This window comes from Afipia sp. GW821-FHT14H12, from assembly GCF_058803465.1.
On the sequence record NZ_JBXAOZ010000001.1, the window covers coordinates 1505314 to 1562568 of the forward strand.

Sequence of the window (57255 nt, forward strand, 5' to 3'; positions counted from 1 at the left end):
GATGAGCGCATGAAGATGATGCAATGGTGGGCGGATTACTGCGACATTCTGCGTGATGGTGGGCGCGTGCTTCTGTTCAAGGGTGCGTCCGTATGAGCGAGTAGCTGGACCTGCGCATACGTAATTTTTCAGGTCAGAGGGAACGGCAAAAGCCAGCCAATGTTCGTTTAAAGAATATTGCCGATTCGAAGACCTGGCCCCCAATCGTTCAGCAAAATATATTTTCTTAAGGCTCTAGGGTGAGTGCGTGCTCGATTGCCTCGTGTATGCGTTCGCGTGAAGAAGCAGACAGCCGATCAATTTGTAACAAGCGAGCGTAAACGAGTGGTGGGTCCTCTTCATCTAGCGCCGCTCGATTCGCCAATACAAAGTCAGCAATTTCAGCGACGCAGATGTCGGAAATGGGGCGGCGGTTCTGCTGATCGCGTGGAGAGCGAAACGGTATGCGCGAAGCAACGCTGCCAATCTTCCAAAGGAAGGTGCCAGAACTCTCCTTCGTTCGATCGAGCTTTCGCAGGTGCAGTTCAATCTGCTCTCGAATACGCGCGCCGGTACGGAGCCATCCATGCGCACGGGCCACCCGCTGAGCCAAAATATCGTCTCTCACGGGCGCTTCCGTGTCCATGATTGCATCGACTATCGCCTGAATGGTCGGCCGGTAAGAAAATTCGAAGAATAAGTCCGGATCGGCTTTGAACATAGACAGGTCAGTAATCGCGAAAAATCCTTGGGCTGCCTCTGTAGGATGCTTTCCTGATGAGGCTATCTGTCGTTCGCGAACATCGTGCGACGCTCCTGTCGGCTCCTCATAATCTTGAGCCCGGACGCTATCAGGCTCAATCTGAATAATGTTTGGATTAGGGCGCGCGGTTTCTTCAAGTGCATCATCGACGGGCATGTCTGATGCTAGGGGTGAATCGGATTCGGCGGCGCGCACCGCTACAGCGCGACTATCGACCAATAATTCATCCAGCGCTTGATGCAATCGCTCAACAGCTTCTTCCGCATTGAACCACCAATCAGTGGACCAGACCCGCAGGATGGTCCAACCGAGACCACAAAGAACTTGCTCACGCACTTTGTCTCGGTCCCGCGCGGTTGCAGAGCTGTGATAGGTCGCACCATCACATTCGATACCGGCAAGATAAATCCCAGGATGATCGGGATGTCTGATGCCAAGGTCAATTCGGTAGCCAGAAATGCCGACCTGGGGAACAACCTGCCAGCCGCGCCGCTCGAGCCGCGCAGCTACAGCTTCCTCGAAAGGCGATTCCATCTCACCTTGGGAGCCTGCATCCTGCGCCGGCAGCGCAATTGCGCCGCGTACCGCATAGTCGAGGAACGCCTTCAGGTGCTCGACACCACGCGCTTTACTGCGCGACAGGTCGATATCGTCGGCGCGAATACCCGAGAACACTTTCAACTCGCGGCGTGCGCGCGTCACAGCGACATTGAGTCTGCGCTCGCCGCCATCCTTGTTGATTGCTCCGAAGGTCATGGGCAACTTGCCTGCCGCATCTCGGCTAAATGTAATCGAGAACAGGATGACATCGCGTTCGTCACCCTGGATGTTTTCCAGGTTCTTGACGATCACCGGTTCGATGCGGTCTTCCGAGAAAAACCATTCGAGCTCCGGGTTCTCGCGGCGCGCGTCATCAAGAAAATCTTCAATGAGCGCCATTTGCTGGGCATTGAACGTGATAACGCCAAGCGTCTGGCGTTGTGCCTCAGGCAGCAGAAGCCATGCTTCAAGCCGGGTGCGAATCTCCGCGGCAATGGCGCGAGCTTCTTCTCGGTTCGTCCGACTTTTGCCACGGTCATAAACACCCGTGGGAACGAAAGCAAGCGAGACTGCCTGATCCTGCGTGACGGGGCTCGGGAATGTGATCAGCTTGTTGTCGTAATAGTGCCAATTTGAGAACGCAATCAGTGATTCATGCCGACTGCGATAATGCCAGCGCAAATAGCGCTGTGGCAGTCCTGATGCCGTGGCTTCATCAAGAATGCTTTCGAGATCTTGCTCGTACTGTGGAATGCTGTCGTCGTCGCTGTCGTTTCGGCCAAAGAAATTGGTCGGCGGCAATTGTTTTGGATCGCCGACGATGATGGTCTGACGTCCGCGCGCAATGGCACCTACCGCATCCCAGGTTGCGATTTGTGACGCCTCGTCGAAAATCACCACGTCAAACAGTGCCTGGTGAGTCGGCAGATATTGCGCAATCGACAATGGCGACATCAGCACGCAAGGTGCGAGCTTTCCGAAGCTTTCCGGCATCGCGCTAATCATATCGCGGATTGAACTGCTGGGTCTTTGCAATCCGATTTGATGTCGCAAGCGACCGAGTTCGGAGTTTCTCGGCACCAATTCAGGCGAGGGCAAGTCATGGACTAGGGAACTGACCACTTTATCAGATGCATGTGCGCGCACGAGGTCGTCGATTTCTTTAAAATCAGCGATGGCATGTTCGTGCTCGAATCGCCGGAATTTCCGCAGCTCTTCGCTTCCATCGATTGCCAACGGCAGCCACCAGCGTGCATAGCTGAGCCGAAAAACCTGCAGTGCCCGGTCGGGCGTAACCGCACCATCTTCCAGATCAGTTACCAGCGGTGCGAGACCCTTGGCGATTGCGCGGGCGCGAATGGTGCACCACGACGACCAGTCGCGAAGCAGGCTTTGTGACTGCTCAAGATTGTCCATCTGCTGCGATAACTTACACAAGAAGTCGTCGGCATCGCGATCGGGAAGCGAATGTCCTGCTATGGTTTCAAATTCATTGATAGCATCGAGCAAGGCGCGATGCTTGGCCAGATAATCGGTTGCGGCTGCGATTTGAGGCTGATTGATCTGCCCTTTCAAGCCGGCGGCGATGCTAGTTGCTACTGTCTGAACGTCGCCTGCGAATTCGCCGAGTTGAATGAGCGACGTTCGCAATTGTTCTGCAGTCTGCAAATGCTGCTTCACCGCGCCGCAATGAGTGTCGAGTCCATCGAAGGCCAGTGGAGTGCTGGCGATCATGTTGCGCGCAATCGCGCTGTGATTGATTTGTAGTTTGCGAATGAGCGGCAGATCAATCGTAGGGTCGGCACTTTTGGCATTGGCGTATGAGCCGAGTAGCCGCCGAATTCGGCGCGAGGCAAACCATGATTTCGGCCATATTGCCGCATTGGCTTCACGCCAGTCGCGGTCGAGTTCGTCCACGGGGACACGTACAACATCAACTGGTGCGTAATACTGTGAAAGCTTTGGCTCGATATCGCGATAGGACGCTATGGTCCTTTCGAGATCGTCAATGGCCCGCGTCAGTGCCGCAAAGTCCTTGTGTAGGATGATGGTGTGATCCCGGCCCGAAGTCACGATTACGTCGCGCGCGAGATCGGCGAAATACCCAAGGCCTGCGGTCCCTACGTCATCCATGCCCGCGAGGCCGAATCGCGCGCTAAGGGTGGCCAGCACCGTTCTGGTATCTGTTGCGGCGCGCCCAAGCGTGCGTGCGGCGGCAATTAGTTTCTGCTGCCATGCGCCGGTCCATTCTTCGACATGCACCAACTGTAGCACCGGACGAACGGTCACGGCGGCAAATGTCAGACCCAATTGTCCAGCAATAGTCTCTAGGTCGGCGTAGCCATGCGCGTCATGGAAGTCCCGTTCTGCCCAGCAAAGAGCGGGTGCGTGGTCATGATGTCCCATCATCGCGATACCCATCGCGGTGTACGGGGTCAGTCCATTGGGCGCCTTGCGATGTAGCGCATCCACGTAAGCGTTTAACTCGTCGCGGCGGATTTGTAGACGATCATTATACTTGACCCATTGGGATGCAGCCGAGTTGCCGCGTTTCTCCCATGAGTTTTTCAACTGAGAAAAAAACTGCTTGCGGTCGGCTTTGCTCGAATGAAGTTCGAGGCAGTGATCGTCGAGGCCGTGTTCGCGCAACCGGCGATACACAACGTCAAGGGCCGCTGTTTTTTCTGCAACGAAGAGAACAGTTTTCCTTGCAGCCAGACATGTCGCGATCATGTTGGCGATCGTTTGGCTCTTACCAGTGCCGGGTGGCCCAACGATCACGAAGTCGCGCCCCTGGGCCGCTGCAATGCTCGCTGCGATCTGGGAAGAGTCTGCGGGCAGCGGCGTTACGATATCGGCTGATGCATAATTACGGTCGATTTCGTGCTCGTCCGGGAATGGCCGGTCCGCCCCCTCGAATGGACGCTCGGGGTTATCGATCAAGTGTTTGACGACGCGGTTCTGTCGTAAGTTGTCAGTGCGGTCAGTGAGATCCTTCCACATCAGATATTTGGCGAATGAGAAGGTCGATAGTGCTATGTCGTCGGCAACTTCGAAGCCTGGCGTGTCGCGCACAGCATGACGAAACTGTTCAAGCACCTGAAGTACGTCGATGCCGTGACCGTCCAGCGGCAGGCCGTCTCGAAAATCGGGCAAGGTTAGGTCGAAGTCGTGCTTAACGAATTGCAGCAGTGTTGCGTTTATTCGTGGCTCATCTTCATGAAACCTTAGACGGAATCGAGCCGCGGCACTGGAGCGCTCAAGCTTGACTGGTAAAAGCAGAATTGGCGCGCGACAGGTGCGTTCGTCAGTCGGTTTCTTTTTCCATTTCAATACACCCACAGCGAGATAGAGCGTATTGGTGCCGCCCTCGGTAATGTCGCTCTTGGCCTGTCGGTACAAGGCGATAAGACGCGATTCTAGTTCTTTCGCTTCCAGCATCGACGACAATTCGTCTCGCTGCAGTGCTTGGGCCGCAAATTCACGGTGTAGATCATGGCCACGCCTCTCGCGGTGCAACTCGGCATCGCGTTCGCCCAAAGGATTCTGCTCGGGTAGCGAGATGAGCTTAATCCCGACATTCTCGGTCAGCCTGTCCTCGAGATACGCAACATCGGGGCAGATGAATGACACGGCTTTCTTGCTGTCGGTAAAATTCAGCAATCGATTCCGCAGCGATAGATCAAGCAGCTTCGTTTGCCACCGTTCGATACGACCCGCAGCTGTCGTTGGCTTCTGCACGGCAATGTCGGCCGGCATCGGGAAGTCTGGCTCCGGCGGCAGCGGAATATCCGATGGCTCCTCGCTGTCTGACTTATCTATCGTCGGTGGTGCTTCATGCGAAGCTAGAGGCATGATGCCGGTGGAGCGTGATCGTGCGATATCAATGGCCGACACGAAACGTTGAGTGGCGCCCTCGCCCAGTTTGGCTTCGACGGTTTTTCTGGCCTGTTCGAAGATCATGGCCGGTCGGTGTGTCACGCCCGTGGTCTCAAAAACGATAAGCTCGTGCGCGGCGATCGCTTTGCGAATCTCTACGACGTCGTCTTCCACAGTTCGTGGCAGCGTGCGCTTGACCAGCCAGACGCCTGCGGCGGCGTGACCGTCAAACAGCAGAACTACGGCATTGAGCCCGGTGGCTTCCAGAGCCGCCGTGAACAGCAGTGTCGTATCGAGGCATGTGGCGAGTGCGTCCTGAGCAATCTTGCTTGGTCCGCGGATCTTCTGCCCTCTCGTTTCGAAGCTCGCCGGCGGTTGCGCATAATGTGGGCCAAGCCCGGCGATGGCCGAATAGACCGCTGCCGTGAGCATGTAGGCGCGTTTCGGATCGTTGGTCTGATAGCCATCGAGCGCCGAAGAATGGCCATGCGCGGCAAGTCGCTCGGCGGCCGACCGCAGCAGTTTGAAAACTGCTGGATCGTTTGGCATGACGAAGGCTGGAAGCAACTGGCCCATGTCGGCCACGCCGCCCCATTCGTCGCGAGCCAGCAATCTGACCGGGAGAATTGTTTCAGCGATGATGCAATCGTGTTGAAACAACCTTAGCCTGATATCGCCACGTTCGGCCTCATCCAATCCGGCAAGATAGGCCGCATCGAGTTCGATGCGGCGATCCGATAATGCGATGCCTTCGCCGGCAACAATGCGGTCAATGGTCCAGGTCTTGGGCCTGAGAAACGGTGGGCTGGACGTGAGCTCTAGTCGTGCGTTTTCAAGATTATCCGTAGTCAGATTATCCACGCGGATTGAGCGGATAACTGGAATTGAGTTTTGGTGCGATGCAAAAGTGAATGTCGCGGCGAGATCGGCAGTGATGGCGACCATACTTGAGGCATTTGGTTGAGGAATATCCTCAGTTAGGAGGTCAGTCGTCCCGATATCGTCCATCATCCTAACTCACAGAGAATTTCTCTGCAGTTGATACCGCCAACTGCTTGTAAGTAAAAATTCTACCTTAAGGGGATTGGTTGTTGAAATACAACCATATTAAAGTAGGAGCTCAACTGCGCAAACTCTCTACTTTTTGATATCCGATGGATTAGTCACAGACATGCGCTTCACCTTCATTCACGCGGCTGATCTCCACATCGACAGCCCGCTCGCAGGCCTTGGCCTAAAAGACAAAGCTGTTGCGGAAAGGTTTGCCAGTGCCGGCCGTCGTGCGGTAGAGGCGCTCATCGCTGAGACGATCGAGAGCAAAGCCGCGTTTCTCGTCATTTCGGGCGATGTTTTTGACGGAGATTGGAAGGACGTCACTACCGGATTATTTTTCGTTCGCGCCATTGGCGCGCTGCATCGCGCTGGGATCCCCGCCTTTATTGTGAAGGGCAATCACGACGCCGAAAGTGTGATGTCGCGTGATCTTCCTTATCCCAAAACGGTGCATGTATTTCCATCGGGTAAGGCTGCAACAATCACGCTTGATGAGTACCGGGTTGCGCTGCATGGGCGCAGCTTCCCCAATCGCCTTACCGGCGATTTCGTTACGACTTACCCGGCGCGCCGTGAGGGTTGGCTGAACATTGGCCTGCTGCATACATCCCTCGATGGAACACGCGGTCATGAAGGATACGCGGCATGTACGGTCGATGACCTAAAGCGCTTCGGTTACGATTACTGGGCGCTCGGGCATGTTCACACGGCAGAAATTGTCAGCGACGATCCATGGATCGTCTATCCCGGTAATTTGCAGGGGAGGAGCGTGCGAGAAACAGGGGCGAAAGGTGCTATGCGCGTAACTGTCGAGGATGGCCGTATCGTTGAGGTCGCTCCCTTGTTATTGGACAGCGCACGATGGGCGCATCTCACAGTTGATGTGGCGACGGCGGCAAGTGAAGCCGATGTGATCGAAAGAATTTCATCTGACTTGGTAGGCGTGCATGCTCAAAGCGAAGGGCGCCCGCTGGCTGTTCGTATCACGCTTATCGGTGCGACGGCGCTACACAACCAGCTCGTTGCCCGACGTGAGCTCTTGCAGGACGATATTCGCGCCAGTGGTTTTCGGATCGCCGATGACTGCTGGGTCGAGCAACTGAAAGTGAAAACCGCATCGCCACAGCGGTCGGCAGTTTCCCTGTCGGATGCCGAAAGTCTCGATGTCGATACGCTTCTCGAGGAAGCCTCCAATGATCGGGAGTTCAATGCGGATCTGGTTGAATTGGTTGAAGCGATGAAAGCCAGGTTGCCGAAAGATCTTCAGGAGATCATCTCCGAGGCTGATCTGCTGAAGACGCTGGCTAGCGATGCCCGCGCGTTGCTCGCTGGAGAATCGTCGTGAGAATCGAATGTCTGATTCTGGAACGCTACGGTATCTTCGTGGACCGCAGCCTGTCGTTTCATCCAGATGCGCCGTTGCATGTCGTATACGGCGCCAATGAAGCCGGGAAAACCTCAGCATTATCGGCCATTGGCGATCTTCTATTCGGGTTCAACCCGCGTACGCCCTATGATTTTCGGCATGACAGCAAGACCTTACGCATCGGCGGAACGTTTCGGCATTCGAATGGCGACGTGATCTCGGCGCGGCGGCGCAAAGGCACCAAGAATACGCTCATCGACGCCAGCGATCAGCCGCTTCCGGATGATCGGCTGGCGTCGCTTCTTGGCGGAGTATCTCGCGATGTCTTCAGCCGAGAATTCGGTCTGACTGCGCAGGCATTGCGTGACGGTGGTCACGAACTGCTCAATGCCGGCGGGCGGCTGGCGGATACGCTGGCCGCAAGCTCTGCCGGCATGACGATGTTGTCACGCAGCAGGGAAAAGCTGCAAGCCGAGGCCGACGATCTGTTCACGGCGCGCCGGTCGAGCGGCAAACCGTTCTATCTGGCAGTGGATCGTCGCGATAACGCCGACAAGCGATTGCGCGACGTCATCGTGACGCGAGAGGCTTTGCAGGAGTTGGAGAAAGCGGCGCGGGACGCGGGCAATCATTTGGATATGCTTACTGCCGAACATAAAGCGAGCGGTAGTACGCTGGCGCGTTGGCAGCGGACGCTGCGGGTGCATCCGAAGCTCATGCGCCTTAAAAACCTCGGCGAAGAACTGGCGACATTCGCCGATTTGCCCGCGGTGCCGCTGCAATCGCTCGTGGAGTGGCGCGCCGCGCTGGATGCGGTGGCTGTGCTTGATGGCAAGATATCCGCGTTGGACGCGGCCGATACTATAGATGCGGCGGAAATAGCCGCTATGGCTGTCAACGAAACGTTGCTGTCGGAGGGAGAAACAATCGATGTGCTTCGCGAACGGCTCGGCGCCATACGCAAAGCAATCGATGACCTGCCGCGCCGTCGGCAAGCGCGCGACACTGAGATGAAGACACTTGATGATGCGGCCCGGCGCCTCGGGCTGGCGTCGCATGCTGCGCTGCTGAAACGGTTGCCGACCGATCTCGCGTTGGCGCATGTACGTGACCTGCTCGACCGGGGTAGCCGTCTCGAACAGGCGATGATCGATGCTGATACGCGACGCGCTCGCGCGCAGGAGGAACTTCAAGTACTCGGGGCCGGTGAGGGCGAGGCTCGTAGCGCCATCGATACTGATCAATTGAGGCAGCGGCTCGACGTCTTGAGTGACCTTCCCACGCAGGTGGATCGGTTGCGTCGTGACATCGCAGCGCTGAACGTCGAGACCGAGGCGCTTACTGCGAAGGTGGATTCGCTGGATCCGTCACCGGGTACACTCGAAACACTGCGAGCGCTGCCATTTCCTGATAGCGCCATCATCGCAAGGTATGTACGTGCTGCAGAGCTGGACGAAAGCGAAGAGAAGCGGCTTCGTGAAGCGCTTAGTGCGGTTGACAATACGATTGCCGCGACCGAGGCTGAACTTGCGCGGCTGTCGAGCGCCGGCTCGGTACCAACCCGCATTGATCTCGCCGGCGCGCGGCGCGAGAGAGACACCCACCTTGACGGTTTACACACCGTGCTGGACGGGGATCTGGCAGCGCGCGTGGCGCACTTGTCTGAAGTCGTGCGATCGTCCCAGAGCATCGATGGAATCACCGATCTGCTACTGACCGACACTGGTCGCGCTGCCCGCCAAGAAGACGCACAACAGCGCATCGTTGCAGGCCGTACGGAGCGGGTGCGAATCGAGGGGATACTTGCCAATCGGCGGGTACAGATCGCTGCCGCTGTTACGGCGTGGACACAGCAGTGGGGGCCATCCGGCTTGATGCCTCGCAGTCCAGCCGAGATGCAACGTTGGCGCGAACGTTTGGACGACATCCTGAACCGTTTAGATAAACGCGATACACAAAAAGCCGGTATCGACGCATTAGCGGCAACGCTGGACGCCAGCAAAACCGCGGTCATTGCTTTTCTCGAAAGCACTGGCCGCATGCCTGATCGCACATTGTCGCCGGATATTCTTTTTCGTGAAGCAAAATCACGGTTTGAGGAACTTCAGACAGCATGGGTCGATACCAAGGCGCGTTCGGTTTCAAAGCTACGAATCGAGCGGGACCTGAACGAAGCCGGTGCGTTGCATGACGCGGCGCAATCCGGACTCGCGGACATTCGTGAGGTATGGTCGGCGGCGATGACGAGCATCGGTTTGACTAGCGAAGCCACATCGACACAGGCCAATGAGGCGTTGACGGTCTGGCGTTCAGTGGCGGTCCCTAAAGCGGCCTATGAGCGTGAGGGTCGGAGCGTTGAGACCATCGAGGCTGACCTTCAAGCCTTCGACCGCGACGTGTTTGACGTTGCGAACCGCATAGCGCCTCATTCCAAGAGCGAAAAAGCACAAGACACGCTGGCTCGCCTGTCGGCTGCCCTGGCAGAAATGCGGAGTGCCAACGAGGCGTGTCGGCACCTAAGAGAGGCAGGTGTGAAGCGGGTTGTTTCTCGCAAGGAGCTTGAAGCGCAGCGTACGGCTGCTGTGCTGCTACTCGACGAAGCTCAACGAATTTTGGGCGTCGTCAGCAGAAGCGCGTTGCCCGAGATAATTGCTCGCGTTTTAGAGAGGCGCCGACTGGAGGACGAACGCACACGGCTGCTGCGTGATCTTCATGAATCGAGCGACGGCCGCGATGAGGTGGTGCTGCTGCAGGAGCAGGACGGGCTCGATCTGGATCATTTGCCGGGAAACATTGCCCGTGAAACGGTCCGCCAGGATCAATTGCTCAAGGACATCACCGAGGCATCCGCTCTTAATCATCACAAGCAAACTGAGCTTAACGTCCTGCTAAAGGGTCGTGATGCCGGAGCTGTGGCCGCGGAACGAGCGGAAGCCAATGCCGAAATCCTGTCTATTGCCGAACGCTGGCTTCTGCGGTCCGCGGCGGCCAGGCTTGCTGCCCGCGCAATCGAGCGACACCGCGCAATGGTTCAGGATCCGCTGATTGCGCGAGCAAGTACACTATTTGCAATGGCGACGGGTGACGCGTTCACTGGTCTTGGCGTTGACTATGGAGGCGATGACCAGCCGCTCCTTGTGGCGCTGCGCACCGGCGGAGAGAAATTAGAAGTTGCGGGTCTTAGTGAGGGCACGCGCGATCAGTTGTTTTTGTCTTTACGTCTGGCGCTGCTCGAACGTCGAACTTCGGAACCGATGCCATTCATCGGAGATGACTTGCTGACAAGTTTCGATGACAAGCGAACACTTGCGGCACTTCGGCTACTGGCGGTCGCCGGAAAACAGCAACAGATCATACTATTCACGCATCACAAACATGTCGTAGACATTGCGATGTCTATGAAGGACCATGTAGTTGATTTTATAGATATTTCGTAAATCGTTGGTTGGCGACTGCGGGGCAGATGGCTAGGGCTGACGAGCGAGTGCCCAGCGGATCGTGCGGTGTTGAGTGCATGGTGACGTAATCGAGATGTCGTCCCCTTGATGCGAGCGCCGTAACCATTCAGTGCTTGTTCCATTTTATACTTATGCACAAGCGTTGTGTGCGAAGTGTGTAACTATTGCTTGTTTCGCACATGATCCTTCCTTGCCGAGGGCGTTGGCGATGCGGAGAACGGGTCCCGAAATTCTACACAGGGGATAAGTGGAGTTTCTGCCTGACAGCGGGCACGCTGTGCCTGCGAACAGGAGCGACAATGAGCAGAAGAACACGCCGGAACCACACCCCCGCCCTCAAGGCAAAGGTGGTCCTGGCCGCCGTGAGGGGCGATCAAACGCTGGGAACCGGGGCCAACTCTATGATCCGCGAGACAACATGAGCGAGGGCCGAGAATGGGTGTCGCTGGGAGAAGCGTTCGATCTCATCGCTGCAGCTCCAGCGATTAAGGCGCGGGCGGAGGAACGGCTGCTTTATCTTACCCGGGATTTTGATATTTCCGATGCGATCAATCTTGAAGCTGAAGATGCGATGAGCGAATCCGGTCTGGACGGCCGGATGCAGTTTCAAGGGATGAAAGCGAAGCACGCGAAAGCGCTCATATCAGTGCCAGCGGAATGGTTCAGGGCGCGAGTCCTCCGGTGGGTCAGGACACCGCGAGGAATCGACCCCGACAACAATGAGCTTTGGCTTGCACCATTGCATCAGGAACAGGACAAGAAGTTTGATTTAGTTGCGAATTTTGCAGCTCAGAAGCAGGTGAAACCGCAACGCTGGTTTAAGGTGCAGGTGCAGACGAAAACCTTGAGCCTGTTCCTACAGACGCTCGGTAGCGCCATGCCGGAAGCTGAGCCAAAAACGCGGCGTCCCAGCATTAAGGTCATCAAAGATACCGTCGCCGTGCTCAGCGCATCCGGCGCGCCTGTCACTGACGAAGGCGTCAAACAGGAACTGCAAAAGCAAGGTTACAAGCCGACGCGCCAGCCCATCCGTGCCGCCCTCAAGGAGGCTTGCCTTACCCGCAGGGTCGGAAGGCCATCAGCCGCTGATAATTCGCCGAAATCCTAAAAACGGCAATTTATTATCTTTTACGGCGAATTTTCTTGCCGCCATTGTTCGCAGCACGTCACGCGTAATCACTCGCACAGGAAAGGACGTGCTGAATGTCTCCCCATCTCGCCGCTGATCTCAGTCAGTCAACCATTCCCGGCGGGGCAATGACCATCGCTGAATTTTGCGCCTGGGCGCGTATCGGCAGGACTATGGTATATGCCGAGGTGAAGGCTGGTCGGCTGGTGCTGCGTAAGGCAGGTGCCAAGTCTCTGGTTACTAAGGACGCTGCCGAAGCTTGGCTCCGTTCGTTGCCCGTCGTCGGGACGGCAGCCTGACCTTTCCCCAACACCATCGCGTGTTGCGGGTCTCTCTCAAAGAGATGCCGAGCCAGACGCGATCTTTATACCAAACATGCATGCGTCAGCATGCGTCTTGGCGCGACGACTGCTAGATTTAACAATGGAACGTTTAGCAATGGCGGGACGCTGGTTTCGGGTCTACGACGACGTGATTAATGATCCAAAGGTCATGCGTCTCCCAATTGAGACGCGCTGGCGCTGGATCGAAATGCTGTGCTGCGCTTCGAAAAACGACGGCAAGATCCCTTCGCAGCAGGATCTGGCCTTCATGCTGCGTGTCAAGCCACAGCAGGCCTCCATCATCCTCACCGAGCTGATGCACGGCGGTCTCGTCGATCTGAAAGATGGTGGCTACGTGCCCCACAATTGGGACCGTCGGCAGTGGAAGTCGGACGTGAAGGACCCAACTGCCGCGGAACGGAAGCGCCGGCAGCGTAACCGAGAGCGTGACACGAGCGTGACGTCACGCCGTGACGACTGTGACGCAACCGTACCACCGTCACGACCAGATACAGAACAGAATCAGAAACAGAACAGACCAGACGACGGCGGCGGCGATGAAGCGCCCGTGCTGGCCAAGCGACCCTTGGTCAGCGACGAGGCGTACAAGCTCGCCGAGCGCTTGCTGGTCATCGCGGGGCACGACCCAGACTTTTGGCCTCCCGGCTGGTGCGGCGCGCCTCTGCGCGTGCAAGCCTGGCTCGATCGAGACTGGCAGTCCGAGATCATCGAGGTCGCCGTAAAGGCGGGCGTAGCGCGCAAGCCGGGACAGCTCGCCGGCAGCGTCCAATATTTTGAGAAATCAATCGCCGAAGAACATGCGCGGCAAACCGCGCCGCTTCCTAACATTAGGGTCAAGCCCCAGGAGACCATCCATGTTCAAGCAACTCACCGCGTCCGATCCGAAAGCCTTGGCGCCATCGCCAACCGGCTCGCAGACTCGCAAATTGGCTTCGGTCCACGCCCAACAGGATTACGCGACCCGGAAGGCGGGGCAGCTTCTGAGCCTTTACCGCAGGGCTGACACGCAGGACCCAGAAGCCTACGTCGCCGGACTCGCCGCCGTGCTCAGCGAATACCCGCGTGAGATCATCGATTACGTCTGCGATCCCCGCACCGGTCTAGCGCGCTCGCTGAAGTGGCTGCCGACAATCGCCGAGGTAGCCGAAGCCTGCGACAAGCAGGTCGAGTACGCGAACACCATCGCATGGCTCCGAGCGCACGCAGTCAAGCAGCGCGAGATCATCGCGAATCCGAAGGCAAGCGAGCGCGCCAAGCGGGATGCTCAGGAATGGCTCGACCGCAACACGGGGCGGGATTGGATGAAGGGCGTGTGAGGATCATCGATCAATATTGAATATCGTGAACATCCGCGCTGCGGCCATCATCGCCATGACGTAGAATAATCCGACATGCGCAGATGACAGGGCGCATCGTCGATCTGCCAATGAACATCCAAACTGACACGGAGGCCAAATGTGACCAACAGTAAACGATGCGGTCGCCCGAGTGGTTGCACACCGGAAGCACGTAACCAGGTGGTTACGCTCATGAGCACCGGGCTGTCGCTCACAGCGTCCGCTGCTGTAATGGGAATTGGCCGACGACCGCCCACCGCTGGATGGATGCGCATGAAGAATTACGGAACGCTGTCTTAAGAGGCGAAGCTGCACGGGCATTTCAACTCTGCGCCCGAGGAATGGTCTGCGAAAAGGTCATAGAGCACGACTTAATACTTGCGGCGGCTTATGTTTGATTTGATGCGGCACTGCCACCTCGTCTTGAGGTGCCAGTCCGAATATTCGATGCAACGGCGGTTGCTCGGGGGCGGGATGGCTGCAATTTGTCATCGGCGGCCAGGACTGAATTATTCGAATTTGCAATGAGATGTGGCCGAATGCGCGGGTAAGCGATGGACCCTATTCTCTGTAACGATCGGCCGCTCAGGTTGGCATTTATCGAGTCCTGATGTTGCGTAACGGTATGCTCAGGCCTATCCCTCGTCAGATCACCGCGCCAATGAATTGCCAATCTGGTTACACCGGTACAATTGGCGCCGACCTCATGGCGGTATAAAACATTAGCACCAATCAGCAGATTCGGTCTGTCCGAGAACAACCTGTTGAGGCTCCCACCGCGTTTCGTTTCAATATCCTGTCATCTCCAGATAGCCGACGCCCGCGTGGCTGCCGCTGTATGCAATTGGTCCCTCCCAATATGGAAAGCTGGTGCCCATCCAGCTTTGCGCGTTGAGCGGGACGCAGTCGATCCAGAGCCCACGTTCCTCAATGGCGATGTGCCACTGCGTTGGCAGCCTGCGATTGCCGATGTCGGTGGTCGCCGTCGGTCTCATGACAATCGCCGTAGGCGACAGTTGGGTCGAATGTCCGTCGCGGTCGATCCAGTTGCCTGCGAAATAGTTCAGGCCGTCGGTCTGACGCAACCGGAACAGCATGACTTTCTCGCCGGAGCGTAGGTGCAGCGAGAACCAGTCCCATCCGGTCTGGTTGGAAGCCAGCGGCTGGCTCGACCATTCGCGATCCATCCAGGCCTGTCCGCTGACCTGGATCGGCTTGTCCCCGAGCGTGATCTGGCCCCGGGCTTTGTAATACGGCTGGCTAAAATAATACGACGCCTGGCCACGCTCGGATTTCCGGCTGTAGCCGCCGTCGCCTTGCAGCACCAGCGGCTGCGCGGCATCGAGGCGCAGCGCGTAGCTGAAATCCTCGCCCTGCGCGGTCAATTGCAGCGCGGCGATGGTCGCATCGCTCATCCATGCGATCGCCGCCATGTCCCAGGTGTCGATCCACGCGTGGAACGGCGCGGCGGCGACGCCGGCCTGTCCAGTGCCGCCGCGCGCGAACGTCTCGGCGAAGCGATGCGTCGTCGCGCTGGTGACCGCGGCATGGCCCATCCAGATTTGCTGGTTGGCCCAGCCTTCCCGTTGCGGTGGCGGCGCCAAGGCCTGCCGGAACAGCGTCCACTGCGCGCCATAGGCCGCGCCGCCTGAATCGACGAGGTTGGCGGTGAGATACCACCATTCGATCCGGAATGCGGGATGCGCGCCGAAGTCAGCGGGAAAGACCAGTTGCCGGCCGGGGACGACAGGCGCGAAGCCCGTTGCATCGCTGCCGAGTCCGGCAAAGCCTTGCGCAAGTGCGGTTGTTCCGCCGAGTCCGAACAGCGCAAGACCGCTACCAAAAGCCCGTCGCGTGAGGTGACAATCAGCGCTCATCGGCGAAAATCCTGATAAGCTTCGCCGGCTGCATGCGTGCTAGCTTGAGCACCGGCAGCAGCGTCGCGCATAGCGCCGCCAGCATGGCGACGCCGAGCAGCGTCAGCAATTGCATCGGGAAGACATGAAACGGCAATCGCCACCCGAAGGCCTTGACGTTGACCACGGCGATCAAACACCACGCCACGGCGAGGCCGAGCGGCAATGCCAGCAACGCGGTCAGCAACGCCACCGCCATGGTCTTCATCAGTTCGAGGCCGGCGAGCTTGCGGCGCGTCAGTCCGATCGCCCACAGCGGCGCGAGTTGCGGCAAACGCGCGTTGCCCAATGTCAGTAGGCTGGTCAGCAGCGCGACGCCGGCAACGCCCAGCGTGAAGGCGTTTAGCGCCGTTGTGACGGCAAAAGTGCGTTTGAAAATGCGTCGGGACTCGGCCTTGACGGTCGCCTGGTCAGCAACCTGGCGGCTGTCGAGATCGAAGGTCGTTCGCAGCGCGCGAATGACTTCGGCGACATGCGCCGGCGCGACGCGCAGCCCGAAGCGGGTTTGCGATGTCGCAGGAAAGTGCCGGATCAGAGCGTTGACGTTGACCGCGAATTGTCCTTTCGGATTGCCATAGTCGGCGTAGATGCCGACCACGCCCAGCGACCATGGTCCTAGGGGTGTCGGCGCTTGCAGACGGCCGCCGATGTAAAGCTTGAGCCGACGCGCCAGCTGTTCGCTGACCAGCGCCGCATCGCCGGCGCGCAAGCGATCCCACACATCCGCGCTGGCGAGCAGCAGCGGCCAGCGTTCGCGATAGGTTGCGTGGTCGGCGAGGCCCATGATCTCGACCGGTGCGCCGTCGATCTGCACCTCGGCGCGTCCGCTCGGCAGCACCGCCTCGACGTCGGCGCGCCGGCCAAGCCATGCCTTGATATCGGCGGCCTGCGCATCGGTCGTCGCGTTGAGGTAGATATCGGCCGCGAGCCGGCCGTCGAGCCAGCGCAGGAAGGTGACGCTGAAACTTTCCACCATGGTGCCGACGCCGACATTGACCGCGAGCGCGAGCAGCAGCGCCATCAGCGCCAGTGACAGGCTGGGTAGCTGCTGTCGGCTGTCCGCCCATGACCAGTTGACGAGCGGTCCGCGCGTTCGGCGTGCGCCAAACGACAGAACGGCATCGAGCACCACCGGCAGAGCCAGCGCGGCGCCGAGCATCAGCGCGGCCAGCACCGCAAATCCCGATATCAGCGAATCGCCGAGCCAGAAGAATCCCGCGGACGCAGCGATCATCGTCAGCGCCAGCGCGCCTTGCAGCCGCAGCCAACGCCGCTGGGCTTCGCGCCACGCTGCGGGCTTCGCCGCGGCCAGAACGGGAAGGCGCGCCATCTTGAACAGGCTCGCTGCCGCTGCCGCGAGCGCGCCAATCACGCTCATGGCAAGGCCTGCGAGCCACCATTGCGGCGCGATCGTGAGCTGTCCCGGGACGTGCGCGCCATACAGCCCGCGCAGGCTAGCGACGACGTCGGGCAACAATGCCGCCGCGATCAGGTAGCCACCGACCAGCCCGATCAGTCCGGCGACGAGCGCGATCGCGACCAGCTCGGTCACCAGCACGGTGTTGAGCATGCGCGACGAGGCGCCGCAGGCGCGCAAGGTGCGCAATGTCGGCAGCCGCTGCTCGAAGGCGAGGCCGATCGCCGAATTGACGATGAAGAGGCCGACCAGAAACGACAGCAATCCGAAGGCGGTCAGGTTGAGATGGAAGCTGTCGGTCAGGCGGGCGAGGTCGCTCTCGGCGTCGGGAGAAATGAGCTGGAGCCGATCACCGACGATCGATGCCAGCGCTGTGCGCCGGCCCTGAGCTTGCCGCCCGACCAGCAGCTGCGAGATCTGATCCGGCTTGCCGAGCGCACGTTGCGCAGCGCCGATGTCCATCACCAGCACGCCGGGCGCGAGTCGCGGCTGCAGCTTGAGCGGCGGCAGGACGATGGCATCATTGAGCGTCGGCGACGCACCTTCGCGCAGGCCAAGCTCCATGAGCGTCTCGGGCGCTACCAGCGTCTGACCGGGCGGCGCGATGAAGGACGGCAGTTCGCCCTTGCCGATCGTCGAAATCGCGGCAGTCTCCGGTGGCAGCGTCACCGGATCGATGCCGAGCAGACGAAACGAACGGCCGCCGATCTCGACGCGCTCCTCAATCATCGGCGACACAGGCCATCCGGCGCGCCGAAGCGCGATGAATAGCTGCTGCTGGAATGTCGCGTGCGCCGGATCGATCAGCATAGCCGAGCGCGCACCGCCGAACATCGCCGCGGCGCGGTCATAACTGGCGCGTGCTTGCTGGTTGAGTGCTTGCACGCCGCTCCACAGCGCGGTCGCGGTCACAAGGCCGGTCATGAGCGCGATGAACTGCATCGGATGCCGTCGCCAATGGCTGAGCAGTACGGCGAGAATCCACAGCGCGCGGCTCATGCGATGCGTCCGGCGTGCAGATGCGCCTGGCGGTCCAGGGTCGCGGCGAGACGCAGCGAATGCGTCACCATCAGAAAGCTGCAGCCGCTCCGCGCAACCAGTTCGCGGGTCAGGCGCAGCACATCGTCGGCGGTGGCTTCATCAAGGTTGCCGGTCGGCTCGTCCGCCAGCAGCAGTGCCGGCTTCACCGCAAGCGCCCGCCCGATGGCGACGCGCTGTTGCTGGCCGCCGGAAAGCTGTTCAGGATAGCGAGCCAGCGTTGCGCCGAGCCCGAGCCGTTCGATTAGTTCAGCCAGCCAGACCGCGTCGTGACGGCCAGCGAGGCGCGCTTGCAAGGCGATGTTGTCGGCCACGTTCAGGCTGGGTACCAGATTGAACTGCTGGAAGATCAGGCCGAGCTGATGCCGACGCATCGCCGCCCGCGCGACGTCGGATAGCCTCGAAACCGGCGCGTCGCCAACCCAGACCTCGCCGCTGTCGGCATCGTCGAGCCCGGCGATCAGATGCAGCAGCGTGCTCTTACCGCTGCCGGATTCGCCGGTGAGCGCGACGCTTTCGCCGGCCGCGACGTGGAGGTTTACACCGTGCAGCACGGTAAGAACGTCCTGCGCCGAACGATAGCTCTTGGTAAGATTGACAACTTTCAGCATCGGATGACGCAGCGCATACCTCCGTTCTTCGGCGTGGAGCAAGCACAGAAATGCCAGTGTTCCGATTCTAATATTCGTATCACTTTGCGGCAGGCTCTTTGCGAATGTTAGAACCAAAAGAACACTGGAGAAGATAGAATTCTAGTCCCCTTGCTTCCGACGCTTGTAAAATCGAACTAAAGCCTATCGCCTGCGGCTCTTGTCACTTCACCCGGAAAAATAAACGTCCAAACAGCATCCACCTTCTCTTTCCAAACCGACTTCGGGTAGGGCTCCTCGGGCAGGCCATTCAGCGTAAAGTGGATCGTGCTCTCGGCGGAGGCTCGCACCTGTTGCTTCACCTGCCACTCCACAATGGCGAGTGTTGATCTTGCAGTTTCTCCAGCAGATCCCGCGCGACCTTCTTTACGGAAGTTTCCTGCGCCTTAGTCAGCTTTGGTTCCAGCTTGGTAAGCAGATCGAAGATCGCCAGCTCGTCTTCGGTCAGATTCTTTCGCGTCGCCCCACGCTGTTGGTAATCCATGGCGGCGACAAGCGCCTTCAAGACGACAAAGGACGCTTCCACATCCAGCTTGCTGAGATTGTATTGCTCAACGAGCTTCTCCAGCCTTTCGGCGAACTGGACACGGATGAGGTTCTGCGCCACTATCTTGCGCGCGCCGCACCTCGTGTTTGGCCGATTTGATCTGCGCGGGTTTGGCCGACGGTAACTGCTCCAAAGTTTGGATGATGTTGTTGATAGCTTTGTCGGCTTCTTCCAGCGTCATCTCGTAAAATTCAAGCTCGCCGGTTTCGGGATTTCCGCGGCAGCTCAACCTCAATACTGTGTCGCGTTTTGATTTTGCTGCCATTCTCGTAGCTCAATGAGGCGCACCTCGCCTGCGGGTGCAGGACGATCCTGAGTATGCGATCTATCGAGGACGGAGGTCAGGTCATGCTGTTACGTACCGCGACGTTCCGGTGACGGTCAATCGCATCAATGCCGACATTTATGATCAGCCGCGGTCAGGAGTGGATTTCACAACCGGAATGCTTAGCTTCTCTGCGTGCGCGCATGTGTACCAAGTACCGCCACCACCGGGAAAGGCGATGACCAGGTCAGGCTTGCCCTCGTTCAGCATCCGAAGGTTACGGCTGAGGGCGGCGTGGCGGCCTTCATTTTTCCAGTCCGCCGGAAACTCAATCAGTTCGAGTCCGCGTGCACGTGCCCATTCGCCGGCAATACGATCGACGCCACGGGCATCGCCCTCGATAATTGTACGAAAGCCATATTGGGCGTGAAGGCGATCCAATTCCGAGAAGATGAACGCGGTATCGTCGAACGATCTTCCGCCGCAAACCAGAACCTTCATTAAGGTCAGATCCTTCATTAAGCGAAACCTGAACCTTACACCGATCCGCGCAGGGGAGCTTGCCCAAGGGCCAGCGATCATCCGAACACTAGTTTAAGCACCATCAAGAGGGCGATGACGGCGACGATCTCCAAAACCATATCTTTTTGAATCCGACGTCGCACATCCGGCCGGACGGCGGCCACCGCCTCCAGCAACTCTAACTCTCTTTGAGTACGGCGATCTGTGGGTATTGGATTCTTGGCGGTAGCTTGCATTAATATTTTCTCATTATTGCATTGGGCTGAAGCTTCTAATACGTGTTTCGGTAGTGGCGGCGTCCACGAGTCCAGCCGATCCTCTGTCAGAACGTCCGCTTCCGGCTCCAGCATCAGAATTTCGCGCTCCGCTTGCTCCTGCGCGTCCGTCGCCGGCATTCCGCTCCTCAGCAATTCGTCCGACCTTTGCCACATCCTCTCTTGCAGGACGTAGGCCAGTTTGTCCGCGACCGACGATCCGCTCGTTCTCAGGCTCGCCCACATTTTCGGGCTGTTTTCTCGCCAGTTTGCGAGAATGTGCTTGTGAAGTACTTTGTTGTGCAGCACCGCCTCATTCGTTTTCAGGCTGGCGCACTCCTGCTCGATCTCCGTCACCCACCTCTGGCGTTGTTTCCGTTTGATCTGTTCGTCCCGCTCCTCCGAGTCCATTCTCGCTCCCTGTCTTCGCATGGGAATTTTCCACCGAGAATCCGTGTTGGATCGATTCAGCGCAGCGCCACTTCCATCATCAATGTCGAATGTAACTTAAAAGCGGTCGCCTTAAAAGCGGCACAAGGCCGATATGCCTTAGTGAAAAGAACTCACAAAGGGCCGCTGCGGGATACGCTGGCGAAGAACATGCGTCGCCTTCGCGCGGAGCGTGGTCTGAGCCAGGAAGCCTTGGCGCATGAGTGCGGGATCAACCGTACCTATCTGAGTGGAGTAGAGCGGTCTGAGCGCAACGTCTCCATCGACAACATTGCGCGCATCGCCCGCGGGCTCAAGGTGAGACCTTGGATGTTGCTGAATGACGGTTCTGAACGCTAGCCTTGGCCAGCAAGGCCGCTGGGTGCGTTTGACCGCGCACGACGATTTCAGAAGACTGCACGGGTTACTCGGAAAGTGAGTTCTGAAAGGCTGGTTCCATTGGCTGACTTTCAACCGCGGACTCTGAACTCACCGCAAAGTTGGCTTTGAAGTGAGTATGACAAGAGTGGGGAGTTGGACGCAATTAGTTGGCCTTTTTGTTGGCCTTTGAAAAATTATCTTATGATAAATATCATTATATCATATAGATAGTGACATTATTCGATCCCACCCAACGTACCATCGCCGGGCACCCATGGGCGCCGACCCCCCTTATCCCGCCTTCAACTCCGCGACTGCCTCGTCCGCGATTTCGCGTGGCGCCTCGTTATGGGTGTACTCGCGGAAATTCTCGATCGCCGCCGGGCGGCCGATCAGGTAGCCCTGAATCTCGTCGCAGTTCTGCTCGCGCAGGAATTTCATCTCGCCCGCGGTCTCGACGCCTTCGGCGAGCACCGGCAGACCGAGCCCGCGCCCGAGCCCCAGCACCGTGCGCACGATGGTCGCCGCCTGCTCGTTGCTGTCGACTGACTTGATGAAGGAGCCGTCGATCTTGATCTTGTCGAACGGGAAGGCGCGCAGGTTCGACAGCGACGAATAGCCGGTGCCGAAATCGTCCATCGCGATGTGAACGCCCAGCGCCTTGATCTGGCGCAGCGTCAGCAATGCACGGTTGAGGTCGCGCACCAGCGCGGTTTCGGTGATCTCGAGTTCGAGCCGGTTCGGTGAAAGCCCGGTTTCAATCAGGATGCGGTGCACGAGATGCGCGAAGTTCGGGTCGTAGATCTGCAAGGTCGAGACGTTGACCGCGATGGTCAAGGGTTGCGGCCATGACGCGGCTTCGCGGCAGGCGGTGCGCAGGACCCATTCGCCGATGCCGAGAATAGCTCCGGCTTCTTCCGCGATCGGAATGAACGTCGCAGGCGAGACATCGCCGCGCGTCGGATGCTTCCAGCGCAGCAGCGCCTCGAACCCGGTAACGATATTGTTCTGGATGTCGTGCTGGGGCTGGTAGACCAGCCGCAATTCGTTGCGGGCCACCGCATGGCGCAGATCGTGCTCGATCATCCGCCGTTCGCGGACCTCGGCGCCCATCTTCGCCTCGAAGAAGCGATAGGTGTTTCGGCCTTCGGTCTTGGCGCGATACAGCGCGGTATCGGCATGGCTGAGAAGCATTTGACGGTCGTTCGCGTCGTCCGGATAGAGCGCGATGCCGAGGCTGCTGGAGATGCCGTCGGTCTCCGGCGTGTCGCCCTTGAGGCGCAGCGCGGCGAGCACGTTTTCGGCAAAGCGGCGGGCGGCGTCGGCGCGGGCGATGTTCGGCAGCAGGATCGCGAATTCGTCGCCGCCGAGACGCGACATGATCTGCCCGCTGCCGAGCAGGCCGCCGATACGATTGGCGACCGTCTGCAGCACCCTGTCGCCTGCGGCATGGCCGAACAGGTCGTTGACCTCCTTGAAGCGGTCGAGGTCGAGGCAGAGCACGGCGAGTTTGTTGTCTTTCGGGAGGGCCGCAAGTGCTTCGTCGATCGCTGCATTGAATGAGGTGCGATTGGGCAGCGAGGTCAGCGCATCGTGATGGGCGAGATAGCGGATGTGCTGCTCGTTCTTCTTGCGCGCGCGCAGATCGCGCACGGCGACGACATGATGAGGGCGTCCCGCGTAGTCGATCGGCCGCAGAATGACTTCAGCCGGAATCATCGATCCGTCGTGGTGGCGCAGGGTCACTTCCATCGGCTGGTTCGACGAGGTCAGCAGCCGTTCGCGCGCGGTGTCGTCCGGAAGGCAGTGGTCGAGCTTGTTGCCGACCAGCATGGCCGACGACAGGCCGACCAGTTGCGCGAAACTTTCATTGACGGTCACGATGGTGTCGCCGTCGCAGACCACGAGGCCTTCCACGGCGGCGTTGGCGAGGCCACGCATCCGGTCGGTCTCAAGCTCGGCGCGGCGTCTGTCGCGGACATCGAGCGCGACCGCGGTCAGCGAGAGCAGGATGATGGTGAGGCTTGCCGCACAGACGAGGATCGCGAGCAGGGCCGGCGGCAGCGCGGTGGCGGGAACGGCGATGTTCGGATCGGGAAGAATGGTCACGGCGGCCATGCCGGTAAAATGATGGCTGCAGATCGCCAGCGTCAGCAGCGCAGCGCCTGCGGCTTTCCACTTCTCGGACTGGTCATGCAGGCCAACCGGCAGCGCGATGGCGCCAAGCGTTGCGCCCAGCACGATGGACCATGCGACCATGCCGAAATCCCAGACCACGATACCTGCGATCTCGAATGCGGCCATGCCGGTGTAATGCATCGCGGCGATGCCGCCCGCGACGATGGCGCCGCCCAGGGCGGGACCCGCGCTCCAGCCCGGGATCATCGCTACCACCAGGCCGCCGCCGGTCAGCAGCATGGCCACCACCAGCGATATCGCGGTGAGAGCGATGTTGTAACCGCTCGGAATGCCGGGCGAGAAGGCAAGCATCGCGATGAAGTGCGTCGACCAGATGCCGAAACCGATGGCAACGGCGGACACCGCGAGCCAGATGTGGCGCATCTGCCCCTGCACGGTTCGCGCATGATGTAGCAGGCGGAAGGCGGCGAAGGATGACAAGCCGCAGACAATGGCTGCGAGAACGACCAGCCTCAGATCGTGGGCGGTCGCGATACAATTATAGATTTTGAACATGGAAACCGGTTGCAGCGGCAGGGGTACGGGATTGCATGCAACCTAGAGCGACGTTCGGTAAGAAGTTGTAAACTCGGCAGCTACGATGCCGCCGACCCTTCGTTAAGTTTACGAATTGGTTGATTGGTTCGTTCAAACGCGAACGAAGCGTGCCGGAGCGGGGAATCGGCTACCGGCTACCGGTCGGCGCGGCTCACCACGTCCATCAGTTCGGCAATTTTCTTACGCTGATCCGCCTTGTCGCCCGAGCGGATTGCATGCTCGACGCAATGCGCCACATGATCGCGCAGGATTTCCTCCTCGACGCGGCGCAAGGCGGCGCGCGCGGCGGCGATCTGCGTCACGACGTCGATGCAGTAGCGGTCCGCCTCGATCATGTCGCTGAGGCCGCGAATCTGGCCCTCGATGCGTTTCAGCCGTTTTCGACAGGATGACTTGATCTCGTCTCTCATATCGTCCATATACCCCCTAGGGGTATAAAGATCAAGGTGGATGCCATGGCTCACGATGCGAACGGGGAATCAGGCTGCTGCGGCTCCCATGGTACGAAAGCGCCTGTGCCTGCCGCGCATTCTCACGAGGCACATGGCTCCTGCTGCCACGGGGCGGCCACGGACGCAGCGCCGGTGGCGATCGACCCGGTCTGTGGCATGAAGGTCGACCCCCATGCTCCGAAAGGTGGACGCTTTACTTACAAGGGCACCGAGTACGTGTTCTGCGGCCAGCGCTGCCATGATCGTTTTGCAGCAGAGCCGGAAAAATTCCTTGCGCCAAAACAACCTGAACCCGAGGCCGCGCCCGGCACGATCTACACCTGCCCGATGCACCCCGAGGTGCGCCAGATCGGTCCCGGCTCTTGCCCGAAATGCGGCATGGCGCTGGAGCCGGAAACCGTTTCGCTCGACGACAAGCCCGATCCCGAACTGATCGACATGCGCCGCCGTTTCTGGATCGCGCTGGTGCTCACCGTGCCGGTGTTCGTGATTGAAATGGGCGGGCATCTGTTCGATCAGCATCTGGTGTCGCCGGTCATGTCGAACTGGCTGTCGCTCGCGCTCGCAACTCCGGTGGTGCTGTGGGCGGGTGCGCCGTTCTTCGTGCGCGGCTGGCGTTCGGTCGCGACGTGGAATCTCAACATGTTCACGCTGATCGCGATGGGCACCGGCATCGCGTATCTTTACAGCGTCGCGGCGGTGCTTGCGCCGCAGGCGTTTCCCGAAGCGTTCCGCGACATGCATGGCGGGGTCGCGGTGTATTTCGAATCAGCGATGGTGATCGTGACGCTGGTGCTGCTCGGGCAGGTGCTGGAGTTGCGCGCGCGCGAGAAAACCTCCGGCGCCATCCGCGCGCTGTTGTCGCTTGCCCCGAAGACGGCGCGCCGCATCAAGAACGGCACTGACGAAGACATCGCGCTCGATGCGGTCGTGGTCGGCGACCTGTTGCGGGTGCGGCCCGGCGAGACGGTGCCGGTCGACGGCACGGTGAAAGAGGGCCGCTCCGCCGTCGATGAATCGATGGTCACCGGCGAATCGATGCCGGTGACCAAGGAAGCGGGCGCGCAACTGATCGGCGGCACGCTGAACCAGAGTGGCGGGCTTGTCCTGGTCGCCGACAAAGTCGGTCGCGACACGGTGCTGTCGCGCATCGTCGATCTGGTCGCCAAGGCACAGCGTTCGCGCGCGCCGGTGCAGCGATTGGCGGATTATGTCGCGGGCTGGTTCGTGCCCGCCGTGGTGGCGGCGGCGGCGATTGCTTTTGCTGCGTGGGCGATGTTCGGCCCCGAGCCGCGCTATTCCTTCGCGCTTCTCGCAGCGGTGACGGTGCTGATCATCGCCTGTCCGTGCGCGCTCGGCCTCGCCACGCCGATGTCGATCATGGTGGGCATCGGGCGCGGCGCGCGCTCCGGCATTCTGGTGCGCGATGCGGATGCGCTGGAGCGGATGGAGAAGATCGACACTTTCGTGATCGACAAGACCGGCACGCTGACGGAAGGCAGGCCCGATGTCGTTGCGATCGAGACTACGGAGAATTTCAGCCAGAACGAATTGCTGCGTCTCGCCGCGAGTGTCGAACAGGCGAGCGAGCACCCGCTGGCGGCGGCCATCGTCGCGGCGGCAAAACGCCGCCAGCTTGTCTGCAGCAAGGTCGAGGACTTCGATTCACCGTCCGGCAAGGGCGCCAGCGGACGCGTGGAGGGCAAGACCATCGCGCTCGGCAATGCGGCGCTGATGCGGGATCTGAAGATCGACACCTCAATGCTCGATGACACGGCGCAAGAGCAGCGCGGGCAGGGCGCGACGGTGATCTATGCGGCTGTCGATGGCGTCGTGCGCGGCATCATCGCCATCGCCGATCCGATCAAGGACAGCGCGCGGTCCGCGCTTGAGCGCCTGCGTGCGGCAAAGCTGCACGTCGTCATGCTGACGGGCGACAACATCGCCACCGCACGCGCGGTCGCTGAACGGCTCGGCATCACCGAGGTCGAGGCTGATGTGCTGCCCGAACACAAAAGCGAAGCTGTGCAGCGTTTGCAAAAACAGGGCCGCCGTGTCGCGATGGTCGGCGACGGCGTCAACGACGCACCCGCGCTCGCGGCCGCTGATGTCGGCATCGCCATGGGCGGCGGCACCGATGCGGCGATCGAGAGCGCAGGCATCACGCTGTTGCGCGGCGACCTGATGGGTCTCGTGCAGGCGCGGGCCTTGTCGGTCGCGACGATGCGCAACATCCGCCAGAATCTGTTGTTCGCCTTCCTCTACAACGCGGCCGGCGTGCCGATCGCGGCTGGCATTTTGTATCCGGCCTTCGGCCTGCTGCTGTCGCCTGCGATTGGTGCTGCGGCCATGGCGTTGTCGTCGGTCAGCGTGATCGGTAACGCCTTGCGGCTGGCGCGGCTGCGGCTGTCCGCGTGATGCAGCTCACGCCATAGTGAAGGCAGGACGAACGGAATGCCTGAAACGAAAAAAGCCGGGCAAAAAGCCCGGCTTGTTAGTCGACAGCCTTGAGAGGCCGATACGATCATCCTTCCTTCCGTTTTCACAGTTGGAAAGATTCCGATGCAGGGGTCCGCAGGAGGAGGGGACAGGATGCAAACCGGTGCATCGGATGAAAAGAGTATCGTATCGAGCGGCGATGTATCGCAACAGCGGGTTTGGAATGTCAGTCATGCGCAAGATGCGTGCGACATTCTTACCTACGACATTTTGCATACATCTCTGGCTATGACGGCCAGCGCTGCGCCTTGCTGACGATGAAATCGCGGAACACCTGGACGCGTGCCACCGACTTCAATTCTTCGGGATAGACGAAATATGCATCGAGTTGAATCGAATCGTCCTCACCGAACAGTTGCAGCAGGCGATTGGCCTCGTCGATGAGGTAATCCGGCAGCGCGGCGATGCCGATGCCTTGCTGGCAGGCACGGACCAGGCCGAGCACGTTGTTGACCTTGAAGAACGGCTCGCGCGGCCCCGCGCCGTTACGTCCGGCCTCGATCAGCCAGTTTCTGTTCTGCAGATGTGGCGGCAGGTTCTGCGCGTTGAGCACGATCAACCGGTGATTGTCCAGTTCCTCCAGCGTGCGCGGCGTGCCGAATTTCTTGGCGTAGTCCGGCGAGCAGTAGGCGTGGAAGCCGATTGAAAAAAGTTTCCGCTGGATGAGATCGGGTTGCGTCGGCTTGCGGGTGCGCAACGCGACGTCGGCCTCGCGCATCGAGAGGTCGAGTTCCTCGTCGGTCAGCGTCAGCGCCAGCCGGATTTCCGGATAGAGCGAGGTGAATTCGGTGAGCCGCGGCACCAGCCAGTTGATGCCGAGACCGGGGGAGGTCGTCACCTTCAGCTCCCCGCTCGGCCGCTCGCGGCTGTCGGTCAGCTTGGCGCGTGCCGCCTGCAACTGCATGAAGACGTCATGCGCGGTGCGGAACAAAAGGTCGCCCTGTTCGGTGAGGATCAGGCCGCGGGCATGGCGGTGAAACAGCGACACCGACAATTCCTGCTCCAGCGCGCTGACCTGGCGCGACACCGCCGATTGCGACAGCCCAAGCTGCTCGCCGGCATGGGTGAAGCTGCCGGCCTCGGCTGCGGCGTGGAACACCTTCAGCTTGTCCCAGTCCATATCGGTCAGTCCGTCGTGAGATCGGGCCATGATTACTCCGCTGCGGCGCGTTCGCTCGCACGGGCGGCAAGGAAACGCTCGGCTTCGAGCGCGGCCATGCAGCCCATGCCGGCGGCCGTCACGGCCTGCCGGTAATGTTCATCGGCAACGTCACCGGCGGCGAACACGCCGGGCACGGAGGTTGCGGTGGAGTGCGGGGCGATCTCGATATAGCCCGAGGGTTTCAGCTTGAGCTGGCCCTGCACCAGTTCGGTCGCGGGCGCATGGCCGATCGCGATGAAGACGCCGTCGGCGGCCTGCTCGCTGATCGCGCCGGTCTTGAGATTGCGCAGGCGCACATGCGTGACCTTGGAGGGGTTCTGCTCGCCGGCGATTTCCGCGATCTCGCTGTCCCACACCACCTTGATCTTGGGATGCTTGAACAGGCGGTCCTGCAGGATGCGCTCGGCGCGCAGGCTGTCGCGGCGGTGGACCAGCGTCACCGAGGAGGCGAAGTTCGTGAGGAACAGCGCTTCCTCGACCGCGGTGTTGCCGCCGCCGACCACGATGACTTCCTTGTTGCGGTAGAAGAAGCCGTCGCAGGTGGCGCAGGCCGAAACGCCAAAGCCCTTGAAGGTTTCTTCGGAGGGAATGCTGAGCCAGCGCGCCTGTGCGCCGGTCGCGAGGATCACGGCCTCCGCGAGATAGACGTCGCCGGAATCGCAGGTGATGCGGAACGGCGACTGCCCAAGCTCGAGTTTGTTGACGTGGTCGGTGACGATCTTCGCACCGACATGGGTCGCCTGCTTTTCCATCTCCGTCATCAGCCAGGGGCCCTGGATGACGTCGGAAAAGCCCGGATAGTTTTCCACGTCGGTGGTGATGGTCAGCTGGCCGCCCGGCTGGATGCCCTGGATCAGGACAGGCTCAAGCATCGCACGCGCAGCATAAATTGCTGCGGTGTAACCTGCCGGGCCGGACCCGATGATAACGACTTTGGCGTGAATAGGAGCGGCCATGGACGACTCTTCGATTTGACCTTGAGGACGAAGCGCCCTTTGGCAAACCGGTGGCAAATCGGTGAAAATCAGGGAGAAATTGCCACCACCGCGGCGCTCATAGTCTGGTTGGGACAATGTAGGCTTTCCTACGAGCTATGCAAGATTTGCAACCCCCCATCGGCAATTTTCCCCAAGCCAGCAGGCCTCAAGACCCGCGCAATAAAATTGCGCAACGGCGGAGAGCCCGCTACAAGCTCGAATTGTTGCGCCGCGAACAGGAGCCGGGGAGCCCGTGACCAAACAACTCGACGCCATCGACCTCAGGATCCTGCACGAGCTGCAGGAGGACGGCCGCATCACCAATGTGGAACTGGCCAAACGGGTCGGCATTTCGCCGCCGCCCTGCCTGCGGCGTGTCCGGGCGCTGGAGGACGAAGGTTACATCCACGGCTATCGCGGGCTGCTCGATCCCAAGGCGCTCGGCTTCGACGTCACGGTGTTCGCGTCCGTCCATCTGTCGAGCCAGGCCGATGCCGACCTGCGTGCCTTCGAGGCGTTCGTGAATGCCCAGCCGATCGTGCGCGAATGCTGGATGCTGTCGGGTGAGGTCGATTTCATCCTGAAATGCGTCGCCTCCGACATGGCGGCCTTTCAGGACTTCGTGACGCATCTCACCGCCGCGCCGCATGTACAGAACGTGCGCACCTCGCTGGTGCTGCACAATTCCAAATACGCGCCCGCCGTGCCGCTGGAATTGAAAGTCTGAACGCGCACATGAGCGTTACAGATTTTCTGCTGCTGGCTGGAGGAGGCTTCCTCGCAGGCATCGTCAACTCCGTCGCCGGTGGCGGCACCTTCCTGTCCTTCGCGGCGATGATCGCCTGCGGGCTGAATGCGCTGGAAGCCAACGCCACCAGCGCGGTCGCGATCACGCCGTCCAATCTCGCGACCGTCGCGGCCTACCGTAACGAAGTGAAATCGCACTGGCGCGAATTCATTCCGTTCGCGGTGATCGGGGTGATCGGCGGTGCGATCGGTGCGGGGCTTTTGATCTGGCTTGGCAATGCGGGCTTCAAGCCGCTGGTGCCGTGGCTGCTGCTGTTCGCGACACTCTTGTTCGCGTTCAGCGGGCCGATCCGGAAATTCGTCGAGCCGTGGTCGGTGCGCGCGGAGACCGGCGTCCGCATCGCGGCCTATGGGCTGATGGTGGTGGTGTCGATCTATGGCGGTTTTTTTGGCGCAGGCATCGGCTTCGTCATCCTCGCCGCGCTGCTCATTCTTGAAGGCGGCGACTATCACAAGGCCAATGCGATCCGCATCACCATCGCCTTCCTGATTCAGGCGGTGGCGGCGGTGCTCTTGATTTTCGGCGGGCTGGTACACTGGCCGCATGCGATCGTGACGATGATCTCCGCCTCCGTGGGCGGCTATTGCGGCGTCGGCTGGGCGCGAATGCTGCCGGATAAAATAGTCCGCGCCGTGGTGGTGGCCATCGGCGCGGCTTTGACTGTGATTTTCTTCGTCAGGCCGTAAGGCAGATCAGGATCTGCCGCGCGCGGCGTCGATGCTCCACGGCCCGGGGCCTGCGGCGAAGATGTACAGGAACACGAAACAGTACAGCACCGCGAGTTCGCCGCCGTTCAGGACCGGGAAGAAGCTCTTGGAGGCGTGGACCATGAAATAGGCCACCGCCGTGAAGCCGCAGAGGATGAACGCGGTCGGTCGTGTGAACAGGCCGAGCACCATCAACGCGCCGCCGATCAGTTCGATCAGGCCGCCGATGCCCATCAGCGATCCGATCTGCACGTTGGCGAATTGCGGCACGGCCGGAAAATGCAAAATCTTCGCCGTGCCGTGCTGAAGGATTTCAAGTCCGGCGATGAAGCGTAGGACGCTGAGAACTTGCGGCTGCCAGGGCGCCAGGGTTCGTTCGATGCTCATCGGTCCTCTCTTTGTGAAGATGGCGATGATTCATCGTATCGCATGGCGCGATTCGGAACCAAGCCATCGCCGAACAAAAATATGTGCGAAGCATGCGAGGGCCGCGGCATATTGGCGGGCCTACGGGGTTTTGCCGGGCGAAGGTTCGCCCTGAATGCAACGGATCTCCGCAGGCTGGCAGGCGGGGCCGATGTTGGAGCAGACCGGTTTGTCCGCGATGTCGTTGCGCGTGCAACTGATGCATCCGTCGGTCCAGTGCAGGCATTGCGGCGGGCCGGTATGAACGGACGTTTCTGTCGGCGCAGCTGATTGCGTTTGTGCAGGCCCGTCCGGCGGCACGGGCAGTAATTCGTCGGCGCGCGCGGGGCTTGCCGTGAGTATGACGGCCAGTGCCAGTATCTTGATTGATGCCATCAATGCCAGTCGAGAACGCCGCATTTTATCCCAGTCGTCCCCGCGCAGGCGGGGACCCAGCTCTCTTCAAACAAGTTGATCAGATAAATCCCGCCATTCCGGATTGTCCCGTTCGATCAATCGTATCTTCCAGGCACGATTCCATTTCTTCATTTGCTTTTCTCGTTGGATGGCCTCTGTCGCTCTGGAATAAGTTTCAATGTACACAAGGCGGTGCACGGAATATCGATCTACGAATTCCGACCCTTGGCCGGACCGATGTAACGCGAGCCGTGCTGTGACGTTATTGGTGACGCCAATATACAGTGTTCCGTTGCGAGCGCTGGCGAGGATGTAGACGCAAAACATGGCTGCCTCTTGGGCAGGAAATCTACATTTTTAAGGTAGCTCTGGGTCCCCGCCTTCGCGGGGACGACGCCGAGATACTTGCGTGTTTTGTACTGACGTTCAATTGCCTCAAAAAAAGGCCGGGCAGATGCCCGACCTTTTTCAGAACCATTGAAGCTCGCGGAAGGCTACTTCCAGTCGACCTTCGCGACCTCGTAGGCCTTGGCGCCGCCGGGCGCGACAACCTCGACGGAGGTGCCCTTCTTCTTGCCGATCAGCGCGCGCGCGAGCGGCGAGGTGATTGAGATGCGGCCCTTCTTGGCGTCGGCCTCGGTCTCGCCGACGATCTGGTAGACGACCTTCTTCTCGGTGTCCTCGTCGATCAGCGTGACGGTCGCGCCGAACTTGATGGTGTCGCCCGACAGTTTCGAGACGTCGATGATGTCGGCGCGCGCGAGCTTGTCCTCCAGCTCGGCGATGCGGCCCTCGTTATGCGACTGCGCTTCCTTCGCCGCGTGATATTCGGCGTTCTCGGACAGGTCGCCATGCGAGCGTGCTTCCGCAATCGCCTCGATGATGCGCGGGCGCTCCACCGATTGGCGCTGCTTCAATTCGTCTTCGAGAGCCACAAGTCCGGCGGCGGTGATTGGAAGCTTCTCAACCATGTCGTCTATTCCTCGATTTCATGTCCGGCCAAACGCCGGGCCTGAAAAACTGTCTGTCAGGCCATTGGCGGCCAAACCGAAAAGAACATGCACAGGACAGGCTAGTTCCCGCACAGTTCTGGCGATCCGCCCCGGAGGCGGCGTCAGACCTCAAAGATCGGAAAAATAACCCTGCAAGGTGCGAACCTCGAGGTCTCCGCCCAGGTAGGCGCGGATGCCCTGCGTGGCCGCCACGGCACCTGAAAGTGTGGTGTAGTAGGGCACTTTATGCAAGAGGGCAGCGCGACGCAGAGAACGGCTGTCCGCCAGCGCCTGCGGGCCTTCGGTGGTGTTGAACACGAGCTGGACCTCGCCATTGGTGATGGCGTCCACGATGTGGGGACGGCCTTCCAGCACCTTGTTGATCTTGTCGGCGGCGACGCCGTGATCGGCGAGATAGCGCTGGGTGCCGGAGGTCGCGATCACCTTGAAGCCGAGCTTGGTCAGGATGCGGGCGGGCTCCAGGATGCGCTCCTTGTCGCTTTCGCGCACCGAGATGAACACCGTGCCGGTGCGCGGCACGCGGGTGCCGCCGCCGAGCTGGCTCTTGGCGAACGCGACCGGGAACGAGCGGTCGATGCCCATCACTTCACCGGTCGATTTCATCTCCGGGCCGAGCACGGTGTCGACACCGGGGAAGCGCGCGAACGGGAAGACCGATTCCTTGACGCCGACATGGCCGAGTTTCTTCGGCTTCAGCTTGAAGGAGGCCAGCTTTTCGCCCGCCATGATGCGCGCGGCGATCTTGGCGACCGGCAGGCCCACGACCTTGGCGACGAACGGCACCGTGCGCGAGGCGCGCGGATTGACCTCCAGCACGTAGATCTCGCCGTCTTTGATGGCGTACTGAACGTTCATCAGGCCGACCACGTCGAGGCCGAGCGCAAGCTCGCGCGTCTGGCGTTCGAGCTCGGCGATGGTCGCGGCGTCGAGCGAGTGCGGCGGCAGCGAGCAGGCCGAGTCGCCCGAGTGAATGCCGGCTTCCTCGATGTGCTCCATAATGCCGACGACGAAGGTGTCCTTGCCGTCGCACAGACAATCGACGTCCACTTCCGTGGCATCCGACAGATAACGGTCGAACAGCAGCGGGTTCTTCCCGAGCACGGTGTTGATCTGGCCGGTCTTGTCGTTCGGGTAACGCGCTTTGACGTCGGCGGGCACCAGCTCCGGCAGCGTGCCGAGCAGATAGTCGCCGAGCTGGTTGTCCTCGCGGATGATCTGCATCGCGCGGCCGCCGAGGACGTAAGAGGGGCGCACCACTAGTGGCAAACCGAGCTCGGCGGCGACAAGCCGGGCCTGCTCGACCGAGTAGGCGATGCCGTTCTTCGGCTGCTTGAGATGCAGTTTGTCGAGCACGCGCTTGAAGCGGTCGCGGTCTTCGGCGAGGTCGATCGCGTCCGGCGAGGTGCCGAGGATCGGCACGTCGGCATCTTCGAGCGCGCGTGCGAGCTTGAGCGGGGTCTGGCCGCCGAACTGCACGATGACGCCGTGCAGCTTGCCGTTCGAGCGTTCGGTGTCGATGATCTCGAGCACGTCTTCCGCGGTGAGCGGTTCGAAATAGAGCCGGTCGGCGGTGTCGTAGTCGGTCGAGACCGTCTCGGGGTTGCAATTGACCATGATGGTCTCGTAGCCCGCGTCATGCAGCGCGAAGCAGGCGTGGCAGCAGCAATAGTCGAACTCGATGCCCTGGCCGATGCGGTTCGGACCGCCGCCGAGGATGACGACCTTGTTTTTGTCGGATGGGTCGCTCTCGTCTGCGACCTTGCCCGCGAACGGGGCCTCATAGGTCGAATACATGTAGGCGGTCGGCGAGGCGAATTCGGCGGCGCAGGTATCGATGCGCTTGAACGCAGGGCGCACGCCGAGCGCGCGCCGTGCGGCCTTTACCTCGGCGTCGGTGGTGTTGGCGAGTACCGCGAGGCGGGCGTCGGAGAAGCCCATGCTCTTGAGCGAGCGCATCGCGAACGCGTTGTCCGGCAGGCCGTGCTCGCGCACCTTCTGCTCGGTCTCGATAATGCCGCGCATCTGCGCGAGGAACCACGGGTCGATCTTGCAGGAGTTGAAAATCTCCTCGTCCGACCAGCCCAGCCGCATCGCCTGCGCCACCTGCAAAATGCGGTTTGGCGTCGGCGTGCCAAGGGCGGCGCGGATCGCGTTCTTGTCATCGCCCTGGCCGAGGCCATCGATTTCGATCTCGTCGAGGCCGGTCAACCCGGTCTCAAGCCCGCGCAGCGCCTTCTGCAGGGACTCCTGGAAGGTGCGGCCGATGGCCATCACTTCGCCGACCGACTTCATCGAGGTGGTCAGCGTGGAGGATGCACCGGGGAATTTCTCGAACGCGAAGCGCGGAATTTTGGTGATGACGTAATCGATGGTCGGCTCGAACGACGCGGGCGTTGCGCCGCCGGTGATGTCGTTGGCGATTTCATCGAGCGTGTAGCCGACCGCGAGTTTCGCCGCGACCTTGGCGATCGGGAAGCCGGTGGCTTTCGACGCCAATGCAGAGGAGCGCGACACGCGCGGGTTCATCTCGATGACGACCATGCGGCCGTCCGCCGGGTTGACGCCGAACTGCACGTTGGAGCCACCGGTCTCGACGCCGATCTCGCGCAGCACCGCCAGCGAGGCGTCGCGCATGATCTGGTATTCCTTGTCGGTCAGCGTCAGCGCCGGTGCCACGGTGATCGAGTCGCCGGTGTGCACGCCCATCGGATCGAGGTTCTCGATCGAGCAGACGATGATGCAGTTGTCCTTCTTGTCGCGGACAACCTCCATCTCGAATTCTTTCCAGCCGAGCACCGACTCTTCGATCAGCACTTCGTTGGTGGGCGAGGCGTCGATGCCGCGCTCGACGATCTCGATGAATTCGGCCTTGGTGTAGGCGATGCCGCCGCCGGTGCCGCCCATGGTGAAGGAGGGGCGGATGATCGCGGGCAGGCCGATTTCCTCCAGCGCGCGCAGCGCGTCGGGCAGGGTCTTGGTCTGGATCGAGCGCGGGGATTCGAGGCCGATCTTGTCCATCGCCTCGCGGAAGCGGCCACGGTCCTCGGCCTTGTCGATGGCGTCGGCGGTGGCGCCGATCATCTCGACATCGAACTTGTCCAGCGTGCCCTGCTTGCGCAGCGACAGCGCGCAGTTCAGCGCGGTCTGGCCGCCCATGGTCGGCAGCAGCGCGAAGCCGCCGGGAATGACGTGGCGTTCCTTCTCGATGATCTTGGCGACGATTTCCGGGGTGATCGGCTCGATGTAGGTCGCGTCGGCCAGATCCGGGTCGGTCATGATGGTGGCCGGATTGGAGTTGACCAGGACCACCCGGTACCCCTCTTCCTTCAGCGCCTTCACGGCCTGGGTGCCGGAGTAGTCGAATTCGCAGGCCTGGCCGATCACGATGGGGCCAGCGCCGATGATGAGGATCGTCGAGATATCTGTACGTTTGGGCATTAAGTCTCGCAGGCAGGAAGGCCAGCCGGAATTTCGGCACAAAAAAAGGGCGCGCAGCCGCGCGTCCCTTGAGCCAAGAGCGCGATTTTCGCGCGCGAGGTGTCTTTAGACCAGAATCCCGTGTGGTGGAAGGGTTTAAACGCCCCCATCAACCGGCAATTTGGGGCATTTCGGGCCGCTTTCGCCTGCTTTTTTGACACCGCGGCGTTGAGCCATGGGACAGGATGCCGGGCAGGATGGATGCCGTCAGGACCAAGCGAGGATGGTCCCCGTCTTGTAATCCTGATCGGTTATCCCCACATGATCTTGATCAGTCGGCAAAATCAGGTGCCGATGACGGAGAGACGCTGCTGTGCTCCCGCCTCGAAGAGGGAAACAGCCATGAGCGCCGTTATTTACCCGCTTCACTTTGAAAGACGATTTGCCCGTAAATGGGCACGATTCGCGCGCGATGCATCTCCTGCGCCAATGAGGAGATCGCGGCCTGAGAGCACTGATACCTGCGCTTGCGGTCAGGTTCTCGTGGCGCCCTATAATTCGACTTACTCTGCGAAGGCCGTCATCAACAAATGGCATTGCATGAACTGCAACGCCAAATGGTCGACGATTGCTGACATCTGGCGCGCATAAGCGCTGAATGTGAATGACTGAACCGATCAATTCCAGGGATGTATTGGGTTGATCCAAAGAGTCCTGCCTGAAATGGCGGGGCTTTCATGCAGGTGACTTAGAGAGGGTATTTGACTCATCAATTTCCCATAAGCGGCAAAGTCCGTCATTCCCCGCAAGGACCAAGCCGTGGCAGCAAAGGACAACGGCCTACCTATATGGTCGTATCGCATTTGCCGATCGAGATGGATGGCAGATTTCGTTACCGCATCAGGAACTGTCTTGATGGCAGTGAGCGCATCGTGACCGAAGAACAGCTTTCGACAGCAACTTCGGAAACTGACGATGTATCGTGTGCCTGATGTTTTCGCCTGAGCTTAGGGCTGAAAATCAAGGCCGATATTAAATTATCTTTTAGAGCCAATTCCTCTCGATGCTTAGGAACGTGAGCGGATTTGATCCATTGGCCTTCTGCGTAACAGAGGGAATTGAAACATGTCAGACCAAAATCAGAACAACGATCAGAGGCAGCAGAGCCAGCAGGGTAACAAGCCAGGGCAGCAGCAGGGCGGCGGCGATCACAAGCCGGGCCAGCAGCAGCAACAGCAGCCCGGTCAGGGCGGCCAGCAGGGCGGCGGGCAACAGAAGCCGGATCAGCGTTAAGCTTCATTTGCGATGATGAAGGTGAACCTCCGGTCTCATGACTGGAGGTTTTTCTTTGCCGTAGCGCAGGAAGCCGTGTCCGCGTGATTGCCGTAAGGAGAATTGTGAGAGCAACCGGCCAATTGACTTCATACAGCAAGGATTCAGGGAATGTCCCTCAGATCAAAAACAGAAATGCAGGTCTACACGCACGCGATCAATAATAACTCGCGGTTTGCGAGGGGCTTTTTAATGGGCGTCTGTACGGGCGCCATCGTTTTCTTTGCTGCTCTAAGTCTGGCCTATGTGTTCGATGTCGGAGGCATCCAGCCCTTCGTCGACAGCATCATTCATTGGCTACGAATGCGGGTCCCGACGATCTGACTCGGCGACATTGAACTCGCGGAGTTTAGCCTTGATGTATTCAGCGGGGTCACCGATCTCCCGAACGATGTCATCGGACGACAGACCGAGCTGATTGGCGGCTTCCAGAAGTCGGCGCGCCAATTCATCTGCGCTTTGGGAGCTGCCGATCTCGCCAAGCTCTAATTTCGCGTGGACGCTGTTAGCGACCCAAAAGTCGATAAATTCTTTCGCGTTTGTCACCATGACAGGACAATAGCAGAAAAGGCTTGCTGGCGGGCGGTTCTGGAGCCGTTCAAGCCGAAGCTGAAATGGTGTCGATATTGAATGAGAAAAATTGGAGGCCCGGCCTGGATTTGAACCAGGATAAAAAGCTTTGCACAGCTCCCGCGTAAGACGTTTCCGCCACCGGGCCAAAAACACTCTAGCCGCGACAGAATGACCCGTCACAGCGAGATGAGGGACAAGGTTAACGGCGGGAGAAGAGGATTTAGGTCGTGAAACGACCGATTGGCTATTTGCGCTTTGCGATGAAGGTCTTGCGGACGGGATTGGTGCCGACATTCTGCGCCGCCAGCGCCGCGATGAAGCCTGAGTCCCCGAGTTTGTGAAGCATCTCCTCGGTGCGGTAGCAACGCAGGCCGAGCTTGCTTCGGAGCGAGCGGTAATCCGATAGCGCCATGCGGGTAATGCCAGTGACGGCGTCGATCAGGAATCCGTTTTTCGCGGCGAACCGCAAAAGCGCGACGGCATCGGTGACGGCACCGACGTCGGGATCGAGGATGTCGCCGAGCACGAAGCGTCCCTCCGGCTTCAGGAGACGATGGATCTGCGCGAAGGCGGCGTCGAGTTCGTCCGGCGTCATGTATTGCGCGACCGAAATCATCACGACGAGATCGAGCGATGTGTCCGGCAGCGCAGCCAGATCGTCTAGCGACAGCGCCTCGATATTGGGGACGGTGGCAAACCGCTCCGCGAGACGCCCGCGCACGCTCGGCGCGGGTTCGGCGAGGATCAGGCGTTTGCACTTCGCTGCGACGCGCGCAGCCGATAGCGCCTCGCCACAGGAATAATCCAGCACCGTTGCCTCGGGCGAGGAGATGTAACCCGCGATGTCATTGGCGATGAGAGCGAAATGAGCCTGCCGGTGGGCATCGCTCACATAAATCGAAGGTGCGGAATCATAGAAATCGATCCAGGCCATGAACTTCCGGTAATGGTTTCGGACAGCGGTTCCGGCGCCGGAACAGGCGCCTATGTCGTGAGTTGATAATCGTCGGGCCGGATTTCCCCGGCAGCATAAACTCACCCCTACTAGCAGGAAGGTCCGTCGTGAGCAAAACCAAGAACTCCGTGGCATCTGAACTGGATACGCCAACCGATCTGCAACCGGCAGCAGTCGACAAGATTGCGGCAGCGGTGAATGCGCTGCTGGCCGACGTCTTCGCGCTCTATCTGAAGACCAAGAATTTCCACTGGCACATGAGCGGGCGGCATTTCCGCGATTATCATCTGATGCTGGACGAGCATTCCGATCAGATTTTCGCGACCACCGATCAGTTGGCCGAGCGTATCCGCAAGCTCGGCGGCAACACGCTACGCTCGATCGGGCAGATCGCCAAGCTGCAGACCATCGAGGACAACGATGAGGACTATGTGCCGCCGCGCGAGATGTTGCGCGAGCTGATGCGCGACAACAAGCACCTGGCGGCCGAGATGCGCAAGGCACACGAGGTCGCCGACAAGGGTGGCGACGTGGCGACCACGAGCATCCTCGAGACCTTCATCGACGAGGCGGAGCGCCGGACCTGGTTCCTGTTCGAGGCAAGCCGCCAGGAAGGCGGCAACGAGGCGTGAGTCTGCCTCCCGGGATTTGCGCCGATTTCAAACGCCCTCAGCAATGAGGGCGTTTTTGTTGCGCTGGTTTGGCTGAGTTGCAAGCGGCTCCCTTTGCCTTCGACATAGCCTTCCGCTAAGGCATGGCCCGGTAGGATCAACCTGCGGGTTCTTGCATGAGTTCGACGGTGTCACGCGCCGATGATGTTCGCCCGATCGCCGTTCTGGTCGATCGCGAGGGACTGGGCGATACGCTTCTCAAGCTGCCTTTTCTGCGCGCGATTGCACGCGCCTATCCCGACCGGCCGATCTGGTGGATTGCGACCCACACCACCTCGATGGCGCGGGAGATGAGGCCGTTCGTCGGCGATCTGATCGCCCATGTGGTTGAAAATGCGAACATCACGACGCCGATGGGCACCGTGATCCGGCAATTGCGCACATTTCCGCCGTTCGATCTCGTGTTCGACATGCGCACGCGGCTGGTGACGGTGGCTCTCGCGCGCACGATCCTGAAACATCGTGGCTTCTATTGCTGCCTGCCGGGTTATGCGCTGTCCGACAAACGCCCGCCCGGCCGCTGGTCGCGCCCGGAAGGCATTGCCGCGCGGGCGCTGTCGATGGCGGAAGCGGCATTGCAGCGCGCGCCCGAATGGCAGGGCCGCTTTCAATTGAGTGACCGTATTCGTGCGCGTGCCGCGCAGACGCTGCCGGATGGCCCGAAATATGTCGGCATCGCCATCGGCAGCCGCGAGGCGCGCAAGAACTGGCCGCTGCCGAACTATGTGGCGCTGGCGAAGCGTCTTGCGGCGCAAGGCCTGACGCCGGTGGTTTTCACCGGTCCGCAGGAGCGGGCCATCGCGAATGAATTACGCGCATCGATCCCCTCGGCTTTGTTTCCGCAAGCCGACGCAGATGATGCCGATGCGGCCTCGCTGGAATATGCCATCGCGCTGGGCGAACGCCTGAAGGTTGCCGTGGCCAATGACAGTGGCATGGGCCATCTGTTCGGCGCGATTGGTGCGCCGCTCGTCAGCCTGTTCGGGCCGACCAACCCTGCGCGCTGGGCACCATTGACCGCGCGCGGTGTCGTGATCCGTGCGCAGGATCATGGCGGCGAGACGATGGAGGCGATCCCTGTCGATGCGGTGGTGACCGCCGTCGAGGGTTTACTGCGTGACGTTTGAGGTTGGCGGCAGCGCCAGCACCGAGCGATAGATCGGCTCGAGGTCCGACAGAAGGAAACTCTCCAGCCGCCCGGCGTGTTCCGACCATGTGATGCCTTGCTGATAACGCAACGCCGCCTCGTGCTGGCTGCGCCACAGCGCGTCGTCGGTCAGAAGCCGCACGGCGTCCGCGCCGAATTTGGCATCGTCGTCGTGAACGAAGCCCGTCAGCCCGTCGATCACACGTTCGGGCATCACGGTGATGTTGGAGACGATGGCGGGCAGGCCGAGCGCCTGCGCTTCGGCGACGGCGAGGCAAAACGCTTCCGTCTTGTGGCCGGGATAGAGCATCACCCGCGCGCTGCGCATCGCGGCGATCAGCGTCTCGCGGCTCTGCGGCGGATGCACCCGCACCGAGGCTTTGACCTGCGGGGACATTCCCGATGGCAGAAAGCGGCCTTCCCACGCCGCCCACGCATCATCGCCTTCCTTGAGCGCGTTGATGCCATAGACATCGAGCACAGCATTGGGCACGCGCGGCAGCACGTGTTTCCCCCAGATCTCGACGACACGGTGCAGATTGCGCGTGGGATGCGAAGCGAAGATCGCGCGCGGCGGCGGCGCTTCGGTGAGCGGGCTGCGGCCGCGAATATCGTCGGGCAAGCCGTGCGGCAGCACGAACTGCGGCTCATGCTGCGGCAGCACCGGCGAATATTTCTTCGCCTGAAACAGACTCATCAGCACCGGTACCGGGCGATGCAGCCACAGCCGCCAGAACTTCTTGTAGTGCTTGAGCTGGTTCACCGGCCACAGCACCCAGATCGCGTTGCGGCGCGGCTTGCGCACGAAGCCCAGCAATTCCGGCTGATGGCAGGCGATATAGAGGTCGCAGGTGTCGGGCCGCTCGCCGTCGAGCGGCCGCCACATCACGCCGCGATCCATCACCGGCGCGTCGCAGTTCGAATACACCGTAACCTGATGCCCGCGCTTGGCGAGTTCGCGCGCGCACTGGATCACGCTGGATTCGGTGCCGCCGAGCGGGCGTTTCTCGAAATCGCGGCCGTCATAGCGCAGCGTCTTGTCGGCGAAGATGATGGTCGCCATCGGCTGTGCTCAGGCCCGCTTCTTCGCGCGCATCAGATCGACGAAGCGCGTGAACAGATAGTGCGAGTCGCGCGGGCCGGGGGACGCTTCCGGGTGGTACTGCACCGAGAAAACAGGCTTGTCCTTCAGCGCGATGCCGCAGTTGGAATTGTCGAACAATGAATAATGCGTCTGCTCGACGTTCGATGGCAGCGTGGTCTTGTCCACCGCGAAGCCATGATTCATCGAGGTGATCTCGACCTTGCCGGTGGTGAGGTCCATCACCGGATGGTTCGCGCCATGGTGGCCCTGATGCATCTTCATGGTCTTGCCGCCGACGGCGAGGCCGAGCATCTGGTGCCCCAGACAAATGCCAAACGTCGGTACGCCGCTGTCGATGATCTTCTTAATGACCGGCACGGCATATTCGCCGGTCGCCGCCGGATCGCCGGGGCCGTTTGATAGGAAGATGCCGTCGGGCTTCATGGCGAGAATATCTTCCGCCGAGGTCTTGGCGGTGACGACCGTGACTTTGCAGCCTTCACCCGCGAGCAGGCGCAGGATGTTGCGCTTGATGCCGTAGTCGACAGCGACGACATGGAATTCCGGCTTGTCCTGACGGCCAAAGCCCTTGCCCCAGTGCCAGTCGGTCTCGTCCCAGTCGTAGCGCTGGGCGCTCGTCACCATCGGCACGAGGTCCATGCCCTCGAGTCCGGGCCACGCCGCGGCTTCCTTCTTCAGCGCGGCGATATCGAATGTGCCGCTCTTGCTGTGGGCGATCACCGCGTTCGGCATGCCCTTCTGACGGATCAAGGCGGTCAGCGCGCGGGTATCGATGCCCGCAAGGCCGATGATGCCGCGCGCACTCAGCCAGTTGTCGAGGTGGCGGGTGGCGCGATAGTTCGACGGGTCGGTGATCGAGGCGCGCAGGATCGCGCCGCGCGCGCCTGTCGTCGCCGCCATGTTCACCGTCTCAATGTCTTCGTCGTTGGCGCCGACATTGCCGATATGCGGGAAGGTGAAGGTAATGAGCTGTCCGGCATAGGAGGGATCGGTGAGGATCTCCTCGTAGCCGGTCATCGCGGTGTTGAAGCAGACCTCGCCGACAGCGGAGCCTTCTGCGCCGAGGCCGAAGCCTTCCAGCACGGTCCCATCGGCAAGCACGAGCAGCGCGGTCGGTTTTTTGTCCGGCCAGGCGGGGGAATTGTCATTTGTTATCATAAGCCCATGACATAACGCGGGTGCCGCAGCGCGTCAAAGGGCAAAGGGCGGCATTCCATGCGCTTTCCTCATGTTTGCCGTCCGCGCCCGGCGCCCAAGGCAGGGGATGGTTGTCCAAGGGCGAAAAACCCCGTAAATCCAACGCGGATTTGATGGCGCCTGTGCGCCCGGGGAGATTGACCATGCTGCGCGACGACATCAGCACCGCCGTAAAAGAGGCGATGAAGGCCAAGGAGGAGCGCAAGCTCTCCACGCTGCGGATGGTGAACTCGGCGATCAAGAACGCCGATATCGAGGCGCGCGGGCAGGGCAAGCCGCCTTTGTCCGACGATGACATCCTCGGCCTGTTGCAGAAGATGATCAAGCAGCGCCAGGAATCGGTCGAACTCTACGACAAGGGCGGCCGCGCGGAACTCGCCGCCCAGGAGCGCGAGGAGATCGCGGTGATCTCCGCCTATCTGCCGAAGCAGATGTCTGAGGACGAGGTGAAGGCCGCCATCGCCGCCACCATCAATGACACCGGCGCGGCCGGCATGAAGGACATGGGCAAGGTGATCGGCGCGCTGAAGGCCAAGTACGCCGGCCAGATGGATTTCGGCAAGGCCAGCGGCCTCGTGAAGGCCGCGCTGACGGGCTAGTCAGCCGCCGGTCATTCCCGCGGAAGCGGGAATCCAGTTTTCTTCCAATACGGTCACTGGGTCCCCGCTTTCGCGGGGACGACAATTTTTTCATCGCCTCATTGAGCGAGGCATGATCGACGTGCGCCGCCTCACGCGTGCTCGAAGGCGAGCGGCTGTCCGGTTTCCAGAATGCTCTTGAGACTCGATAGCACGAGCGGCCAGCCGGTCGAGATGCTCGGCAGCGTCTTGCTGTCTGGCGCGAAGCCTTCGTGCGTCACGGTCAGCTTGACGCCGTCGTAGGACGGCTCGATGACATAGGTGACGCGCGAGGGTTTCTCTTTCCGCATCTCCTCGTCGAACACCGACTGCCAGCTATAGGACAGCCTGCGCGGCGGATCGGATTCGAGGATGACGCATTCGTTCTTCACCTCGCCGTCGCGGTCCATGTGCATGCGTGAGCCGACCTTCCAGTCGGACGTCAGGCTGCAGCAGTACCAGTACTTCTCGGTGAACGCCTTGTCGGTGAGCGCATGCCACAGTTTCTCGGGCGTGGTCTTGATGTAGGTGGTGTAGACGAATTCCGGTTTACTCATCACGCTTCTCCAGTTTTCGTTTCAACTCGCTGAGCGCTTCGAGTTTTCCGCGCTCGAACTTCTTGATCCATCGTTCGCCGATCTGATGGATCGGCACGGGGTTGAGGTAGTGCAGTTTCTCGCGCCCATGCTTGATGGTGGCGACGAGATTGGCGTCTTCCAGAATCGCAAGATGCTTGGTGACGGCCTGCCGCGTCATGTCGAGGCCGTTGCAAAGCTCAAGCAGTGTCTGGCCGTTGCGGGCATGAAGCCTGTCGAGCAGCAAGCGCCGCGATGCGTCCGCCAGTGCCTTGAAGACCTCATCCATGGTTCGGATAATAGGCAACCAAATGGTTGCATGTCAAGAAGCAATAATTCGCGATGGGAAATTCCTGAAAATTTAGGTCAGCGTTTCACCAGCCCCTGCGCCAGCAGGCGGCCTTCGAGCTCGTGCAGGATGCGCGTCAGCCGTTCGGCCCATTCGATCTGGCCGGCTTCGTCAGTGATCAGATCCTGCCGGATTTCGATGCCGGAATTGGCGATGCCACGGCGCTCGCCATGCACGGGGATGGTGTAGTCGGTAGCGTCGCTTACCGAGTAAGGCTCGTTGTCGCCGACCAGGAAATGGCCTTCGGCGCGCAACAGCTTGAGCAGCAAGGGCGGCAGGCCGTTGCCGTTCTGATAGAGCGTGCCGACATGCCACGGCCGGGCCACGCCGGCATAGACCGGCGTGAACGAATGCAGCGACAGAAGAATGGTCGGCAGGTTCTTTGCGGCGCGGCGGTCGATCGCTTGCGCGATGCGCGCGTGATAGGGCGTGAAAATCTCGCGCCGGCGCGCGGCGATGTCCTCGAAGTTCAGGCCGTCATTGCCGGGAATGTGAGTGGCTTCGCTCATCAGCGGGATCGAGCCCGGACTTTCGAACGGCCGGTTGCAGTCGATCACGAGGCGAGAATATCGCTGTGCGATCAAATGCGCGCCGGTGGCCTCCGCAAGCCGCCGCGCGACACCGGCGATGCCGACATCCGATGCGATGTGCCGTTCCAGATCGCTCTCGGTGAGGCCGAGCCGGCCGAGGCGTTCCGGGATGCGTTTGCCGTAATGATCGCAGGTGAGCAGAAAAGGAGACGTGCTGTCTGCGTTGTCTTCGCGCACGGGCGCGACTTCATCGGTATCGAGCAGGAGGGGTGAAACAGGTGAATGCATGGGTCCCTCGTCAATCGCGCCGGGATAGCTCCCCCAGAAAGAGTATAAGCGTGATTGCGGGAAAGCATAGGCCGATCATTGCGACCTTGGCATGGCCGCCATGACTCACGGCCCAACCGCTGAGCGCCGAGCCGATCGCGCCGCCGAGAAAGAACAGCGCAATATAAAGGGCGTTCACGCGGCTGCGGATGTCCGCGCCGAGTGCATAAATGGTGCGCTGCCCAACGAGCATGTTCATCTGCACGCCCGCATCGAGAATGATGCCTGCGAGAACCCATAGCGTCAGGGAGTGGCCGCTGACCCAGACCAGCGCGAAGCCAATCGCGACCATGACGATGGCCGCGATGGTCAATGCATCGCCATGCCCCTTGTCGGCAAGGCGGCCCGCAATGGGGGCGACGAAGGCGCCCGCGGCACCGCTCAGCAGGAAAAGCGACAGCACGGTATGGCTCAATGAGAACGGCGGCTGCAGCAGGATCAGTGGCGCGGCTGTCCAGAACAGCGAGAACGCGCCGTACATCATGCCCTGATAGGCGGTGCGGCGCTGCAACGCCGGAGTGGTGCGCAGCAGCGACCACATCGAACCAAGTAGTTTCCCGTAATTGAGCGTGTGGTCCGGCTGCCGTCGCGGCAATGTGAACGCCAGCATCACCAGCACGGCGAGCATGGCGACCGCCGAGGCGGCATAGACGCCACGCCAGCCGATAACGCCCGCCACCAGCGTCGAGACCGGCCGCGCCAGCAGGATGCCGAACAGCAGGCCGCTCATCACGGTACCGACGATCTGGCCGCGTTTGTGATCGGGCGCGAGGTGGGCCGCGACCGGCAGCACCATCTGCGTTGCGGTCGCCGTGATGCCGAGCAACAGCGAGGCCGCGATGAAGACCGAAGCGGTCGGCGCGAAAGAGGAGATGGCGAGGCTTGCGATCACCGCGCAAAGTGCGGTGAGGATCAGCGTCTTGTTTTCGACGAGGTCGCCGAGCGGGGCGAGAAAGATCAGCCCGATGACGTAGCCGAGCTGGATCATCGTCACGATCAGGCCGGACGCCGAGATGTCGAGGTGGAAGGCTTCGCTGATCGGCCCGATCAGCGGCTGCGCGTAATAAAGGTTGGCGACCGTGACGCCGCAGGCAATCGCAAATGACAGGATGATCCAGAATCCGGGATCGTCGGATTTGACGGGGGTCGTGGTCATTCGGGGCTTTCAGCTTTGGATTCGGTATAGATTTTCGTCATTCCGGACAGCGCGCGAAGCGAGCCGATCCGGAATCTCGATGTGAGAGACAGATTCCGGGCTCGCTCGCTTGGGCTCGCGCCCCGGAATGACGCGGGTTGGGTGTTCGCTATGTCGTGGGAACTGGCATCTTTTGGAAGGCTGTCGGCCGCGTTTGGGGGTCAATAACCTGTGACTAGTGGGGACAAGAGCCGGTATTTCCGCACATCGGAGGCGGATTATGGGTTTGGCGCTGCCGGTCCTATATTGATGGTCGGCTGACTAGGATTCCATTCGACCCTATGCGTTTCACGCCCCAATTTCTCGACGATCTGCGCGCGCGGCTTCCGGTGTCGGAAGTCGTGGGCAAGCGCGTGAAGTTGAAGCGGGCGGGCAAGGAGTGGAAAGGGCTGTCGCCCTTTCATCAGGAGAAAACGCCGTCCTTCACGGTCAATGACCAGAAGGGTTTTTATCACGACTTCTCCTCTGGCAAGCACGGTAACATTTTCGACTTCGTGATGGAGACCGAAGGCGTCGGCTTCGTCGAGGCGGTAGAGCGGCTCGCCTCATTGGCGGGCATGGCGCTGCCTGCGGTGACACCGGACGCCGCGCGTCACGAGCAGCGCCGCCGCACGCTGTATGACGTGATGGAGTTGGCCTCGAAGTTCTTCGCGGAGACTTTGGCTTCGCGCACCGGCGCGAAAGCGCGCGGCTATCTTGCCGACCGTTCGATTTCGCCCGCCACACAGTTGCAGTTTCGCATGGGCTACGCGCCGGGCGAGCGCTTCGCGCTGAAAGAGCATCTTGGTTCGCACGGCGTGTCGGTCGATGACATGGTGGAAGCGGGCTTGCTGATCGCGGGCGACGACATTCCCGTGCCTTACGATCGCTTCCGCGATCGCGTGATGTTTCCGATCACCGATGCACGCAACCGCATCATCGCGTTCGGTGGCCGTGCGCTCGAAAAGGATGTGCCTGCGAAGTATCTCAATTCGCCGGAAACGACGCTCTTTCACAAGGGCGACAATCTCTACAATCAGGCGATGGCGCGGCAGGCGGCGCATGACGGCGCGCCGGTGATCGTCGCCGAAGGTTATGTCGATGTCATCGCGCTGGTCGGCGCGGGCTTTCCCGCTGCGGTCGCACCGCTCGGCACGGCGCTGACCGAAAGCCAGCTTTCGTTACTCTGGAAGATGGCCGACGAGCCGCTGCTATGCTTCGACGGCGATGGCGCTGGCCAGCGTGCGGCGTTTCGTGCCGCCGACCTCGCGCTGCCGCATCTGATGCCCGGCAAGAGTTTGCGTTTCGCGATGATGCCGGAAGGGCAGGACCCCGATGATCTCGCGCGCACCGGCGGCCGTGCCGCGCTTGATGAGGTGTTCGCCGCCGCGCGTCCGCTCGCAGACATGATCTGGGCGCGCGCGACCGAGGGCGGCGAGTTTGCGACACCGGAGCGCCGCGCCGCACTGGAAGCAAAACTCCACGAACTCACCAACGGCATCCGCGACGAGACCGTGCGGCGCTACTACCGGCAGGATTTTGCCGAGCGATTGCGCCGGATGTTCGCGCCCGAGGGGGCCGCGCCGGGCGGCGGCTATGGCGGGGCGCGGGGCGGTTTCCGGAGCGAATCACCGCGGCGTTTTCCGGGCCGGGGCGGTTTCGGAGCCGGTTCCGGCGGTCGGCCGGGCAGCCGGGCCAATCTATCCACAGCCGCGCTGGGGCGTGGACCGTACCAGGCCGCGAGCCCGCAACTGGCGAACTCCCCCCTGATGCGGGGCCAGCGCAGCGCGCTGTCGCGGCGCGAGGCGCTGATCCTGCAGTCGCTCATCAATCACCCCTGGCTCTTGCACGACCACCTCGAGGAGATCGCGGGCCTTGAGCTCGCCCACCCCGATGCGGTGAAATTGCGCGCCGGCATTATCGCGGCGTTTGCCAATTATGGCGCGGCCGACGATCCGGAGGCGGAACGCGACCGGATCGCCTCATGGTTGCAAAAAAACAATTATTCCGAGCAAATTCAACGAGTTGAGAAGGCCCTCACCACCAAGGACGTGTGGGGTACGCAGGCGGGTGCGGCGCGCGAGGATGTTTTGTCGACCTGGCAGCAACTCGTTGCCTTGCATCGGCAATCCCACGCCCTACTTAGGGAGTTGAAGGATGCCGAACAGGCGCTCGGACATGACGGCAGCGAGGCGAACAACGTCTGGCTGAACGATGTCAAAGCGAGGCTTGCGGCGGCGGACGGGACCGAAGCGCTCATTGAAGGCTTCGGGGAGTCCTCGGGGCGGTTCCGCGCCTGACGGGGCAGGAATTTCGGCGGCGGCGGGCTTTCGTTTTTTGCGAAAAAGACTCGCCAAAACGAGGATTTACCCGCAAATACAGGGTTAATCGAAGATTAACGGCCTCTGGGCCAAAACGGCGGCTGAATCGTGGGGACAGGTCAAAGGGTGGCGTAGGGTGCGCGCCGCCTTTTCCGTGTCAGACCGTTGACCTGATCGGCGCGGACCTTTGGCCCGGCGCGATCACCAAATTCGAATTCCGCGCAAGGCGAAAGCCTCGCGCGCGACGTGCGTTTCAGGAGCGACAAGTATGGCCACCAAGGCGAAGACGGTAGCGGTCAAGGACAAGGAAAAAGAAGCCAAGGCCGCCGAGACTCCCGAAAAGGATTCCGCCGACGCGCCGTCGCCCTTGCTCGATCTCTCGGATGCTGCCGTCAAGAAGATGATCAAGCAGGCGAAGAAGCGCGGCTTCGTCACCTTCGATCAGCTCAACGAAGTGCTGCCCTCCGACCAGACCTCGCCGGAGCAGATCGAGGACATCATGGCGATGCTCTCGGACATGGGCATCAACGTCTCCGAAGCCGATGACGCCAACGACGAGGACGAGGAGAAGGACGAGGCCGACGACGACACCGATAACGAGCTTGTCGAGGTCACCTCCAAGGCCGTCACCGAAACCAAGAAGTCGGAGCCCGGCGAGCGCACCGACGATCCCGTGCGCATGTATCTGCGCGAGATGGGCACCGTCGAGCTGCTGTCGCGCGAAGGCGAAATCGCCATCGCCAAGCGCATCGAGGCCGGCCGCGAGGCGATGATCGCGGGCCTGTGCGAAAGCCCGCTGACCTTCCAGGCCATCATCATCTGGCGCGACGAACTCAACGAAGGAAAGATTTTCCTTCGCGACATCATCGACCTTGAAGCGACCTATGCCGGCCCCGAGGGCAAGAACGGCGTGAACCCGGCGATGATCGCGGGTCCCGTCGGCCCCGATGGCCAGCCGACCGCCGCCGTCGTCAACGGCGACGGCACCGTGCAGGTGATCGCGGCCCAGCAGGCCGCGCCCGCGCAGACCGCGCCGCAGACCGCGACCCCGTTCCGCCCCGCGCCCGCCGCGGGCGATGACGCCGCAGCACCCGAAGGCGATGGCGACGAGGACGATGAGTTCGAGAACCAGATGTCGCTCGCCGCGATCGAGGCTGAACTGAAGCCGCGCGTGGTCGAGACCTTCGACAAGATCGCATCCGAATACAAGAAGCTGCGCCGCCTGCAGGAGCAGGACATCGCCAACCAGTTGCAGAGCGAGTCGCTGTCGCCGTCGCAGGAGCGCAAATACAAGAAGCTGAAGGACGAAATCATCGTCGAGGTGAAGTCGCTGCGCCTCAATCAGGCGCGCATCGATTCACTCGTCGAGCAGCTTTACGACATCAACAAGCGCCTCGTGTCCTACGAAGGCCGCCTGTTCCGCCTCGGCGATAGCCACGGCGTCGGCCGCGAGGACTTCCTGAAGAACTATGTCGGCTCGGAGCTCGATCCGCGCTGGCTCAACCGTGTGTCGAAACTCGCCGCCAAGGGCTGGAAGAATTTCGTCGCGCACGAGAAGGACAAGATCAAGGACCTGCGCCACGAGATCCAGCAGCTCGCCGCATTGACCGGCCTCGAGATCGGCGAATTCCGCAAGATCGTGCTCGGCGTGCAGAAGGGCGAGCGCGAGGCGCGGCAGGCGAAGAAGGAAATGGTGGAGGCGAACCTCCGCCTCGTCATCTCCATCGCCAAGAAATACACCAACCGCGGCCTGCAATTCCTCGACCTCATTCAGGAAGGCAACATCGGCCTGATGAAGGCGGTCGATAAATTCGAGTATCGCCGCGGCTACAAGTTCTCGACCTATGCGACGTGGTGGATCCGTCAGGCCATCACCCGCTCGATCGCCGACCAGGCGCGCACCATCCGTATTCCGGTGCACATGATCGAGACGATCAACAAGATCGTGCGCACCTCGCGCCAGATGCTCAACGAAATCGGCCGCGAGCCGACGCCGGAAGAACTGGCCGAGAAGCTCGGCATGCCGCTGGAGAAGGTGCGCAAGGTTCTCAAGATCGCCAAGGAGCCGCTGTCGCTCGAAACCCCGGTGGGCGACGAGGAAGATTCTCACCTCGGCGATTTCATTGAGGACAAGAATGCGATCCTGCCGATCGACGCGGCGATCCAGTCGAACCTGCGCGAGACCACGACGCGCGTGCTGGCCTCGCTCACGCCGCGCGAGGAGCGCGTGCTGCGCATGCGTTTCGGCATCGGCATGAACACCGACCACACGCTGGAAGAAGTCGGCCAGCAGTTCTCGGTCACGCGCGAACGTATTCGTCAGATCGAGGCGAAGGCGCTGCGGAAATTGAAGCATCCGTCACGATCAAGGAAGCTGAGAAGCTTCCTCGACAACTGATCCTCGCGGCAACGCGACAAACAAAAACGGCGGCCCGCAAAGGCCGCCGTTTTTGCTGGAAAGTCGCAGGCAGGCCCGCGCCGGAATATCGTCAGGCGACGTCGTCCTCGCCGGTCGGGTCGCGATGGCCATCCTTGCCGCGGCCGAACACGCCATAGCTGCTCGACTTCATGTTCGGTCCGCCGTCGGTCGCGAAGGCGGCAAGGCCGAGCTTCAAAAGCTCGCGCACGGCCGCAGCGCGCGTCGGCATGCGGTGGCGGAAGCGAAAATCGTCAATCGCAGAAAGCTCTTCGGGGGAGAGCATGATCTGGAGGCGTTCGCCGCGTAAGTCTGAGTTCATGGCCTTTTCCCATGTTCTGGAGGCGTCACTTACTCAACTTACTCATCGTGGGTAAGTTCCCGAACAGGCGTGAAATGAGTAAAAAACTATAGTAAAATCAATAAGTTAGATGTTGCGGAGATGACGGGGCCAGCATAGGGTGGCGTTTTCAGCAGCCAAGAAGGAATCCCGCACATGAGCAAAGCGCCGAAGACGACGGAGCGGGAATGGCCTGAACGCAAGGCGGCCTCGCAGGAGCGTCGGCCCCGCGAGAGCGAGCAGCAGAGCGCATACGAGCATCGCGACGAATGGGCCAACAGCCCGGGCCTTCAGCCGCCGAAGTAGGGGCGGGCAGACGGGCTCATGGATCGCTGGTCATTGAAATCAAAATCCGCAGCGAGACCACGACGCGCGTGCTCGCCTCGCTCACGCCGCGCGAGGAGCGCGTGCTGCGTATGCGCTTCGGCATCGGCATGAACACCGACCACACGCTGGAAGAAGTCGGCCAGCAGTTCTCGGTGACGCGCGAACGTATCCGCCAGATCGAGGCGAAGGCGCTGCGCAAGCTGAAGCACCCGAGCCGCTCAAGGAAGCTGCGGAGCTTCTTGGATAACTGATCTCTCAGATTGTCATTGCAGGGCTTGATCCGGCAATCCATAAAACAAAAACGGCGTGCCTTTCGGCCCGCCGTTTTTGTTTTATTATGGTTTTCGCCATTGATCTGGTTTGCCGCGATTAGTTTCTCGAACTCGTTCCACACGGGGTTCTTGATCTGGATTTAACTGACGTGCTCGTTCAATTGCTTTCTTTTGAGTTGGCAGAACATCACTTGCACGTTCCGAATTAGCACGCCTGACGGCGTAGTCGCCTTGGGGACGTCGCTCTACAAATAACCGCTTGTCAGTCACTAGTTTCTCCTTTGCTTTAACCGCAGTCTGTTTTCATCATGGCGGATTTGGGTGATCCGACGGCGCGTCGGGTAAGGCCGAAGGTGGGGTGCCCAAGGAATCTATGTCGTTTTTAAAAGCTACAATTTTTTTGCTCAGAAGATCGGGCGTGTTAGGCAAAATATCTTCTTCGCGGAAAAGTCGATCGGTTATCGTGTCGAGAATTAGATGTTTGTGATCGAAATATTCCTGATTCTTATAGGCCTCCGAGAGAAATAGCATTCCCATCGAAAGAGAGGCTGTACTCAGCAGGGGCTTTGTTGTTGCCCACAAACTCATCGAGAATAGTTGTCCATCAACTGCAAATGATACATCAGGCCGGATGCGGACAGTTAAGCCGGAATCTCCAAAAGGTACGTCGATGATCGGCAACGCAGATGTTTTCACAAGGGACTTGCCCTTGGACCATTTGTTGAAGGCCGCAAATCCACTTTGATTATATTTGCGTTGTGGCGCGCTACAGCTGAGGCTGTCGATTTCTGTTTTCAAAAGCGAGATGTTCGCGCCAGGAACAATTGATTTTGGTGCAACCGTCTGAAGCGGGCGCCAATACGGAAAGCCACCCCCGCCTTTAAGCTTTTTCTTTAGCTCGGATTTGCGAAGAGGATCAGAAAGTTCAAGTAACTTAAGGAACGCAGTAAAGCCTGCCGGTTTCATGCCTAGTCCAATCCCATAATTATCGCCGATTCCTCAGAATCGATCACGAAATTGACTTGAGAGTGGAGTTCCAAAACGCAAATTTCAATAAAAAGAATATCAATATCAATTATTTAGTTATTCAAAATCGGAAACATTCGTACAAATTTGTAGATCTCTCGTCAAAATTATAGCTTTCGCGCAAATTGCATCAACTCGACGCAGATTCGGACATGGAACCGCAAGATCGATCGAAAAAAATACGTGCCGCTGTTTTGAGGCTGAAGTCATATGAAGAGGCGGGGCGTCTGGAAGAGGTTAAAAGGGTGTTGGCTAGGCGACACATCTCAGCGTCCACACTCCGCAACTATCTCAAAGATCCCAAAAAGATTGAAACAGCTTACCGTTGGGCCGAATTTGTCGATGCAATTGCCCAACTTCCAGATTTGAACTTTGAAAAACGCATTAATGCTTATCAGTTCACTCTCGCCGAATTGGGAATGACTGCAGAGTCTCAGAAGCCTTTAAATCGGTATCACGGCGACTATCGTGTACTGCACAAGTTCTCTGATCTTGACCTAAACTTTTGGGCTATCCGAACCGAGCACGAGTCTGCTGTTGCTACCTTCGTATTGCGATATCGCAACCGAAATAAGCGGCGCGCTGAATGCGATGGACTAATAGTCACGCGCCACGGCCGAATGTTTTTTTCGGGATATTCTCAAACAACAATATTTCAAGGACACTTTAAATGTGTCGCTCATCCAGAAAGCTCTGTGATTTTTGGAACGGCCTTCATAGAAGATATGGATTCAAATGACGTTTACTCATCGAAGGTTGCCTTTTTCAGAAAGGAAGCAGTTACACCGGAGGAGGAACGGCACGCGAAAGAATATGTGGAATCTGAGCTTCAAGTTTAAGCACTGCCGATGCCAGCGACATTCTTTTTAGGCAATCCACTGGCGAAATTTTCTCCTAGCCTTATGTCACCGAACGATAGCAACGGACCTCGACGATAGAGCCATGCCGTGCGCTTCTCGCCGAACGAGCGGTCCAATTTGACAAACTCGCTATTTTGGATTATATTCCTACTTATCCCGTCCCACTCCCGAGGGGCGGCTCGCGATCGTCACTTGTCGCGGGGCGGGATGCGGTGGACGCGGCAGCGTCAGGCGCGTTTGACGCGCGGGAGGGCTTCGCCTTGTTTTCAAGGGGCGTCGTGACCCGCGCAGATGAGGCGCTGACGACGATGTTGCCGCGGACGGCCCAAAGCGTGTGGTCCTGGCGCCCCGGACGTGGCGTCAAGTTGCCCCGGAGAGCCGCTTCCAACCGGAGGCGGACACATCCTCAGTCGCAACGACGGTGACAACCAAACGTGCGGTCACCGGGGAGAGCACGAAGCAAGCCGGAAGCCCATCGCGCGCGGAACGCCGGACGTGTCCGGTGCTTTCGTGGTGACGAACTCGTGCGCTTGTTTTCATCGCGCATGAGGCTGCGGACGCATCGCGCGTCCGGCGTTCCGTGCGCCCTCGGTCTTGAGGGCGGCGCGAATGGGGCAAGCCCCAAGCGCGCGGGAAACGGTCAGAGCTTCGGGCGCGCCCGCGCCGTCATAACAACAGGGCTGATGGCGCGTGTCCCGTCGCGATGTCGCCGCCGCGCGGGTCCGATCGCCAGCCTTCGGCGGAATCTGGAGCAGGCTCTATGCGAGATCGAGATGGACCGTGATCGCGGCGACCGCGATGATCGAGATGTCATCCGGGCCGGTGTTGGCGGCGTTGAGGCCGCCCTTGACGACCTCGACCGTGATCTGCCCGTGAGGCAGAACCGCCTTCACGGCGGCGGCGTCCACCTTCTCCGGCTGCTGCACACCAATCCTGACATCGACCAGCATCTTGCTCGGATCGAGATCGAGCGTTTTCAGCAGGACCAGCGAACTGTGATGGATCGCATCCTCCACCGCGCGCACGGCAGCCTTGGTGTAGCTGCCGCCATGCCAGTCGTTGCCCGTTCCGACTTCGAGAAGGATGCGCTTTGTCGCCATGGATGGACTCCTGAATGATGGGATGGCTTTTTCTACCGGCTTTGCCGGTCTCGAAATTTGACATGGCACAACGACATCGCGGTATCGCGCGTGAGTCGTGCAAGCCGGGGGCAGGCGGGTGATGACGCTTGCGGGTGTGTTTACGTCATCCTCCCGCCCCGATTCGCCGTGCTATAAAGGCAGCCTGAATTTCCCGCCCGCCGGTCCCGGCAGCCAAAGAGGTTTTCATGCGCAATTTCTCCAGTGCCTTTTCACGCAAATTGTCTCTTTTGGCGCTCTCGCTCGGCTTCCTCGGCGCGGGGGGCTTGATGTCATCGGCCCCCGCCGCGCAATGCGGCGGCGACTTCAACGCCTTCGTCTCCACCTTCTCACGTGAGGCGGTGGCCGCAGGCATTTCGCCAAGCGTCGTCAGCCAGTCGTTCGCGGGCGTGACGGAGGATCCCGAAGTGCTGCGGTTCGACCGCCGCCAGCGCTACACCTTCAACAAGACCTTCGAGCAGTATGTCTCCACCCGCGTCGGTGCCCAGCGCATCAAGAGCGGCCGCTTCATGATGCAGAAGAACGCTTCGCTCTTGTCGCGCATCGAGCAGCGCTTCGGCGTGCCGCCGCAGATCATCGTCGCGATCTGGGGGCTGGAGTCGGATTTCGGCAAGGGCGACATGGGCAAGCGGCCTGTGATCAAGACGCTCGCGACGCTTGCGCATGATTGCCGCCGCACCGAGCTGTTTCAGGGCGAACTGCTCGCAGCGTTGAAGATCGTGCAGCGCGGCGACCTGCGGCTCGACGATCTGGTCGGCGCCTTCGCAGGCGAGATCGGCCAGACGCAATTCCTCCCCTCAAGCTACATCAAGTACGGCGTTGATTTCGATGGCAACGGCCATGTCGATCTGCGCCACAGCGTGCCGGATGTGCTCGCCTCCACCGCGAACCTTTTGCACACCTCAGGCTTCAAGGCCGGCGCCGACTATCACGAGGGCAGCGCCAATTTCGATGCGATGCGCGAGTGGAACAGGGCGGTGATCTATCGCAAGACCATCGCCTATTTCGCCGACAAGCTGGCCACGCCGTAAGGTGTGGTGGGGCGAGGCCGCAGGGTTAATGGTGTGCGAATGACGCGCCGTTTCTTGCGCGGGATGCCTGTTGGCGTGGTTCGGGCAATTGCGATCCCGTTTCATCTTCATTGATTTAAAACCAAGCCAAATGGTCCTTGCTTCCGGTGAAGGTCCGTTAAGTTCCCAAGGTGCATGTTCCCCCCACGAAACCGGCGGTGACCGGTATTGAGGCGGGGACATGGGTCAGACGAGCAGCCGACGTGATAAGTCGCGCGGCGACGTGCGAACGGGCCGCAACCGGGGAGGTTGCGCGTGCTGAACGTCGTCACCCTCTGGCTTGTGTTCGTGGTCAATTTTGTCGCGCTCGGCGTGGTGTGGGCTTACGTCGCGCGCTCCTACCCGAATTTCGAGGCGGCACGGTTCTGGGCCGCGGGCGCGTTCATCGCATCCGCGGGTGCTGCGTTGTCCGTGCTGCGGATGTACGTCGATCCCATCTTACCGCTGTTTCTCGGCGCCGTGATGATGATCTCCTCGACGAGCCTCGTCGCGATGGGCGTCGAGCGGTTCTACGGCCTGCCGGTCTCGTGGCGGACGCATGCCGCGCTGACCGGCCTCAGCGCGCTCAGCCTCGCCTTCTTCGCCTGGCACGCCAGTCCGCCGATGCGGATCGTGATCTATTCGTTCAGCCAGTCTCTCTCCATCGGTCTGGCGACAGTGCTGGTTTGGCGGTACGGCGCGCGCCATCCGGGCGCACGGTTTGCCGGCGTGGTCGGAGCCATCCTCGCGACCGTGGTGGCCGTACGATGTATCCTGCGATTATCCCAGCCGCCGGACAATATCTACATGATCCACTTCACGCCGCTCCAGTCGGTGATCGTGCTGGTGCTGGTGTTCCTGTCGATCGTGTGGAATTTCGGCTTTCTGCTGATGGCGATCGATCGCCTCCGTGCCGAGGTCGCTGATCTGGCGTTGTTCGACGATCTGACGGGAGTGGCCAATCGCCGACGTTTGCTGACGTGCCTCGCGGAAGAGTGCGCGCGGTCGGATCGTTCGATGCAGCCGTTTTCTGTCCTGCTGATGGATATCGATGAGTTCAAGGCCATCAACGACAATTATGGCCATGCGGCGG

At 60.4% G+C, this 57255-nt stretch carries 50 protein-coding genes, 1 tRNA gene and 2 pseudogenes (2 of these 53 cut by a window edge); 23 read left to right on the forward strand and 30 right to left on the reverse strand.

The window, feature by feature from the left end:
• Window positions 1-96, forward strand: partial view of a tyrosine-type recombinase/integrase gene (locus tag AC1RNA_RS07445; RefSeq protein WP_492950651.1) — the end only. The gene continues 1140 nt to the left of window position 1, outside the view; 96 of the gene's 1236 nt are visible here — the last part of the coding sequence; its start codon lies off the left edge, out of view; the stop codon is at window positions 94-96.
• A gap of 130 nt (window positions 97-226) precedes the next feature.
• On the opposite strand, the gene proA is transcribed toward AC1RNA_RS07445, so the two are convergent.
• Window positions 227-6169: an anti-phage protein ProA gene (proA, locus tag AC1RNA_RS07450; RefSeq protein WP_492951193.1), complete on the reverse strand. Its 5943-nt coding sequence runs from the start codon at window positions 6167-6169 to the stop codon at window positions 227-229.
• 163 nt (window positions 6170-6332) lie between these two features.
• Here proA and AC1RNA_RS07455 point away from each other — a divergent pair, with 163 nt between their 5' ends.
• The 7 genes and pseudogenes from AC1RNA_RS07455 to AC1RNA_RS07485 form a co-directional block, all read left to right on the forward strand.
• Window positions 6333-7559 carry a metallophosphoesterase family protein gene (locus AC1RNA_RS07455; RefSeq protein ID WP_492950652.1) on the forward strand — a complete coding sequence of 409 codons (1227 nt, stop codon included), beginning with the start codon at window positions 6333-6335 and terminating at the stop codon, window positions 7557-7559.
• On the forward strand, window positions 7556-11017 hold the full coding sequence (locus AC1RNA_RS07460; RefSeq protein WP_492950653.1) for an AAA family ATPase: 3462 nt from the start codon (window positions 7556-7558) through the stop codon (window positions 11015-11017). Before AC1RNA_RS07455 ends, AC1RNA_RS07460 begins: the two co-directional genes overlap by 4 nt.
• A gap of 439 nt (window positions 11018-11456) precedes the next feature.
• A complete protein-coding gene (locus tag AC1RNA_RS07465; RefSeq protein ID WP_492950654.1) occupies window positions 11457-12146 on the forward strand; it encodes a hypothetical protein in 690 nt (229 codons plus the stop codon).
• Window positions 12147-12241: 95 nt separating this feature from the next.
• Window positions 12242-12466 carry a DNA-binding protein gene (locus tag AC1RNA_RS07470; protein WP_492950655.1) on the forward strand — a complete coding sequence of 75 codons (225 nt, stop codon included), beginning with the start codon at window positions 12242-12244 and terminating at the stop codon, window positions 12464-12466.
• Between the two features lie 124 nt (window positions 12467-12590).
• Window positions 12591-13514 carry a hypothetical protein gene (locus AC1RNA_RS07475; protein WP_492950656.1) on the forward strand — a complete coding sequence of 308 codons (924 nt, stop codon included), beginning with the start codon at window positions 12591-12593 and terminating at the stop codon, window positions 13512-13514.
• A gap of 40 nt (window positions 13515-13554) precedes the next feature.
• Window positions 13555-13827 carry a hypothetical protein gene (locus tag AC1RNA_RS07480; RefSeq protein WP_492950657.1) on the forward strand — a complete coding sequence of 91 codons (273 nt, stop codon included), beginning with the start codon at window positions 13555-13557 and terminating at the stop codon, window positions 13825-13827.
• A gap of 645 nt (window positions 13828-14472) precedes the next feature.
• Window positions 14473-14621 (forward strand): annotated as a pseudogene (locus AC1RNA_RS07485) (IS481 family transposase); the annotation flags it as partial.
• 15 nt (window positions 14622-14636) lie between these two features.
• Here AC1RNA_RS07485 and AC1RNA_RS07490 read toward each other — a convergent pair.
• From AC1RNA_RS07490 to AC1RNA_RS07520, 7 genes are all read right to left on the reverse strand, one after another.
• The gene (locus AC1RNA_RS07490; protein ID WP_492950658.1) at window positions 14637-15725 is read right to left on the reverse strand and encodes a lipocalin-like domain-containing protein; all 1089 of its coding nucleotides are present in this window, start codon (window positions 15723-15725) and stop codon (window positions 14637-14639) included.
• Window positions 15715-18180: an FtsX-like permease family protein gene (locus AC1RNA_RS07495; RefSeq protein WP_492950659.1), complete on the reverse strand. Its 2466-nt coding sequence runs from the start codon at window positions 18178-18180 to the stop codon at window positions 15715-15717. Before AC1RNA_RS07495 ends, AC1RNA_RS07490 begins: the two co-directional genes overlap by 11 nt.
• Entirely contained in the window at window positions 18177-18830 is a 654-nt protein-coding gene (locus tag AC1RNA_RS07500) for an ABC transporter ATP-binding protein (RefSeq protein ID WP_492951194.1), read from the reverse strand. The genes AC1RNA_RS07495 and AC1RNA_RS07500 overlap by 4 nt, the downstream gene beginning before the upstream one ends.
• Window positions 18831-19167: 337 nt before the next feature.
• Window positions 19168-19476, reverse strand: a complete 309-nt coding sequence (locus AC1RNA_RS07505; RefSeq protein ID WP_492950660.1) for a type I restriction enzyme endonuclease domain-containing protein — start codon at window positions 19474-19476, stop codon at window positions 19168-19170.
• Window positions 19421-19681 (reverse strand): hypothetical protein, encoded by a 261-nt coding sequence (locus AC1RNA_RS07510; protein ID WP_492950661.1) that lies wholly within the window; start codon window positions 19679-19681, stop codon window positions 19421-19423. The genes AC1RNA_RS07505 and AC1RNA_RS07510 overlap by 56 nt, the downstream gene beginning before the upstream one ends.
• Window positions 19682-19825: 144 nt before the next feature.
• Entirely contained in the window at window positions 19826-20200 is a 375-nt protein-coding gene (locus AC1RNA_RS07515) for a DUF2493 domain-containing protein (protein WP_492950662.1), read from the reverse strand.
• 59 nt (window positions 20201-20259) lie between these two features.
• On the reverse strand, window positions 20260-20868 hold the full coding sequence (locus AC1RNA_RS07520) for a hypothetical protein (RefSeq protein ID WP_492950663.1): 609 nt from the start codon (window positions 20866-20868) through the stop codon (window positions 20260-20262).
• Window positions 20869-21009: 141 nt separating this feature from the next.
• On the opposite strand from AC1RNA_RS07520, the gene AC1RNA_RS07525 reads away from it, so the two are divergent.
• Window positions 21010-21246 (forward strand): helix-turn-helix domain-containing protein, encoded by a 237-nt coding sequence (locus tag AC1RNA_RS07525; RefSeq protein ID WP_492950664.1) that lies wholly within the window; start codon window positions 21010-21012, stop codon window positions 21244-21246.
• 312 nt (window positions 21247-21558) lie between these two features.
• Here the strand turns inward: AC1RNA_RS07525 and AC1RNA_RS07530 are convergent, their stop codons facing one another.
• Both AC1RNA_RS07530 and AC1RNA_RS07535 read right to left on the reverse strand, forming a co-directional pair.
• Complete coding sequence (locus AC1RNA_RS07530; protein ID WP_492950665.1) at window positions 21559-23961, reverse strand: bifunctional diguanylate cyclase/phosphodiesterase; 2403 nt, start codon at window positions 23959-23961, stop codon at window positions 21559-21561.
• A gap of 176 nt (window positions 23962-24137) precedes the next feature.
• Window positions 24138-24413, reverse strand: a complete 276-nt coding sequence (locus AC1RNA_RS07535) for a metal-sensitive transcriptional regulator (RefSeq protein ID WP_040297959.1) — start codon at window positions 24411-24413, stop codon at window positions 24138-24140.
• A gap of 45 nt (window positions 24414-24458) precedes the next feature.
• On the opposite strand from AC1RNA_RS07535, the gene AC1RNA_RS07540 reads away from it, so the two are divergent.
• Entirely contained in the window at window positions 24459-26873 is a 2415-nt protein-coding gene (locus AC1RNA_RS07540; protein WP_492950666.1) for a heavy metal translocating P-type ATPase, read from the forward strand.
• 307 nt (window positions 26874-27180) lie between these two features.
• Here the strand turns inward: AC1RNA_RS07540 and AC1RNA_RS07545 are convergent, their stop codons facing one another.
• Entirely contained in the window at window positions 27181-28104 is a 924-nt protein-coding gene (locus AC1RNA_RS07545; protein ID WP_009337250.1) for a LysR family transcriptional regulator, read from the reverse strand.
• A 2-nt stretch (window positions 28105-28106) separates the two neighbouring features.
• Window positions 28107-29072 (reverse strand): thioredoxin-disulfide reductase, encoded by a 966-nt coding sequence (gene trxB, locus AC1RNA_RS07550; RefSeq protein ID WP_009337248.1) that lies wholly within the window; start codon window positions 29070-29072, stop codon window positions 28107-28109.
• Between the two features lie 274 nt (window positions 29073-29346).
• Between trxB and AC1RNA_RS07555 the strand changes: the two genes are divergently transcribed.
• Complete coding sequence (locus AC1RNA_RS07555; RefSeq protein ID WP_492950667.1) at window positions 29347-29820, forward strand: Lrp/AsnC family transcriptional regulator; 474 nt, start codon at window positions 29347-29349, stop codon at window positions 29818-29820.
• An 8-nt stretch (window positions 29821-29828) separates the two neighbouring features.
• Complete coding sequence (locus tag AC1RNA_RS07560) at window positions 29829-30587, forward strand: sulfite exporter TauE/SafE family protein (protein ID WP_009337245.1); 759 nt, start codon at window positions 29829-29831, stop codon at window positions 30585-30587.
• A gap of 6 nt (window positions 30588-30593) precedes the next feature.
• Here AC1RNA_RS07560 and AC1RNA_RS07565 read toward each other — a convergent pair whose 3' ends face one another.
• The 5 genes from AC1RNA_RS07565 to carB form a co-directional block, all read right to left on the reverse strand.
• Window positions 30594-30995: a DoxX family protein gene (locus tag AC1RNA_RS07565; protein WP_009337243.1), complete on the reverse strand. Its 402-nt coding sequence runs from the start codon at window positions 30993-30995 to the stop codon at window positions 30594-30596.
• 120 nt (window positions 30996-31115) lie between these two features.
• Complete coding sequence (locus tag AC1RNA_RS07570) at window positions 31116-31409, reverse strand: hypothetical protein (protein ID WP_492950668.1); 294 nt, start codon at window positions 31407-31409, stop codon at window positions 31116-31118.
• A gap of 66 nt (window positions 31410-31475) precedes the next feature.
• Window positions 31476-31757 carry a GIY-YIG nuclease family protein gene (locus tag AC1RNA_RS07575; protein ID WP_009337239.1) on the reverse strand — a complete coding sequence of 94 codons (282 nt, stop codon included), beginning with the start codon at window positions 31755-31757 and terminating at the stop codon, window positions 31476-31478.
• A 167-nt stretch (window positions 31758-31924) separates the two neighbouring features.
• Window positions 31925-32401, reverse strand: coding sequence for a transcription elongation factor GreA (gene greA, locus AC1RNA_RS07580; RefSeq protein WP_009337238.1), 477 nt, complete (start codon window positions 32399-32401; stop codon window positions 31925-31927).
• Window positions 32402-32551: 150 nt separating this feature from the next.
• Window positions 32552-35881, reverse strand: coding sequence for a carbamoyl-phosphate synthase large subunit (gene carB / locus AC1RNA_RS07585; RefSeq protein ID WP_009337237.1), 3330 nt, complete (start codon window positions 35879-35881; stop codon window positions 32552-32554).
• 1104 nt (window positions 35882-36985) lie between these two features.
• Here carB and AC1RNA_RS07590 point away from each other — a divergent pair.
• A complete protein-coding gene (locus tag AC1RNA_RS07590; protein ID WP_492950669.1) occupies window positions 36986-37153 on the forward strand; it encodes a hypothetical protein in 168 nt (55 codons plus the stop codon).
• Between the two features lie 336 nt (window positions 37154-37489).
• Here the strand turns inward: AC1RNA_RS07590 and AC1RNA_RS07595 are convergent, their stop codons facing one another.
• From AC1RNA_RS07595 to AC1RNA_RS07605, 3 genes are all read right to left on the reverse strand, one after another.
• Window positions 37490-37741 carry a hypothetical protein gene (locus AC1RNA_RS07595; RefSeq protein ID WP_492950670.1) on the reverse strand — a complete coding sequence of 84 codons (252 nt, stop codon included), beginning with the start codon at window positions 37739-37741 and terminating at the stop codon, window positions 37490-37492.
• 92 nt (window positions 37742-37833) lie between these two features.
• Window positions 37834-37910 (reverse strand) — tRNA-OTHER (locus AC1RNA_RS07600).
• Between the two features lie 99 nt (window positions 37911-38009).
• Window positions 38010-38699, reverse strand: coding sequence for a class I SAM-dependent methyltransferase (locus AC1RNA_RS07605; protein ID WP_492950671.1), 690 nt, complete (start codon window positions 38697-38699; stop codon window positions 38010-38012).
• A gap of 128 nt (window positions 38700-38827) precedes the next feature.
• On the opposite strand from AC1RNA_RS07605, the gene AC1RNA_RS07610 reads away from it, so the two are divergent.
• Together AC1RNA_RS07610 and AC1RNA_RS07615 are read left to right on the forward strand one after the other, a co-directional pair.
• Window positions 38828-39352, forward strand: coding sequence for a Dps family protein (locus AC1RNA_RS07610; protein WP_492950672.1), 525 nt, complete (start codon window positions 38828-38830; stop codon window positions 39350-39352).
• A 155-nt stretch (window positions 39353-39507) separates the two neighbouring features.
• Window positions 39508-40518, forward strand: a complete 1011-nt coding sequence (locus AC1RNA_RS07615; RefSeq protein WP_009337228.1) for a glycosyltransferase family 9 protein — start codon at window positions 39508-39510, stop codon at window positions 40516-40518.
• On the opposite strand, the gene AC1RNA_RS07620 is transcribed toward AC1RNA_RS07615, so the two are convergent.
• Both AC1RNA_RS07620 and carA read right to left on the reverse strand, forming a co-directional pair.
• Window positions 40501-41601: a glycosyltransferase family 4 protein gene (locus tag AC1RNA_RS07620; protein ID WP_492950673.1), complete on the reverse strand. Its 1101-nt coding sequence runs from the start codon at window positions 41599-41601 to the stop codon at window positions 40501-40503. The two genes, AC1RNA_RS07615 and AC1RNA_RS07620, sit on opposite strands and share 18 nt — an antisense overlap.
• 9 nt (window positions 41602-41610) lie before the next feature.
• Window positions 41611-42801 (reverse strand): glutamine-hydrolyzing carbamoyl-phosphate synthase small subunit, encoded by a 1191-nt coding sequence (gene carA / locus AC1RNA_RS07625; RefSeq protein ID WP_492950674.1) that lies wholly within the window; start codon window positions 42799-42801, stop codon window positions 41611-41613.
• Window positions 42802-42983: 182 nt separating this feature from the next.
• On the opposite strand from carA, the gene AC1RNA_RS07630 reads away from it, so the two are divergent.
• A complete protein-coding gene (locus tag AC1RNA_RS07630) occupies window positions 42984-43439 on the forward strand; it encodes a GatB/YqeY domain-containing protein (protein ID WP_492950675.1) in 456 nt (151 codons plus the stop codon).
• 131 nt (window positions 43440-43570) lie between these two features.
• On the opposite strand, the gene AC1RNA_RS07635 is transcribed toward AC1RNA_RS07630, so the two are convergent.
• The 4 genes from AC1RNA_RS07635 to AC1RNA_RS07650 all read right to left on the reverse strand — a co-directional run bounded on the left by AC1RNA_RS07635 (window position 43571) and on the right by AC1RNA_RS07650 (window position 46394).
• Window positions 43571-44014, reverse strand: a complete 444-nt coding sequence (locus tag AC1RNA_RS07635; RefSeq protein ID WP_492950676.1) for an SRPBCC family protein — start codon at window positions 44012-44014, stop codon at window positions 43571-43573.
• Window positions 44007-44321, reverse strand: a complete 315-nt coding sequence (locus AC1RNA_RS07640; RefSeq protein WP_492950677.1) for an ArsR/SmtB family transcription factor — start codon at window positions 44319-44321, stop codon at window positions 44007-44009. Before AC1RNA_RS07640 ends, AC1RNA_RS07635 begins: the two co-directional genes overlap by 8 nt.
• 77 nt (window positions 44322-44398) lie before the next feature.
• A complete protein-coding gene (locus tag AC1RNA_RS07645) occupies window positions 44399-45199 on the reverse strand; it encodes an N-formylglutamate amidohydrolase (protein WP_492950678.1) in 801 nt (266 codons plus the stop codon).
• Window positions 45200-45209: 10 nt separating this feature from the next.
• Window positions 45210-46394 carry an MFS transporter gene (locus AC1RNA_RS07650; RefSeq protein ID WP_492950679.1) on the reverse strand — a complete coding sequence of 395 codons (1185 nt, stop codon included), beginning with the start codon at window positions 46392-46394 and terminating at the stop codon, window positions 45210-45212.
• A 320-nt stretch (window positions 46395-46714) separates the two neighbouring features.
• Between AC1RNA_RS07650 and dnaG the strand changes: the two genes are divergently transcribed.
• Window positions 46715-48712 carry a DNA primase gene (dnaG, locus tag AC1RNA_RS07655; RefSeq protein WP_492950680.1) on the forward strand — a complete coding sequence of 666 codons (1998 nt, stop codon included), beginning with the start codon at window positions 46715-46717 and terminating at the stop codon, window positions 48710-48712.
• Window positions 48713-49001: 289 nt separating this feature from the next.
• Window positions 49002-51131, forward strand: coding sequence for an RNA polymerase sigma factor RpoD (gene rpoD, locus AC1RNA_RS07660; protein ID WP_009337211.1), 2130 nt, complete (start codon window positions 49002-49004; stop codon window positions 51129-51131).
• Between the two features lie 91 nt (window positions 51132-51222).
• Here rpoD and AC1RNA_RS07665 read toward each other — a convergent pair whose 3' ends face one another.
• Window positions 51223-51471 carry a hypothetical protein gene (locus tag AC1RNA_RS07665; RefSeq protein WP_009337209.1) on the reverse strand — a complete coding sequence of 83 codons (249 nt, stop codon included), beginning with the start codon at window positions 51469-51471 and terminating at the stop codon, window positions 51223-51225.
• Between the two features lie 174 nt (window positions 51472-51645).
• Here AC1RNA_RS07665 and AC1RNA_RS07670 point away from each other — a divergent pair, with 174 nt between their 5' ends.
• Complete coding sequence (locus tag AC1RNA_RS07670; protein ID WP_492950681.1) at window positions 51646-51795, forward strand: hypothetical protein; 150 nt, start codon at window positions 51646-51648, stop codon at window positions 51793-51795.
• A gap of 50 nt (window positions 51796-51845) precedes the next feature.
• Window positions 51846-52067 (forward strand): annotated as a pseudogene (locus tag AC1RNA_RS07675) (sigma-70 family RNA polymerase sigma factor); the annotation flags it as partial.
• Window positions 52068-52151: 84 nt separating this feature from the next.
• Here the strand turns inward: AC1RNA_RS07675 and AC1RNA_RS07680 are convergent.
• Both AC1RNA_RS07680 and AC1RNA_RS07685 read right to left on the reverse strand, forming a co-directional pair.
• Window positions 52152-52358: a DUF2188 domain-containing protein gene (locus AC1RNA_RS07680; RefSeq protein WP_492950682.1), complete on the reverse strand. Its 207-nt coding sequence runs from the start codon at window positions 52356-52358 to the stop codon at window positions 52152-52154.
• 36 nt (window positions 52359-52394) lie between these two features.
• A complete protein-coding gene (locus AC1RNA_RS07685; protein ID WP_492950683.1) occupies window positions 52395-53054 on the reverse strand; it encodes a hypothetical protein in 660 nt (219 codons plus the stop codon).
• A gap of 212 nt (window positions 53055-53266) precedes the next feature.
• Between AC1RNA_RS07685 and AC1RNA_RS07690 the strand changes: the two genes are divergently transcribed.
• Window positions 53267-53953 (forward strand): hypothetical protein, encoded by a 687-nt coding sequence (locus AC1RNA_RS07690; RefSeq protein ID WP_492950684.1) that lies wholly within the window; start codon window positions 53267-53269, stop codon window positions 53951-53953.
• A 779-nt stretch (window positions 53954-54732) separates the two neighbouring features.
• On the opposite strand, the gene AC1RNA_RS07695 is transcribed toward AC1RNA_RS07690, so the two are convergent.
• Window positions 54733-55074 carry a Lin0512 family protein gene (locus AC1RNA_RS07695; protein ID WP_492950685.1) on the reverse strand — a complete coding sequence of 114 codons (342 nt, stop codon included), beginning with the start codon at window positions 55072-55074 and terminating at the stop codon, window positions 54733-54735.
• 227 nt (window positions 55075-55301) lie between these two features.
• Between AC1RNA_RS07695 and AC1RNA_RS07700 the strand changes: the two genes are divergently transcribed.
• Window positions 55302-56144: a lytic murein transglycosylase gene (locus AC1RNA_RS07700; protein ID WP_492950686.1), complete on the forward strand. Its 843-nt coding sequence runs from the start codon at window positions 55302-55304 to the stop codon at window positions 56142-56144.
• A gap of 294 nt (window positions 56145-56438) precedes the next feature.
• A protein-coding gene (locus AC1RNA_RS07705) for a GGDEF domain-containing protein (protein ID WP_492950687.1) crosses the window boundary here: on the forward strand, window positions 56439-57255 show its 5' portion. The gene runs 377 nt beyond the window's last position; 817 of the gene's 1194 nt are visible here — the first part of the coding sequence; it begins with the start codon at window positions 56439-56441; its stop codon lies beyond the right edge, outside the window.

Excerpts from the sequence above, each read along its gene's own strand:
- AC1RNA_RS07620 (WP_492950673.1), bottom strand. The coding sequence starts at position 41,601 with ATGGCGACCATCATCTTCGCCGACAAGACGCTGCGCTATGACGGCCGC.
- AC1RNA_RS07570 (WP_492950668.1), bottom strand. The coding sequence starts at position 31,409 with ATGGCATCAATCAAGATACTGGCACTGGCCGTCATACTCACGGCAAGC.
- AC1RNA_RS07700 (WP_492950686.1), top strand. The coding sequence starts at position 55,302 with ATGCGCAATTTCTCCAGTGCCTTTTCACGCAAATTGTCTCTTTTGGCG.
- AC1RNA_RS07560 (WP_009337245.1), top strand. The coding sequence starts at position 29,829 with ATGAGCGTTACAGATTTTCTGCTGCTGGCTGGAGGAGGCTTCCTCGCA.
- AC1RNA_RS07590 (WP_492950669.1), top strand. The coding sequence starts at position 36,986 with ATGTCAGACCAAAATCAGAACAACGATCAGAGGCAGCAGAGCCAGCAG.
- AC1RNA_RS07650 (WP_492950679.1), bottom strand. The coding sequence starts at position 46,394 with ATGACCACGACCCCCGTCAAATCCGACGATCCCGGATTCTGGATCATC.
- AC1RNA_RS07635 (WP_492950676.1), bottom strand. The coding sequence starts at position 44,014 with ATGAGTAAACCGGAATTCGTCTACACCACCTACATCAAGACCACGCCC.
- AC1RNA_RS07665 (WP_009337209.1), bottom strand. The coding sequence starts at position 51,471 with ATGAACTCAGACTTACGCGGCGAACGCCTCCAGATCATGCTCTCCCCC.
- AC1RNA_RS07500 (WP_492951194.1), bottom strand. The coding sequence starts at position 18,830 with ATGCTGAAAGTTGTCAATCTTACCAAGAGCTATCGTTCGGCGCAGGAC.
- AC1RNA_RS07455 (WP_492950652.1), top strand. The coding sequence starts at position 6,333 with ATGCGCTTCACCTTCATTCACGCGGCTGATCTCCACATCGACAGCCCG.
- AC1RNA_RS07575 (WP_009337239.1), bottom strand. The coding sequence starts at position 31,757 with ATGTTTTGCGTCTACATCCTCGCCAGCGCTCGCAACGGAACACTGTAT.
- AC1RNA_RS07490 (WP_492950658.1), bottom strand. The coding sequence starts at position 15,725 with ATGAGCGCTGATTGTCACCTCACGCGACGGGCTTTTGGTAGCGGTCTT.
- AC1RNA_RS07530 (WP_492950665.1), bottom strand. The coding sequence starts at position 23,961 with ATGTTCAAAATCTATAATTGTATCGCGACCGCCCACGATCTGAGGCTG.
- AC1RNA_RS07565 (WP_009337243.1), bottom strand. The coding sequence starts at position 30,995 with ATGAGCATCGAACGAACCCTGGCGCCCTGGCAGCCGCAAGTTCTCAGC.
- AC1RNA_RS07695 (WP_492950685.1), bottom strand. The coding sequence starts at position 55,074 with ATGGCGACAAAGCGCATCCTTCTCGAAGTCGGAACGGGCAACGACTGG.
- AC1RNA_RS07615 (WP_009337228.1), top strand. The coding sequence starts at position 39,508 with ATGAGTTCGACGGTGTCACGCGCCGATGATGTTCGCCCGATCGCCGTT.
- AC1RNA_RS07465 (WP_492950654.1), top strand. The coding sequence starts at position 11,457 with ATGAGCGAGGGCCGAGAATGGGTGTCGCTGGGAGAAGCGTTCGATCTC.
- AC1RNA_RS07520 (WP_492950663.1), bottom strand. The coding sequence starts at position 20,868 with ATGGACTCGGAGGAGCGGGACGAACAGATCAAACGGAAACAACGCCAG.
- AC1RNA_RS07645 (WP_492950678.1), bottom strand. The coding sequence starts at position 45,199 with ATGCATTCACCTGTTTCACCCCTCCTGCTCGATACCGATGAAGTCGCG.
- carB (WP_009337237.1), bottom strand. The coding sequence starts at position 35,881 with ATGCCCAAACGTACAGATATCTCGACGATCCTCATCATCGGCGCTGGC.
- rpoD (WP_009337211.1), top strand. The coding sequence starts at position 49,002 with ATGGCCACCAAGGCGAAGACGGTAGCGGTCAAGGACAAGGAAAAAGAA.
- AC1RNA_RS07535 (WP_040297959.1), bottom strand. The coding sequence starts at position 24,413 with ATGAGAGACGAGATCAAGTCATCCTGTCGAAAACGGCTGAAACGCATC.
- proA (WP_492951193.1), bottom strand. The coding sequence starts at position 6,169 with ATGGACGATATCGGGACGACTGACCTCCTAACTGAGGATATTCCTCAA.
- AC1RNA_RS07495 (WP_492950659.1), bottom strand. The coding sequence starts at position 18,180 with ATGAGCCGCGCGCTGTGGATTCTCGCCGTACTGCTCAGCCATTGGCGA.
- AC1RNA_RS07545 (WP_009337250.1), bottom strand. The coding sequence starts at position 28,104 with ATGGCCCGATCTCACGACGGACTGACCGATATGGACTGGGACAAGCTG.
- AC1RNA_RS07595 (WP_492950670.1), bottom strand. The coding sequence starts at position 37,741 with ATGGTGACAAACGCGAAAGAATTTATCGACTTTTGGGTCGCTAACAGC.
- AC1RNA_RS07510 (WP_492950661.1), bottom strand. The coding sequence starts at position 19,681 with ATGGCAGCAAAATCAAAACGCGACACAGTATTGAGGTTGAGCTGCCGC.
- trxB (WP_009337248.1), bottom strand. The coding sequence starts at position 29,072 with ATGGCCGCTCCTATTCACGCCAAAGTCGTTATCATCGGGTCCGGCCCG.
- AC1RNA_RS07515 (WP_492950662.1), bottom strand. The coding sequence starts at position 20,200 with ATGAAGGATCTGACCTTAATGAAGGTTCTGGTTTGCGGCGGAAGATCG.
- AC1RNA_RS07475 (WP_492950656.1), top strand. The coding sequence starts at position 12,591 with ATGGAACGTTTAGCAATGGCGGGACGCTGGTTTCGGGTCTACGACGAC.
- AC1RNA_RS07690 (WP_492950684.1), top strand. The coding sequence starts at position 53,267 with ATGGAACCGCAAGATCGATCGAAAAAAATACGTGCCGCTGTTTTGAGG.
- dnaG (WP_492950680.1), top strand. The coding sequence starts at position 46,715 with ATGCGTTTCACGCCCCAATTTCTCGACGATCTGCGCGCGCGGCTTCCG.
- AC1RNA_RS07605 (WP_492950671.1), bottom strand. The coding sequence starts at position 38,699 with ATGGCCTGGATCGATTTCTATGATTCCGCACCTTCGATTTATGTGAGC.
- carA (WP_492950674.1), bottom strand. The coding sequence starts at position 42,801 with ATGATAACAAATGACAATTCCCCCGCCTGGCCGGACAAAAAACCGACC.
- AC1RNA_RS07685 (WP_492950683.1), bottom strand. The coding sequence starts at position 53,054 with ATGAAACCGGCAGGCTTTACTGCGTTCCTTAAGTTACTTGAACTTTCT.
- AC1RNA_RS07630 (WP_492950675.1), top strand. The coding sequence starts at position 42,984 with ATGCTGCGCGACGACATCAGCACCGCCGTAAAAGAGGCGATGAAGGCC.
- AC1RNA_RS07470 (WP_492950655.1), top strand. The coding sequence starts at position 12,242 with ATGTCTCCCCATCTCGCCGCTGATCTCAGTCAGTCAACCATTCCCGGC.
- AC1RNA_RS07670 (WP_492950681.1), top strand. The coding sequence starts at position 51,646 with ATGAGCAAAGCGCCGAAGACGACGGAGCGGGAATGGCCTGAACGCAAG.
- greA (WP_009337238.1), bottom strand. The coding sequence starts at position 32,401 with ATGGTTGAGAAGCTTCCAATCACCGCCGCCGGACTTGTGGCTCTCGAA.
- AC1RNA_RS07640 (WP_492950677.1), bottom strand. The coding sequence starts at position 44,321 with ATGGATGAGGTCTTCAAGGCACTGGCGGACGCATCGCGGCGCTTGCTG.
- AC1RNA_RS07540 (WP_492950666.1), top strand. The coding sequence starts at position 24,459 with ATGGCTCACGATGCGAACGGGGAATCAGGCTGCTGCGGCTCCCATGGT.